Annotated in this window: 49 protein-coding genes, 1 tRNA gene and 2 pseudogenes (1 of these 52 running past the window's edge); 12 read left to right on the top strand and 40 right to left on the bottom strand. The window is 62.7% G+C overall.

Going from position 1 to position 57,671, the window contains the following annotated elements:
- The 8 genes from gabT to PLD_RS13865 form a co-directional block, all read right to left on the bottom strand.
- Nucleotides 1–671: the 5' portion of a 4-aminobutyrate--2-oxoglutarate transaminase gene (gabT, locus tag PLD_RS13900; protein WP_159893610.1), read on the bottom strand. 607 nt of this gene lie to the left of the window's left edge; the window shows 671 of its 1,278 coding nt (coding positions 1–671); its start codon is at nucleotides 669–671; its stop codon lies beyond the left edge, outside the window.
- A 176-nt stretch (nucleotides 672–847) separates the two neighbouring features.
- On the bottom strand, nucleotides 848–2,290 hold the full coding sequence (gene gabD / locus PLD_RS13895) for an NADP-dependent succinate-semialdehyde dehydrogenase (protein ID WP_159893608.1): 1,443 nt from the start codon (nucleotides 2,288–2,290) through the stop codon (nucleotides 848–850).
- A gap of 377 nt (nucleotides 2,291–2,667) precedes the next feature.
- On the bottom strand, nucleotides 2,668–2,982 hold the full coding sequence (locus PLD_RS13890; RefSeq protein ID WP_159893606.1) for a RebB family R body protein: 315 nt from the start codon (nucleotides 2,980–2,982) through the stop codon (nucleotides 2,668–2,670).
- Between the two features lie 57 nt (nucleotides 2,983–3,039).
- Entirely contained in the window at nucleotides 3,040–3,354 is a 315-nt protein-coding gene (locus PLD_RS13885; protein WP_011058563.1) for a RebB family R body protein, read from the bottom strand.
- Nucleotides 3,355–3,466: 112 nt separating this feature from the next.
- Entirely contained in the window at nucleotides 3,467–4,015 is a 549-nt protein-coding gene (locus tag PLD_RS13880; RefSeq protein WP_159893604.1) for a hypothetical protein, read from the bottom strand.
- A 147-nt stretch (nucleotides 4,016–4,162) separates the two neighbouring features.
- A complete protein-coding gene (locus PLD_RS13875; RefSeq protein ID WP_159893602.1) occupies nucleotides 4,163–4,828 on the bottom strand; it encodes a hypothetical protein in 666 nt (221 codons plus the stop codon).
- A 24-nt stretch (nucleotides 4,829–4,852) separates the two neighbouring features.
- The gene (locus tag PLD_RS13870) at nucleotides 4,853–5,080 is read right to left on the bottom strand and encodes a RebB family R body protein (RefSeq protein ID WP_011058560.1); all 228 of its coding nucleotides are present in this window, start codon (nucleotides 5,078–5,080) and stop codon (nucleotides 4,853–4,855) included.
- Nucleotides 5,081–5,199: 119 nt separating this feature from the next.
- On the bottom strand, nucleotides 5,200–5,742 hold the full coding sequence (locus PLD_RS13865; protein WP_159893600.1) for an RNA polymerase sigma factor: 543 nt from the start codon (nucleotides 5,740–5,742) through the stop codon (nucleotides 5,200–5,202).
- A gap of 188 nt (nucleotides 5,743–5,930) precedes the next feature.
- Here PLD_RS13865 and PLD_RS13860 point away from each other — a divergent pair.
- From PLD_RS13860 to PLD_RS13850, 3 genes are all read left to right on the top strand, one after another.
- Nucleotides 5,931–6,007: transfer RNA gene (locus PLD_RS13860), tRNA-Arg, on the top strand.
- Nucleotides 6,008–6,182: 175 nt separating this feature from the next.
- On the top strand, nucleotides 6,183–7,034 hold the full coding sequence (locus tag PLD_RS13855; protein WP_159893598.1) for a hypothetical protein: 852 nt from the start codon (nucleotides 6,183–6,185) through the stop codon (nucleotides 7,032–7,034).
- A complete protein-coding gene (locus PLD_RS13850; RefSeq protein WP_159893596.1) occupies nucleotides 7,018–7,482 on the top strand; it encodes a hypothetical protein in 465 nt (154 codons plus the stop codon). Before PLD_RS13855 ends, PLD_RS13850 begins: the two co-directional genes overlap by 17 nt.
- An 18-nt stretch (nucleotides 7,483–7,500) precedes the next feature.
- Here the strand turns inward: PLD_RS13850 and PLD_RS13845 are convergent, their stop codons facing one another.
- From PLD_RS13845 to PLD_RS13815, 7 genes are all read right to left on the bottom strand, one after another.
- Nucleotides 7,501–7,689 carry a hypothetical protein gene (locus tag PLD_RS13845; protein ID WP_159893594.1) on the bottom strand — a complete coding sequence of 63 codons (189 nt, stop codon included), beginning with the start codon at nucleotides 7,687–7,689 and terminating at the stop codon, nucleotides 7,501–7,503.
- Nucleotides 7,690–7,761: 72 nt separating this feature from the next.
- Nucleotides 7,762–8,445, bottom strand: coding sequence for a hypothetical protein (locus PLD_RS13840; RefSeq protein ID WP_159893592.1), 684 nt, complete (start codon nucleotides 8,443–8,445; stop codon nucleotides 7,762–7,764).
- Entirely contained in the window at nucleotides 8,442–9,023 is a 582-nt protein-coding gene (locus PLD_RS13835; protein ID WP_159893590.1) for an RNA polymerase sigma factor, read from the bottom strand. The genes PLD_RS13840 and PLD_RS13835 overlap by 4 nt, the downstream gene beginning before the upstream one ends.
- A 37-nt stretch (nucleotides 9,024–9,060) precedes the next feature.
- Nucleotides 9,061–10,830: a VWA domain-containing protein gene (locus tag PLD_RS13830; protein WP_159893588.1), complete on the bottom strand. Its 1,770-nt coding sequence runs from the start codon at nucleotides 10,828–10,830 to the stop codon at nucleotides 9,061–9,063.
- A gap of 88 nt (nucleotides 10,831–10,918) precedes the next feature.
- The gene (locus PLD_RS13825) at nucleotides 10,919–11,479 is read right to left on the bottom strand and encodes a YbhB/YbcL family Raf kinase inhibitor-like protein (protein WP_159893586.1); all 561 of its coding nucleotides are present in this window, start codon (nucleotides 11,477–11,479) and stop codon (nucleotides 10,919–10,921) included.
- Nucleotides 11,480–11,699: 220 nt separating this feature from the next.
- Nucleotides 11,700–11,963 carry a BrnA antitoxin family protein gene (locus tag PLD_RS13820; protein ID WP_159893584.1) on the bottom strand — a complete coding sequence of 88 codons (264 nt, stop codon included), beginning with the start codon at nucleotides 11,961–11,963 and terminating at the stop codon, nucleotides 11,700–11,702.
- Nucleotides 11,941–12,219: a BrnT family toxin gene (locus PLD_RS13815; protein WP_159893582.1), complete on the bottom strand. Its 279-nt coding sequence runs from the start codon at nucleotides 12,217–12,219 to the stop codon at nucleotides 11,941–11,943. The genes PLD_RS13820 and PLD_RS13815 overlap by 23 nt, the downstream gene beginning before the upstream one ends.
- 421 nt (nucleotides 12,220–12,640) lie before the next feature.
- On the opposite strand from PLD_RS13815, the gene PLD_RS13810 reads away from it, so the two are divergent.
- A complete protein-coding gene (locus PLD_RS13810; protein WP_159893580.1) occupies nucleotides 12,641–12,910 on the top strand; it encodes a hypothetical protein in 270 nt (89 codons plus the stop codon).
- A gap of 48 nt (nucleotides 12,911–12,958) precedes the next feature.
- A complete protein-coding gene (locus PLD_RS13805; protein ID WP_159893578.1) occupies nucleotides 12,959–13,606 on the top strand; it encodes a DUF4291 domain-containing protein in 648 nt (215 codons plus the stop codon).
- Between the two features lie 115 nt (nucleotides 13,607–13,721).
- Here PLD_RS13805 and PLD_RS13800 read toward each other — a convergent pair whose 3' ends face one another.
- The 11 genes and pseudogenes from PLD_RS13800 to PLD_RS13750 form a co-directional block, all read right to left on the bottom strand.
- A complete protein-coding gene (locus PLD_RS13800) occupies nucleotides 13,722–15,224 on the bottom strand; it encodes a YdgA family protein (RefSeq protein ID WP_159893576.1) in 1,503 nt (500 codons plus the stop codon).
- A 189-nt stretch (nucleotides 15,225–15,413) separates the two neighbouring features.
- Nucleotides 15,414–16,049: an NADH:ubiquinone oxidoreductase subunit N gene (locus PLD_RS13795; RefSeq protein WP_159893574.1), complete on the bottom strand. Its 636-nt coding sequence runs from the start codon at nucleotides 16,047–16,049 to the stop codon at nucleotides 15,414–15,416.
- Nucleotides 16,050–16,141: 92 nt separating this feature from the next.
- A pseudogene (locus PLD_RS13790) lies at nucleotides 16,142–16,345 on the bottom strand (TolC family protein); the annotation flags it as partial.
- Nucleotides 16,315–16,563 (bottom strand): annotated as a pseudogene (locus tag PLD_RS13785) (FUSC family protein); the annotation flags it as partial. The pseudogenes PLD_RS13785 and PLD_RS13790, both read right to left, overlap by 31 nt.
- A gap of 128 nt (nucleotides 16,564–16,691) precedes the next feature.
- The gene (locus PLD_RS13780) at nucleotides 16,692–16,937 is read right to left on the bottom strand and encodes a DUF2789 domain-containing protein (RefSeq protein WP_159893572.1); all 246 of its coding nucleotides are present in this window, start codon (nucleotides 16,935–16,937) and stop codon (nucleotides 16,692–16,694) included.
- 212 nt (nucleotides 16,938–17,149) lie between these two features.
- Nucleotides 17,150–18,097: a sulfotransferase family protein gene (locus PLD_RS13775; RefSeq protein WP_159893738.1), complete on the bottom strand. Its 948-nt coding sequence runs from the start codon at nucleotides 18,095–18,097 to the stop codon at nucleotides 17,150–17,152.
- Nucleotides 18,085–18,873 carry an aspartyl/asparaginyl beta-hydroxylase domain-containing protein gene (locus PLD_RS13770; RefSeq protein ID WP_159893570.1) on the bottom strand — a complete coding sequence of 263 codons (789 nt, stop codon included), beginning with the start codon at nucleotides 18,871–18,873 and terminating at the stop codon, nucleotides 18,085–18,087. The genes PLD_RS13775 and PLD_RS13770 overlap by 13 nt, the downstream gene beginning before the upstream one ends.
- Nucleotides 18,870–19,475: an adenylyl-sulfate kinase gene (gene cysC / locus PLD_RS13765; RefSeq protein ID WP_159893568.1), complete on the bottom strand. Its 606-nt coding sequence runs from the start codon at nucleotides 19,473–19,475 to the stop codon at nucleotides 18,870–18,872. Before cysC ends, PLD_RS13770 begins: the two co-directional genes overlap by 4 nt.
- A complete protein-coding gene (locus tag PLD_RS13760; protein ID WP_159893566.1) occupies nucleotides 19,459–20,973 on the bottom strand; it encodes a TolC family protein in 1,515 nt (504 codons plus the stop codon). Before PLD_RS13760 ends, cysC begins: the two co-directional genes overlap by 17 nt.
- Nucleotides 20,974–21,042: 69 nt before the next feature.
- Nucleotides 21,043–27,084, bottom strand: a complete 6,042-nt coding sequence (locus PLD_RS13755; RefSeq protein WP_159893564.1) for an Ig-like domain-containing protein — start codon at nucleotides 27,082–27,084, stop codon at nucleotides 21,043–21,045.
- A 66-nt stretch (nucleotides 27,085–27,150) separates the two neighbouring features.
- Nucleotides 27,151–27,996, bottom strand: coding sequence for a sulfotransferase (locus PLD_RS13750; protein WP_159893562.1), 846 nt, complete (start codon nucleotides 27,994–27,996; stop codon nucleotides 27,151–27,153).
- Between the two features lie 531 nt (nucleotides 27,997–28,527).
- Here PLD_RS13750 and PLD_RS13745 point away from each other — a divergent pair.
- Together PLD_RS13745 and PLD_RS13740 are read left to right on the top strand one after the other, a co-directional pair.
- Nucleotides 28,528–29,118, top strand: a complete 591-nt coding sequence (locus tag PLD_RS13745; protein ID WP_159893560.1) for a phage tail protein — start codon at nucleotides 28,528–28,530, stop codon at nucleotides 29,116–29,118.
- Between the two features lie 60 nt (nucleotides 29,119–29,178).
- On the top strand, nucleotides 29,179–29,490 hold the full coding sequence (locus tag PLD_RS13740; protein WP_159893558.1) for a hypothetical protein: 312 nt from the start codon (nucleotides 29,179–29,181) through the stop codon (nucleotides 29,488–29,490).
- Here PLD_RS13740 and PLD_RS13735 read toward each other — a convergent pair.
- From PLD_RS13735 to PLD_RS13720, 4 genes are read right to left on the bottom strand one after another with little or no spacing between them, the layout of a single operon-like run.
- Nucleotides 29,483–29,971, bottom strand: coding sequence for a GNAT family N-acetyltransferase (locus tag PLD_RS13735; RefSeq protein ID WP_159893556.1), 489 nt, complete (start codon nucleotides 29,969–29,971; stop codon nucleotides 29,483–29,485). The genes PLD_RS13740 and PLD_RS13735 overlap by 8 nt on opposite strands.
- 49 nt (nucleotides 29,972–30,020) lie before the next feature.
- The gene (locus PLD_RS13730) at nucleotides 30,021–32,117 is read right to left on the bottom strand and encodes an HlyD family efflux transporter periplasmic adaptor subunit (protein WP_159893554.1); all 2,097 of its coding nucleotides are present in this window, start codon (nucleotides 32,115–32,117) and stop codon (nucleotides 30,021–30,023) included.
- On the bottom strand, nucleotides 32,117–33,439 hold the full coding sequence (locus PLD_RS13725) for an efflux RND transporter periplasmic adaptor subunit (RefSeq protein WP_159893552.1): 1,323 nt from the start codon (nucleotides 33,437–33,439) through the stop codon (nucleotides 32,117–32,119). Before PLD_RS13725 ends, PLD_RS13730 begins: the two co-directional genes overlap by 1 nt.
- Nucleotides 33,436–34,224, bottom strand: coding sequence for an efflux RND transporter periplasmic adaptor subunit (locus tag PLD_RS13720; RefSeq protein ID WP_159893550.1), 789 nt, complete (start codon nucleotides 34,222–34,224; stop codon nucleotides 33,436–33,438). Before PLD_RS13720 ends, PLD_RS13725 begins: the two co-directional genes overlap by 4 nt.
- 252 nt (nucleotides 34,225–34,476) lie before the next feature.
- On the opposite strand from PLD_RS13720, the gene PLD_RS13715 reads away from it, so the two are divergent.
- Together PLD_RS13715 and PLD_RS13710 are read left to right on the top strand one after the other, a co-directional pair.
- The gene (locus tag PLD_RS13715; RefSeq protein WP_159893548.1) at nucleotides 34,477–36,669 is read left to right on the top strand and encodes an outer membrane assembly lipoprotein YfiO; all 2,193 of its coding nucleotides are present in this window, start codon (nucleotides 34,477–34,479) and stop codon (nucleotides 36,667–36,669) included.
- A complete protein-coding gene (locus PLD_RS13710; protein ID WP_159893546.1) occupies nucleotides 36,639–37,394 on the top strand; it encodes a DUF3142 domain-containing protein in 756 nt (251 codons plus the stop codon). The genes PLD_RS13715 and PLD_RS13710 overlap by 31 nt, the downstream gene beginning before the upstream one ends.
- Before the next feature lie 94 nt (nucleotides 37,395–37,488).
- Here PLD_RS13710 and PLD_RS13705 read toward each other — a convergent pair whose 3' ends face one another.
- The 10 genes from PLD_RS13705 to PLD_RS13660 all read right to left on the bottom strand — a co-directional run bounded on the left by PLD_RS13705 (nucleotide 37,489) and on the right by PLD_RS13660 (nucleotide 52,099).
- Entirely contained in the window at nucleotides 37,489–39,954 is a 2,466-nt protein-coding gene (locus PLD_RS13705) for a TonB-dependent siderophore receptor (RefSeq protein WP_159893544.1), read from the bottom strand.
- A 93-nt stretch (nucleotides 39,955–40,047) separates the two neighbouring features.
- Nucleotides 40,048–41,001: a FecR domain-containing protein gene (locus PLD_RS13700; protein WP_159893542.1), complete on the bottom strand. Its 954-nt coding sequence runs from the start codon at nucleotides 40,999–41,001 to the stop codon at nucleotides 40,048–40,050.
- On the bottom strand, nucleotides 40,998–41,507 hold the full coding sequence (locus tag PLD_RS13695; RefSeq protein ID WP_159893540.1) for a sigma-70 family RNA polymerase sigma factor: 510 nt from the start codon (nucleotides 41,505–41,507) through the stop codon (nucleotides 40,998–41,000). Before PLD_RS13695 ends, PLD_RS13700 begins: the two co-directional genes overlap by 4 nt.
- A 70-nt stretch (nucleotides 41,508–41,577) precedes the next feature.
- The gene (locus PLD_RS13690; protein WP_256674630.1) at nucleotides 41,578–43,188 is read right to left on the bottom strand and encodes an efflux transporter outer membrane subunit; all 1,611 of its coding nucleotides are present in this window, start codon (nucleotides 43,186–43,188) and stop codon (nucleotides 41,578–41,580) included.
- Nucleotides 43,185–44,255, bottom strand: coding sequence for an HlyD family secretion protein (locus PLD_RS13685; RefSeq protein WP_159893538.1), 1,071 nt, complete (start codon nucleotides 44,253–44,255; stop codon nucleotides 43,185–43,187). The genes PLD_RS13690 and PLD_RS13685 overlap by 4 nt, the downstream gene beginning before the upstream one ends.
- 14 nt (nucleotides 44,256–44,269) lie before the next feature.
- Complete coding sequence (locus PLD_RS13680; RefSeq protein ID WP_159893536.1) at nucleotides 44,270–45,814, bottom strand: MFS transporter; 1,545 nt, start codon at nucleotides 45,812–45,814, stop codon at nucleotides 44,270–44,272.
- A gap of 267 nt (nucleotides 45,815–46,081) precedes the next feature.
- Nucleotides 46,082–47,008: a LysR family transcriptional regulator gene (locus PLD_RS13675; protein WP_159893534.1), complete on the bottom strand. Its 927-nt coding sequence runs from the start codon at nucleotides 47,006–47,008 to the stop codon at nucleotides 46,082–46,084.
- A 187-nt stretch (nucleotides 47,009–47,195) separates the two neighbouring features.
- Entirely contained in the window at nucleotides 47,196–48,563 is a 1,368-nt protein-coding gene (locus tag PLD_RS13670; RefSeq protein WP_159893532.1) for an HlyD family type I secretion periplasmic adaptor subunit, read from the bottom strand.
- Nucleotides 48,553–50,709 carry a type I secretion system permease/ATPase gene (locus PLD_RS13665; RefSeq protein ID WP_159893530.1) on the bottom strand — a complete coding sequence of 719 codons (2,157 nt, stop codon included), beginning with the start codon at nucleotides 50,707–50,709 and terminating at the stop codon, nucleotides 48,553–48,555. Before PLD_RS13665 ends, PLD_RS13670 begins: the two co-directional genes overlap by 11 nt.
- 37 nt (nucleotides 50,710–50,746) lie before the next feature.
- Nucleotides 50,747–52,099 (bottom strand): TolC family outer membrane protein, encoded by a 1,353-nt coding sequence (locus PLD_RS13660; protein WP_159893528.1) that lies wholly within the window; start codon nucleotides 52,097–52,099, stop codon nucleotides 50,747–50,749.
- A gap of 361 nt (nucleotides 52,100–52,460) precedes the next feature.
- Here PLD_RS13660 and PLD_RS13655 point away from each other — a divergent pair, with 361 nt between their 5' ends.
- The 3 genes from PLD_RS13655 to PLD_RS31130 form a co-directional block, all read left to right on the top strand.
- A complete protein-coding gene (locus PLD_RS13655) occupies nucleotides 52,461–57,266 on the top strand; it encodes a retention module-containing protein (protein WP_256674629.1) in 4,806 nt (1,601 codons plus the stop codon).
- The gene (locus PLD_RS31135; protein ID WP_371929022.1) at nucleotides 57,263–57,469 is read left to right on the top strand and encodes a hypothetical protein; all 207 of its coding nucleotides are present in this window, start codon (nucleotides 57,263–57,265) and stop codon (nucleotides 57,467–57,469) included. The genes PLD_RS13655 and PLD_RS31135 overlap by 4 nt, the downstream gene beginning before the upstream one ends.
- 55 nt (nucleotides 57,470–57,524) lie before the next feature.
- A partial coding sequence (locus PLD_RS31130; protein WP_371929021.1) for a hypothetical protein occupies nucleotides 57,525–57,671 on the top strand: 147 nt, incomplete at its 3' end.

Here is a 57,671-nt window from a genome sequence, read left to right as displayed (position 1 = left end):
TTCATGAACTCTTTCGGCGCGACGTAGAAGCCGCCTTCGCCTTGCACCGGCTCGATGATGATCGCGGCGATATCACGCGGCTCGGCGTCGTTCTTGAAGATTCGCTCGATGCTGGCGATGGAGTCGTCGATGCTCACGCCGTGCAGTTCGTTAGGGTACAGGGCGCGGAAGATGCCGCCGGGCATCAGGCCCATGCCGGCCGAGTAAGGCACGACTTTGCCGGTCAGGCCCAGGGTCATCATGGTGCGGCCGTGGTAGGCGCCGGTGAAGGCGATCACGCCGGCGCGGCCAGTGGCGGCACGGGCGATCTTCACGGCGTTTTCCACGGCTTCGGAACCGGTGGTCACCAGCAGGGTTTTCTTGGCGAAGTCACCCGGAACCTTGGCGTTGATTTTCTCGCACAGCTCCACGTAAGGCTCGTAGGCCAGGACCTGGAAGCAGGTGTGGGTCAGCTTGTTCAGTTGCTCGGTCACCGCAGCGATGATTTTCGGGTGCACGTGACCGGTGTTCAGTACCGCGATACCGCCGGCGAAGTCGATGAACTCGCGGCCTTCAACGTCGGTGACGGTGGCGTTCTTCGCGCTGTCGGCGAAGATCGGGTGAATCTGGCCAACACCGCGTGGTACAGCGGCTTCACGGCGTTTCATCAGAGATGCGTTGGTCTTGCTCATAGTGTCCTCATTCGCCGCTGCAACAGCGGCGTGATTCAAGGGTTGCGGGGCGGGGAAGCGCCTGCGACAGCATGCGATGATCGACTGCCGGAGCGGTCCCGGGCCACCTTGAAAGTACGTGTTTTAAAACCGCGCCAGGGGACAGCGCTCTCGTGCCCCCGGCGCTTGAAACCGGATCAGATACCCAGGCAGAGGTATTTGATTTCCAGGTAATCCTCGATCCCGTACTTGGAACCTTCACGGCCCAGGCCCGACGCCTTGATGCCGCCGAACGGCGCCACTTCGTTGGAGATCAGGCCAGTGTTGACCCCAACCATGCCGTATTCCAGGGCCTCGGCGACGCGGAACACACGCCCCAGGTCGCGGGCATAGAAGTACGACGCCAGGCCGAACTCGGTGTCGTTGGACATGGCGATGACTTCGGCTTCGTCTTTGAAGCGGAACAGCGGCGCCAGCGGGCCGAAGGTTTCCTCCTTGGCCACGGCCGCGTCTTTCGGCACGTTGGTCAGGATGGTCGGTTCGAAGAAGTTGCCTTCCATCGACTTGCCGCCGGCCAGCAGGGTCGCGCCTTTTTTCAGGGCATCGGCGATGTGTTCCTGGACCTTGGCCACGGCTTTTTCATCGATCAGCGGGCCGGTGGTGGTGCCTTCTTCCAGACCGTTGCCGATCTTCAGCTTGGCCACCGCCGCCTTCAATTTCTCGGCGAAGGCGTCGTACACCGAATCCTGGATGTACAGGCGGTTGGCGCAGACGCAGGTCTGACCGTTGTTGCGGTACTTGGAGATGATCGCGCCTTCGACGGCCTTATCCAGGTCAGCGTCGTCGAACACGATGAACGGTGCGTTGCCGCCCAGCTCCAGGGAGACTTTCTTGATGTCCTTGGCGCATTCGGCCATCAATTGGCGACCGATTTCGGTGGAGCCGGTGAACGACAGCTTGCGCACGATCGGGTTGCTGGTCAGCTCGCCGCCGATGTCGCCGGCGCTGCCGGTGACCACGCTGAGCACGCCTTTGGGAATCCCGGCGCGGTGCGCCAGCTCCACCAGGGCCAGGGCCGAGAACGGGGTTTGCGAAGCGGGCTTGATGACCATGGTGCAACCGGCGGCCAGGGCCGGGCCGGCTTTACGGGTGATCATCGCCGCCGGGAAGTTCCACGGGGTGATGGCCGCGGTCACGCCGATCGGCTGCTTGATCACGATCAGGCGCTTGTCCGGCTGGTGGCCAGGGATCACGTCACCGTAGATGCGCTTGGCTTCTTCGGCGAACCATTCGATGAAGGAAGCGGCGTAGGCAATTTCGCCCTTGGCTTCGGCCAGCGGCTTGCCCTGCTCCAGGGTCATCAGGCGACCCAGGTCGTCCTGGTTTTCGATCAGCAGTTCATACCAGCGGCGCAGCTTGGTGGCGCGCTCCTTGGCGGTCAGGGCGCGCCAGGCCGGCAGGGCCTGGTCGGCGGCTTCGATGGCCCGGCGGGTTTCGGCGGCGCCCATCTTGGGTACGGTGCCGAGGATTTCACCGGTCGCGGGGTTGTTGACCTTGATCGTCTGGCCGTTGTCCGCGTCGACCCAAGCTCCATCGATGAAGGCTTGTTGGCGGAACAACTGGGCGTCTTTGAGCTGCATGTCGGCTTCCTTAACAGCACCGCGCATACGCGGGGCGAATTGTGATTGTAAAAAAGGCGCCCTGTCAGGCATGGACCGCGCTGGCGCGTCCGAAAGCCGGGACAAAGCTGCCGTCAGGAAAATCGTTCACTGGGTCACAGCACGAAAATGTCGCACACAAGGATAGACGTGTGCTTGGGCACCCAGGCAAGAGCGTTTGAAATCTCAAACGAATCCTAGGGTCAACAGGGGTAAAGGACAATAGGCTGTTCGAAAAAAAGAACGTAAAGGCGCCTAGCGGTAAAAAATCCGCTTCAACCTCCCAGGCCACCAGGCAAAAGACAACGCCCCCGCGGCCTGCAGACCGCGGGGGCGTTGGCATGACGCCTGAAGACGGGTCAGTTGCTGAACGACTTGAGCACCGTCAGCAGGCTGGTGAGGTTGTCGGCCACACCGCCCTGGGCGACCTTCTCGGTGGCCGACGCACCGGCGGTGGTGTCGACGCTGTAGATCTGCATGACGCCCTGGTTGGTCGCAGCCTGGGCCAGGGTGTTTTGCTGTTGCTGCGCCGACACCGAGTTCTGGAACAGGATGGCCACGGACTGGCCCATGGATTGGTAGACGGTGCCCATCGCCATGGCCGGCGCTTCGGCAACCACCTTGACGTTGGTCTGGGTGACGGCATCGGTGATTTGCGGACTGACTGTGCTCATAAAAACTCCATTTTCTCAGCAGGAAAAACTCAAAGTGGTGATCACGCCTTCACGGACTTAGCTCTGGAACGACTTGAGCACTGTCAGCAGGCTGGTGAGGTTGTCGGACACCCCGCCCTGAGCAACCTTCTCGGTCGCGGCGGCGCCGGCGGTGGTATCGACGCTGTAGATCTGCATCACGCCCTGGTTGGTGGCGGCCTGGGCCAGGGTGTTTTGTTGCTGCTGCGCCGAGACCGAGTTCTGGAACAGGATCGCGGTGGCCTGGGCCATGGATTGGTAGATGGTGCCCATCGCCATGGCCGGCGCTTCAGCGACGACTTTGACGTTGGTCTGGGTGACGGCATCGGTGATTTGTTCGTTTACAAGTGGCATGGCTCAACTTCCTTTGTTAGTACACGGAGCATTCCGTGTCATTGAGTGAACGTGGCAGCCGTTTTGCTGTGAACCGCGAAGCCTGGAACCGTCTGTTTTTTTCAGGGGGGACTCATTGCCCGGCAGCAACGAGCACCTGCTTGAGGGTGTCCTCGACTTTCTGCGACAACTCGGCCATGCGTGTCTCGACGGCGGCTTTCACTTCCTGCTGAACCAGGGCGCTGATCATTGCCTTTAGGGCTGGATCGTCGCCAGGGGCTAGGGCGGGAGTGGGTGCCGCGGCGCCAGCCTGGTCCGGGCTCGGCGCCGTTGCCGATTGTGCGGCACCAGTCGGGGCTGGAGTGACGGCGGCCTGAGCCTCGGCCGCCGCCAGCAACTGACGCAGCGCTCGCTCGCGGGCCTGGGGATCGGCCTTGCCGACGCCGGCACCGGACAACTGCTCGATGATCTGCCGTGTGCGCTGCTCATCAGCCTGCATCAGCTCCGTGGCCCGCTGCCGCGCCTGATCAACGCTCTGTTGCGCGGACCTGGACATATCCAGCGGCTGGTCCTGGACAAACGCCTCCAGCACCTGGCGTTCGACAACCGTCAACGGACGCTTCAAATAGGTTTCGGCAAAACTGAGGATGGTCGCTACCGCCTGGGGGTCTTCATTCGCCATTTCAGGCTCCTTATTGATGAATGGCGTTGAAGGGCTGGGCACCGGGTCCATCGAACTTCAACGCCTGGGGTAAACAGAGCGACCGCGCGAGCGCAGGCCCCCTCAAGCACAACAACCAAGGGCGCCTGGCACACCCGAGGGGACTGTTCAGGAAGACGAAGGCCGATTGGCCAGGGTGGCGCTGTACTTGGCGATACTGGCGTCAATTTTGTCGATGGCCACACTCGCTGCTTCGGCTTCCATGGCGCCCGCCGCAGCGGCCACCGCGGCCGCCGCACCCACCATCAGGTCCGTGGCCAGGACGCCGAGCGCATCTTCGGCGGCGCCTTTGACGTTCTCTTTGACGATGTTCTCGGTCATCTGCTTGAGCAGTACCGCCTGGGCCGCCAGGGCCAGCTTGCTGACCCCATCGAAATACCCTGCCGCCGACTGCGCCACCAGACCCGCGGCCTGGCTGATCATCATGTCCGGCGCCGCGGCGATCTGCGCCGGGGCATAGCTGAAAGTCTGGGCATTGGTGAACTGCACCGCCTGGACGATCTGACTGTTCAGGGCATCGGTACTGTCGGTGCTGGGGCTGCCAGCCTGCTTGAGCAACTGCGCGTTCATCGCCTCCATCACCGAAGGCTGCGCTGCAGCGGCGGACGGCGGTGAAGGCGCAGGGTCGGCCGCCGCATCGGTGCCGGCCGCCGCAGGCTCGCTGGGTGCCGCCTGAGGCTCGGCCGCTGCCGCCCCCAGGCCGGCGCCAGCCGCCACGCTCGCACGTTCATCGACCGCATCTGCGGGTGGGGTTTTCTTCTTGAACCACGCCATGACGATTCTCCCGGGCTGTCAGCCCTACTCGCCGATCGCCATGATCAACGCCACGGCCTTGGACACCACCGCGTTGGAGATCTGATTCAGCGCCTGCTGGCTGTTGACCGCGTTCTGCAACGACAGGCCCGCCGAGTGGCTGGCCACCTGATACAACGAGGCGATGGCCTGGGCCGGGGCTTCGGCCACCACCTTGACGTTGGTCTGGGTCACGGCATCGGTGATCTGCGAGTTGACCATTGGATCGGGCATACATCTCTCCTTAGATGGAATGGCCCACCGCAGAAGGCGGCGGCACCGGCTACAGCGTCGAAAACAGGCTCACTGAACAAGAACGTCCCGGCGCACCCGCTGTGAATCCTGCCACGCCCTCAACGCAGGGCCTCGCGCAACAATTGCACGTGCTTGCGCGCCAGGGGCTGGTTCATTCCCAGCTCGGCGGCGATGCTCGGGTAGGGCAGATCGTCGACAAACTTCAGTTCAAACAAGCGGCGCTTTTTAAAGGGCAATTGCGCCACCCGCCGACTGAGCAGGGCCAGGGTTTCCAGCAGTTCCACCTGCTCCAGCACCGACATCTGCGGCGCCTCCAGCTGCTGCAGCGGGTCGTCCTCGAAATCGGCGAAATCCACGAACAGACGCTGCTCCCGCGCCCGCCGCCGACAGCTGTCGACAAACACATGATCCAGCACCAGAAACAGAAAACCCTGGGGATCGCGGATCCGCTCCGGCGAACGGCGAAAGAACAGCAGCGCCTTGATCGCCGTAGCCGCCAGCCACTCCTGGGCGCCATCGGCGTTGCCCCGCGCCAACTGCCGGGCGCGGCGCTGCAACCCGGGCAGCACCGCCTTCCAGCTGGCCTCGAACAGATGATCTGCCAAGGCTGTCGGCAGGCCCTCTTGCATCGAACAGTTCATCTCCCGCACCTCCCTGTGCCCCGTGACTGCACGGATATGGCTGCAGGTTGCGCTGGGCCGAACGGCCGATGCAGCGGGAAAAACTGCCACTACGGCCCGGGTTTCCGGGGATTGCGCCGGGCGGTGGAAAAGGGATGCAAGCCGGCGTGGACGCTTCGAGTCGACATAGGTATGATGTCGCCCGCACTGCATCCGTAGCTCAGCTGGATAGAGTACTGCCCTCCGAAGGCAGGGGTCGTGGGTTCGAATCCCGCCGGGTGCACCAGCTTCAACGAGAAAGCCCCAGGTCTGATGGCCTGGGGCTTTTTTGTTTCCGAAAGCCGGCGTTGCCGGCAGCAGCCTCACTCACTCCCTGATCCAGAACGACGGCTCGCGACTGGAGGCTGTCCCGGTGGAGCGCGACTTGCTACATTCCCAGCCCCCCCGGACAGGAGGTCCCGATGCTGCGCCATCCCCTGCACAATCAACCCTTCGAGCCAGACATTCGTGATTGGGTCAGCTGTTTCATGGGCTATGACATGCGCCCGGAGCGGGATGCCGAACTGAGCCGCTACAACCCCAACGATTCCCAGGACCGCGAATACCTGATCCGTCATTACGCATTGCGGCGCGACTACCCCCAGCAGAACTTCCGTCATCGGCAACGGCTGGTAGAGGTTCTGCAAGCCGCACTGGACGATCCGGACTATGACTTCGACAACATCTGGGAGCCTGCTGAAGATGACGACGAATACGCGCAATGGCCCAGCACTTGGCCGGCGGTGCTCGACGACAGCCGGGACTTCTTCCAGCGCCTGCTGATCGCGGCGCGGGCGCTGTGGCAGGAAGACCTGACCCGCGCCCGGCTACCCTCCCTACAGGAATGCAGGGCAATACCGGAGCGGGATCGGGGCACCCGCGACTGGCTGTTCAACATCGACAACACCGAAGCCTGGCGAGCGGTTTTCAATGAGGCGGCCACGCCCTATGACTTCAATACCCCGGGCCCGGTGGTTCAAGGCGAGCAACTGAGCCTGCAACTGCATGGCGATCTGGGACGGCTGTCGGTGCCTTCCACCTGGCCGGCGAGCCAGGCCCCAACCCACTGCCGCTTGCTGCTTCAGGTCCAGGGCATTAGCGAACTGGCGCTCAGCGGTACGCGCTTCGACGGGCGCATGCGTACCCAGCTCACCCGCCTCAACCCCGGTTATCACCTGCGCCTGGAAATCGGTTTTGACTGCGTGATCGAATGCGTGGCGCTGTCCGTGAACATCACCGACGTCGAAGGAATACGCGATGAAAAGCAACTTTGAAATAGCCCTGGAGCGTCAGGAAATACCCCAGTTCTTTCGCGGCCAGGGCCAGTACCTGACCCGGGACGGCGATTGGGACGAGCACCTGTACTGCATCAACTGGCCGGGGATCTTCGCTTACCTGCGGGACCACGCCGATGGCGCACAGCAACTGAGCAGCGCCTTCGAGCTTTACGTCTACAGCGTTGGGGAAACCATCGAGGATTGCTTCGGCCTGCGGGAAAACCTGTTCGGCTATTACTCGACCCGGACCCGCTGGGCGCCCGAGAGCGTCGATCTGCTGGGGCAATTACCGGAGCCCTGCCGGCGGCGTATCGTGCAGCGTTTGAGCGGGTATCGCTGGCAGGTGGAAAATCACGCCCGGCTGCTGCCGGAACGGGCCCGGCGCATGACCGCGGACGGTGCCTGCGCCGAGTTCATCGACCTGCCCGCCTTGCCCTACAGCTGAACCCGGCGGCCGCCGGAATTATTCATCCTCGTCGGCTTCGGCGTCCGGCTGCGCTGGCTCGGCTTCGTCCTGCGCCTCGGGGTCGTCGCCCTCTTCAGCCTCTTCCAGGCCGAAGTCCTTGCGACTTTCCTTGATGGCCTGACGGATATCCGCGCCCCTGATCGGGCAGTTCAACATTGCCGCTATACGGTCGATGCGGGGTGCCATGACCGGCCTCTCACTTTCTGGAAACTGGGCAGATAGTGCGCGCTTTCCCTGGCGACAGCCAACCCCCGCGCTTTATTGACGACGCAAGGCTTGCAGGCGCGCGTCCAGATCCTCCTGTGGATACTGTTCATGCAACTGGAGCAGTAGCTCGGCCGCCGCACGACTCTGGCCGTCTTCCCACAGGCGCAAGACCGCCTGAAGTTGCTCATCCAGCCGTTTGATCGTCCGGGGCTCGACCGGGGCCGACATGCGCTTGGCCATCTTGCTCGACTCGGCCCTGGGCTTGGCCAGCGCAGGAGGTGCTGCATCAGCGGACGCTTCCATCTCCGGCGCCGCGGCAACACTGCCGACAGGGGCCGCCGGAGCGATGGGCGAAGGGGCAGCGGGCTCAGGGACGCTCAAGGCCCCGGCCAGCTCGGCGGAACGTGGCGCCGCCTGGCGTGCCATGGGTGCAGCTGGGGCTGGAGCGGGCGCAGGGACAAAGGCCTGTTCTTGTGGATAGTGCTCCGGGGAAGGCCGCAGCAAGCCAATGACCAGCGCCACACCAAACAGGCTGGCAAAGGCCAGTTGATAGCGCGGCCGCTGGCAGGCGCGCATCCAACGCTGCCAAAGGCTCGGCTTGGGCGCCGGGGCTTCGCGGCGTGCGGTGGCCAGGATCAGGGCATCCAGATGGGCCGGTGGCTCCTCGGCACTGTGTTGGCGAATGTGCGCCAGCATCTGCTCTTCAGGGGAAGGGATCTGTCGGGCGTCAGTCATGTGCGTACCTCCTCGGCCAGGAGCCGACGCAATTTTTTCAGCGCATAACGGAAACGGCTTTTCACCGTTTCCAGCGGCGCCTGGGTCAGGCTGGCGATCTCCGGCAGTTCCAGGTCGCCGTGGGCCCGCAGCAGGAACACTTCGCGCTGGTCTTCGGGCAAGTCTTGCAAGGCGGCTTCGATACGCTGCTGGTCGCGGCACAGGCTCAGTTGCTGTTCGGGACCGGGAGCGTGGTCGGCTTCGCCGTGCAGTTGTTCGTCATAGCTGTCGTGCAGCGGGTTGTGCTGACCGTGCTTGCGCCAGTGATCGATCAGGCGGTTGCGAGCAATCTGATACAGCCAGGTACGAAAGCTGGCCCGGCCCTGGGGCTGGCTGGCGCTACGGATCAGGCTGAGCCAGGTGTCCTGGTAGACCTCTTGCGCCAGCTCGGCCTTGCCGCACAGGCCCAGCACAAAGCGATACAGGCCCTGGCGATGGCGCTGGTAGAGCCGCTCGAAGGCCGCAGGATCTCCGGCGCGATAACGCGCCAGCAGCGCTTCATCGCTGCTGGCGTCGGTGGACTTTGGGGGAGCAGACATGGGGCGGATGAACTCCTGTTCACTGCTCGTGAGGGGGCTATTCAAGGCGGCTCTGCAACAAGCTCATGCCAACGGGCTGAGCCTCGGCCTGGGGCGCATTCCCTGCCTGGGGTTGCGGCGCCTGAGTTTGCAGGCTTTGCGCCAGCTCCACCAGTTGTACGAACTCGCCGCGCAGTCCGTAAGGATCGTCGCCCTTGGCGCCCCGGGCCAGCTTGGCGGTGTCGGTCAGGCTGAAGTTACCGGTGTAGCGGCCGTCCTTGAGCTGCTGGGAGAACGCCGCCACCGCAGCAGCGAAGCGCAGGTCGGTGCTGGCCTCAGCCAGTTTAGCCCGCTGCTGCGCGCTGATCGGCCGTTCGATCAAGCGGCTACTGCCTCCTTGCGGCGCCTTGTAGCGCACCCGCAGCATCGCCAATTCGCCATTCTTGTCACTCTGCTGCGGCGCCTTGACCTGTGCATAACGCAGGGGCTCCAACCAGCCCTTCTCGCCTGCCGGGACGATTTCATACAAGGCGGTCACCGTATGCCCAGCGCCGATTTCCCCTGCGTCCACTTTGTCGTTGCTGAAGTCTTCACGCTTGAGGGCACGGTTCTCATAACCCAGCAGACGGTATTCGCTGACTTGGGCCGGGTTGAACTCCACTTGCAGCTTCACGTCCTTGGCCACCACCGCCAGGGTGGAACTGAGCTGGTCCACCAGTACCTTGCGCGCTTCGCGCAGGTTATCGATGTAGGCGTAGTTGCCGTCACCGGCATCGGCCAGTTGCTCCATCAGGTGCTCGTTGTAGTTATCCACACCGAACCCCAGGGTGGTCAGGGAGACACCGCTCTTGCGCTTCTCGACGGCCATGGCCTTGAGGCTGTCGAAGTCGCTGATGCCGACGTTGAAGTCACCGTCGGTGGCCAACAGGATGCGGTTGATGCCCTTGTGGATAAAACCCTGCTGGGCCATCTGATAGGCCAGCTGGATGCCCGAGGCGCCCGCCGTGGAACCACCGGCGCTGAGCTGGTCGATGGCGCTGCGAATCTTCGCCTTGTCGCGTCCGGATGTAGGCTCCAGCACCACTCGCGATTCGCCGGCGTAGACCACCAGCGACACCCGGTCCTGATCCCGCAGTTGATCCACCAGCAGCTTGAGGGTGCTTTTCACCAGGGGCAGGCCTTCGCGGCGGTCCATGGAGCCGGAGACGTCCACCAAAAACACCAGATTGGCCGGGGCCAACTCTGCCACCACGCGATCCGATGCCTTGATGCCGATGCGCAGCAAACGGGTGTGGGGGTTCCACGGCGAGGGCGCCAACTCGGTGGTCACGCCGAAGGGCGAGCCATCGCTGGGCAGGGCGTAATCGTAGGGGAAATAGTTGACCAGCTCTTCCAGGCGCACCGCGCCTTGCGGCGGCAGGCTGCCCTGGTTGAGCAAGCGGCGGACATTGGCATAAGCACCGGTATCGACGTCGGCGCTGAAGGTAGAGACCGGTGCTTGGGCAACGCTGTGGATCGGGTTGTCCGGCAACTTCTGGTACTGCTCACGGGCCTCGTCGCGGTAACCGGCCATGATCGAATCGCGGGCGGCGATGGGCGCCGGCATCGGTGCCGACAACCTCATGGGATGCGCCACGCGCTTGGTCATGGCGGCATCGGCGTGTTGCGCCTCGTACTGCGCTTCAGGCGCAGCCGGCAATGCTCCCTGGGTTGACGACCCGGCGGCGGATTCGGGCTTGGACGACACACCACAGCCGGCAACCGCCAGCAACAGACCGGCGGCGAAACCCTGGGCGACCGGACGAAGGAAATGCACGGGAAGGGACATGGGGGCTGACCTCGGGAAGAAATGATCCATTCCCCCCTTCAGACGAAGCCCCTGAGCGATTCGGGTTAAGCCCCAAAAAAAAATTCACTCAGCGCAGATAACGACGCACCACACTGCTGTTGCGCAACACGTGGCCGTTGATCTTCTCCAGCAACTGGGCCCGGGTCAGCCCGGCCGGCAAGGCATCCGGCGCCAGATCCAGGGCATAGATCTGAATGATGTAATGGTGCGCGCTGTCGCCCACGGGCGGGCACGGCCCCATGTAGACAGTGCCGTTACGGCTGTTGAGCCCGCCTACGCCTTCCAATGTCGACTTGGTGCCAGCTCCGGCGGGAATCTGCCGAGTGCTGGACTTGATGCCGTAATGCACCCAGTGATCCACACCCTGGCCCTTGGCGCCGTCCGGGTCGTGCATGACGATGGCGTAGCTCAAAGTACCGGCCGGGCCTGCAGTCCAGCTCAAGGCCGGAGAGTGGTTGTGTCCGCCACAACCCTTGGCATCACTGGCGTTGCTGGTCGTAAACAGCCGGTCATCCGAGACCCCTGGAATGTTCAGGGTAAAACGCTCCTGAGCCTGCGCAGGAAACTGCAGGCACAACAACACAGCACCAGCGGCCAGCCAAGTATTGCGGGAGGCAAAGCGAGACATACTAAAGCACCTTTTGCGGATGAGATCAGGGGCCGGAAGACTATAGCCTGCACGACAGAGCACGCCGTTCAGTGAACCACGCGGGGCTGATTGAGCTTGAGGACGGGGGTGGTTGTAAATAAATATTTCAGCTACCCGCAACGACCGCGAACATCTTCCACCGCCTGTCAGACACCGCAGCGCTCAACTCACCCGCTTCCTGGAATGACGCGCCAGGCCCTCAGCCTCGATGGGCCTGCATGTACTGACGCAGCAATTGGTTGATCCGCGTCTGATAACCCGCGCCCTGCCCCTTGAACCACTCCAGCACATCGGCGTCCAGGCGAATGGTCACGGCTTTCTTGCCCGGCAGATGCACCTCGGCGCGACGGAAAAAGTCGTCATCCAGTTCAGGGATATCCGTGGTGTCGATTCCTTGATCATCGGTTTTCGCCAGGCGCTCCCAATCCGTTTTCGATCCATCAGTTTTCGATCCGTTGGACATAATATTTAGCCTCCCGTTTAGTGGCTTTTCGCGCCGAGATGATGCGCACCGCCTGCCCCCGTCGCTCGGTATGGACCACCACGCCCACCAGGGTCCTGATCCAACCGAGGCTGATCCAGCGCTCCTCGCCGTAGTCCAGGCGCTCATCGCGCAAGGACAGCACCGGACGCTGGAACATCAGCACCGCATCGTTGAAATCGATGCCGTGCTTGAGCAGGTTGGCGTGGTTCTTGGCCTCGTCCCATTCAACGTACATGAGCAATTTCGTATTTACAAATGTACATACAGGCTAGCCGACCAGCAGTAAAAAACACCTGGGGAAAACACCTGGAAATACAGTCGAGGCGAGATAAGCGGGGTGTTGGAAGAGCCCTACAGCGTTCTAGGAAAAGACTCCGCCACGCTTGCCTTGCACCGCTGGAAGACGGCGGCTTATAGTCCGGCCGTCGTCCCTATGGCGACTCGGGTTTGGCGACCCGACATATAGAGAATGCAAACAACCTGCTTGCAGGTTTTTTTGCGCCCGCATGATTGCTCTATGGCGGTTGTGCGTGGGAGACCTTCGGGTCTGTCGGTTTTCTCTATTGCCGGCTCGCCAACCTGCGCACAACTGCCACCTATTGTTTGGCGACGGTAAGTGGACAGCCGCTCAACTAACGGAATAGAGAGAACTGATCATGAACCGCTACATGCCGATAACCGGCCACGACTGCCTGATTCCTTCCCTGCTGATCGACACCCAGGCGCCCATCGACGTGCTGCACGGCGCCGCAGCCTTTCGCATCCGCGCCGCGACCCAACTGCTGGAGAACTTCGCCGCCGAGCCCCTGCGCAGCGAGCCGGTGGTTTTGCAGGAACTGACCCTGGTGTGCAGCATCCTGCTGCGCGATGGCTGTGATCTGCTGGATGTGACATCACGGCGCCTGCAACCGCAGGCCGAACTCTAAACACCCCAGGGCGGCTTCCCGACCGCCCGCTTTTCATAAGGAAATGCCATGCATAAACCCCCAACAGAACTCCCCCAGCGCCAGATCCGCGCGCTCTACGACGCCGACACCATCCGCGTCTACCAAGCCTACTCCGACAGCATCGCCGACGCCGCCCTGGCCCACGGCACCTTCGTCTCCCCGCCCTTCAAGATGGAGCGCATGACCTGGATAAAGCCGTCTTTCCTGTGGATGATGTACCGCGCCGGCTGGGGCTACAAAGACGCCGGACAGGCCCGCATCCTGGCCATCGACATCAGCCGCGAAGGCTTCGAATGGGCCCTGGCCAACGGCTGCCTGAGCCATGCCGACGAGTCCATGAGCAAAGAAGAGTGGTTGAAGTTGAAAGATCAGTCGCCGGTGCGCATTCAGTGGGACCCGGAGCGCGACCTCTACCTGCGGCCCCAGGAACACCGCGCGATCCAGATCGGCCTGAGCAAGGAGGCCGTGCAGCTGTACGTGAACCAGTGGATCAAGCGCATCACCGATGTCACGCCCCTGGCCCACGAGATTCATCGACTCATTCAGCAAGGTGATTTGGACGGCGCTCACCGCCTGATTCCGCAAGAACAGGAATACCCCACCGCGAGTACAGATGAATCACCCTTGGCGCCAGCTCAACCATCTGCGACGCCTGCCCTACCTCCTCAGGACTGAGGCGCAAACACTGCATGACGACTACTCTCCAGACAGCAAAACGCCCGGGCTGTTGAACAGCGCCGGGCGTTGGGCTTCGCGGTCGGAGGACGCCAGAGACGCCCCCACTTAGGGCTTACTGCAAGGCGCCAGCGCCCCCCATCTTGCTCATGACAAAACCCACGAACTGTTCGACGGTCATTTTCTGGCCGTTGAAATTCACTTCGTTATTGGCGTAGTGCAGCGACGACACCACCGCATTGCCTTCCAACTTGGCCAACTGAGTGGCCAGGGCCATGGCGCTGAGCATTTCTGCGGTGGCGGCGCTTTGCTCGGCAATCTGCTTGGCATCGGTCTGGCCGTCAACCTGGGCCTGCAAGGCGGCGACGTCGGCCAGCATCGGCTTGGACAGCGACAGCTTGGCGTCCAGTTGGCTGATCAATTGCTTGCCCAGCTCAGCCGGCGGCAGTTCCAGGCTCTGTGGCTTGGCCAGGTCCAGGCTCAGGCTGAAACGGCTTTCACCACCAGCGGTCTTGAACGCCAGGCTTTCCAGGGCGATCTGTGGTTTGGCTTCCAGGATCTTGTTCACGGCTGCACGTACCTTGACCTGCTCAGCGTCGCTCATTTGCAGCTCTGGCGCCGGCTCGCCCTCGGCAGTCGCCTCGGTGGCCGCCTGCTGATACGGCTGCAGCACGGTCTGGTAGACCTGGACCAGATCGAGCATGCCCTGGCTGTCGAGGTTCTTCATGCTCCAGAGCATCTCGGCCGAACCCACGGGCTTGCCGTCGAAGGCAATTTCGCCCACTCGGTAATCCGCGCGGCCTGCCACAGTGCTACCGGTTTCTTCGCTGAAGGTCTTCTGTTCGAAGTTCTTCAGGGTCAGCACCGATTGCTTGTCACCGAAGGTGGCCTTGGTGCTGGTGAGCTCCAGGGTGTTCTGGCCCATGTAGTAGCCGAAGCTGCTCTTTTGCAGGTTGCTGGCCAGGGTCAAGCCGTTGATTTCCAGCGTGCCCGGGCCCTTGTCCGGCGAGCTGAGCGAAAGGCTCAGGCTGTCCATGTAGCCGTCGACCTTGGCTTTCTGGCGGTTGTCGCTGACGCTGAAGGTGGAGTTCAGACCGGAGAACTTCAGGTTGCTCTGCTCATCCAGGGCCAGTTCCATCGGCGCGAAATCCAGGGTGCCCTCGGCGGACAGGTCGTAGCCGACATTGACCACGCCCTTGAACGGTGCAACACCCTTGGTGGCTGCAAACCATTTATCGGTCTGCGAATTTTTCTCCAGTTCGTAATGGCTGGAAGCCATGACGGGCAGCCACTTGAGACGGATCAGACGCGAGAAAGGCAGCGGACCGTGTTCAATGTGATCGGCGATCATCAGTTCCATTTCACCGTGAAACACGTCGCCCTGACCCTTCAGGCGGTAGCGGGCATTGCTGCTGAACAGGCCCCGCTCCAGGGACACCAACTCCAGTGTGGCGGTGGCGTCGTAGCCGATCAGCGCCGCTTTCAGCTCCTTGTTGCTTTCAATCACCTGCTGCTGCAGAACCCCTTCCAGCTTGGTGCCGGTGTACCAGGCGCCGCCGGCACTGATGGCACCTACTGCGACGACGATTCCTAACAGTACGCCTGCTGATTTATTCATGTTTGACCCGATCAATATCCGTTATTTGAGGTGTGCTGGTCTTCCCTGAACCCATGACGGGTCGCGGCTCGACTCCGCGTAAAACCGGCGCAGATTACCACTGGCGGCCAGCCTGAGCCCAACAAAAGAGAAACAGCCGCCAGCCATAAGCGCCAAGCCGCAAGCTAGAGACGGCTTGTGGCTTGTGGCTTAGGAGTATTCGACTTCCAGGGCATCGAGCTGATGGTCGAAGCTCTTTAGGCGGGCGCCCCAGGTATAGACCAGCACTTCGAAGTCCCGATCGATCACCGCGCTGTTGCCCCGGGACTCGCCACGGGGATCGCAGAAATCCAGTTGATAACGCTCACGGGCCATGGCGGTGGCGACGTCCGAGAGTTCACGGGCATTGTTCAGCCAGTGGCGTCCGTCATCGGCCTGTTTGTCCAGGAGGATGCATTGCTTTTTCAGGGCTTCCAGGCTCTTTTCCAGCGGCGTGCCGGTCAGCTCGCCCATGACCTCGGCGAAGGTCCGCCCCGGCTGCCAGTAGCTGCCCCAGAAGTAACGATCAAACACGGTTTCAACCCGGCGCAGGGCCACTTTGGTGTCCCAGATGAGCACCAGGGTCTTGCTCTGTTCGAGCTGTCTTTTCTTGATTTTCTGGCCCTGGAAAGAAGCCCAGGCCACCACACCGATGGCCATCACCGCGATCAATGCGCTGGCGCTGTCGAGGAACACCATCGCCTTGTCGATTTCGTGGGCCAGCATGATGCCGTAGAAGTAGGTGGCAGACAGCAGCACCAGCGCACAGAGCGCACACCAGAAGCCCGGAGCATAAGGGTTTTTCATTATTGGAATCCCCATGACCATCACATGCTTTGAGCGCTGGAAAGCACCTTGCACACGACGTATTTCCAGCTGTTCAAAGCATAGCAACGGCCTCAGGGTTGCGCGGGTTGTGTCCCTTGCGTTCGTCCGTTTTCCCAACCACCGCCCAGGGCCAGGAACAGGTCGATCTGACTCATCGCCACCTGGGTGTTGGCCGCCGTCAGTTACGCACGCCTATCGGTGTAGGTGCGAGTGGCTTGCAGATCGGCGACAAAGGATGCGCGTCCGGCCAGGAAGAAGCGGTGGGACTGGTCAGCGCCGCGCGAAGGATGCCGAGGAAGATTTCCTCGGTGCGCGCCTCAGCCACATCCCAGACCGCCCAGGGGTTACCCACCTCCGGCAGGGCGATCAGCGACAGCGTATAGCCAGCCAGCATCAGCGCGTAATGGTTGGCGGTACGCGGGCGCATGAACAAGAACGACAAAGTCCCGGTCCACTGGGCAATGACCAGCACCAGCAGATAGGGGCTTTGCACTGCTGATGTTCATGTGAAGTGATTCGAGGGAGTTGAGCACAAGACTGTTCGCACATTGTTAGCCTGCTCACTATCAATGTGTCATTGGCGAGTATTTTTCAGTCAAATTTTGTAACAAATGCCAAACCCTAGCTGCCACGTCCCTTGCGCAACAACACATCCAACTGATCGACCACCTCCGCCCAATCGGCATCCTCGAGCAGTTCATCGCGCAGGAACTCAGACTGGCTCTTGCTCCAGAAGAACGCATCGGCCAAGTGCAGCTCCGGCTTCAAGGGCGAATGGGTGGCAATGAAGCGCTCAATGCTCTGCGGGTCATCCGCCAGCCCCAACTGTTTGAACAACGCCGGTAGGTTGTGGGTTGGTGAATCCATGGCTGGGCTCCTGATCAGTGAGGAGCGTTGCGGACCTTGAAGCGAGGCTCCCGCTGACGCTCGAGATGGGCATGCTCCAGGCGGCGGTGCAGGTTTTGGCCCTGATGGACCTTGGCATTGCGAACCCGGGGACAGGACTGTGACTCCTGGGTGCAAGTCTAGGTCGCGGATCGACGCTCGCCAGACAAACTTCCCAACGGTGCACTGCACGTTCAGGCGTGGCGTTGCCGCCACCGCTCCAGGCGTTCGTAAGGCCCCCGTGCCCAACACTGCACGTGTTCGACCAGCACCGCCGAGGCCGCCTGGCGCTTCTGCTCGGTGTCCGCAAGAAACACTTGGTCCGGTTGTTTGGCATGGCGCTGGGTACAGGCCAACGCGGCGCGACGCTGGGCCGCCGTCAGGGCAAAGAAGTCGCCCAAGCGCCGTTCCATGGCCTGTGGCAGCTCCTGGTAGTTCAGCAACTGACCACCGAAAGCCCGACTGTAATCGAGCCCGCGCTGCAGGAGCCGGCCAAGGCGCTGGGCGATAAAGCGTTCACGGTCAATGAAAATGCCGGTGTCCAGCACGCTGGGACCGATCATCCCCGGCACCATATGCATTCCAGGGCGGCGCAGATGGGAAACGGCGATGTCCAACGGGTCACGGTAGATGAACAGCCACGGCGTATCCGGGAAGCACTGACGTAGCCAGGGCAGCTCGCCGATGTTCCAGGCATCGAGCTTGATCACCAGCCGCGACTCCCCGCCACGGCGCGGCTGGCCATAGGCACTGACCAGCCCCTGGATCGCCTGCACCCGTTGTGGCCATGGCAACTCGGCCCGCAGCAGGGTGTCCAGCGGTGGTGGTTCCGAGAGAACAATATGGTCTTCAAGCTGCGCCAGCATCTGGCTGACCAAGGTCGAGCCACAACGCGAGGCATGAAAGATAAAGGCGCTGGGCGCCAACCCTGGACGCTGTCTTTGCCACTGCTGCAGAGCGGCCAGGGGCGTCTCGCGGCGCAGCGCTTGGTTGAACGGCAGGCGCAGCGCCTGATCCACGGCATCACGAAAGAAGGGCTGCAACAACGGTTGCTCGGCAAACCAGCACCAGTCCACGCGCCAGCCCTGCTGTGCCTGCCAAATGCGGATCGGCAGCCAGCCTTGCAGGTTCAAGGGCTCCATTGCTGCTGCCATTGGCGCCGCCCCCGGGTCATGGCCGCGCGTACCTGGTCCGGACCGAACACCAGGCCACGTTCGGCCGCCAGATTCACGCTCAGCGTGATAAAGGCCTGCACGTCGGTTTCGCCCTGCAACCGCCGACACAAGTGTGGATCGGCATCGACCCATTGGCGGAAGCGTTCAAACGCCGCGGCGGCCTGTCCGAGTCCCGGTGCCGGGGTGCTGGGCAAACCTTGGTGGATGGCCTGCTCAAGCCAGGGACTGGGGCGACAGTCGAGCACCAGGTGGATACGCTCGCGGGTGTCGCGGTTATCCACGCTGTGGGGCCGCGCCAAATCCAGGTACCAGCATTCTCCCGCCGCCATTGGCATGCGCTGGCCGTCCAGCATGAAATCCACTTCAGGCGGGCTCAGCAGCGCAATATGCAGGCGCAGGTCAGCCTGTGGCCCTTGCAGGTCATGGTCGCAATGCTGAAGGATCTGGCTGCCCGGCCCCAGGCGCAACAAACGTGCGCTGACGATATCCACTGGCAAGGGCTCCAGTGCCCGTTGCCAACGCGGGTCGTCCAGCCACGGCGCACGCTGCACCGCTGGCTCGTGGCCCGGGGCCAGCCCGACAGCATCGGCGGCGCTGATCAGGACCACGCCGCTCCAGTCACCGTGAAAATAATCCCGGTTGAAATGCGCCAGCCACAGGCGGCCATCAACATCCGCCAGAGCCTCGCGCAGCAGCCTCAGGTCCAGTTGAATCGCCAGCCGCGCATAGGCCGGACGACTCATGAGGCTGGCACCACCCGGCACTGACCGAGCCAATCGAGCAACTGTTCCAGGCAAACCGCCACCGATTGCCGGCCGGTGTCCAGCACCAGGGCGGCGGCCGGCGGCGGTTCATAAGGCGCCGATACCCCAGTAAAGCCTTGTAAGTCGCCCCGCCGGGCGCGGGCGTAGTGCCCCTTGGGGTCGCGCTGTTCGCACACCTCCAGCGCGGCGTTGCACCAGACTTCGTGATAATCCTCCCCCAGGCGTCGGGCGAACAACGCCCGCAGTTCGATCAAGGGGGCGATCAGCGCCAGAATCACCACCTGCCCCTGTCCCACCAGCAGGGCCGCCAGTTCACTGGTACGTCGAATGTTTTCCCAGCGATCGGCATCACTGAACCCCAGGTCGCTGTTCAGGCCGCCACGCAGGGCGTCACCGTCGAGCACCAGGCTCTGCACGCCCCGCTCGAACAAGTCGGCGTGCAGCGCCTGGGCCAGGGTCGACTTGCCCGCGGCCGGTAAACCGGTCAGCAGAATCGCCGCGCCGCGATGACCGTTGCGGCGCTCCCGTTGCCCACGACTGACGCTGGCGCAAGGCGCCAGCAAGTCATTGGACCTGGGCATGGGCCGCCGGCACCGAGATGTTGCCCGCCGACCAGGCCGCTTCCCGGCTGGCCAGGGCGCTGGCGATGCTCTGCACCTGGGTCGATTGCAGTTCATCAGGCAACGGATCAAGCCCGGCACTGGCGAAGATCTGTCCGTAGGCGTTGCGCAAATCCGCATAGGACAGGTCACGTCGCAGGTCGGCCTGCAGGGTGTTCAGTTCACCCTGAATCAGGTCCAACTCACCCAGCCCTGCCGCCTGATACCGGTTACGCAGTTGGCCGACGATCTGCTCATCGATCTGCGCCAGTTGCTGGTTGGTCTGGAACTGGCGCAGGGCATCACGGAAGTTGGCATTGGCCACATACAACTGTGCCAAGACCGCGATCGACATCGCCTGACGGCGAGCAGTGGCGACTTCTTCACCGGCCTTGGCCACATCGATGGCCGCTGGCGCGGAAATCACGTTGAACAGGTTCCAGGTGACCTTGACCCCGTAATCGGCCCACTTGTCGTTGACCAGGAAAGAGTTGCTGTCGTAGTGCCCGCCAGCGGAAAACTCCAGGCCCGGCAGCAGGCGGAGCATGGCCTTGCGGGTTTCGGCGCTGCTGATGCGAGTCTGGTAGTCCTGCTCGCGCAGCTCGGGACGACTGGTCAGGGCTTCCTGCTCCAGCCGACTCATGTCGACCTTGAGCTCGGGGATCGGGTAGTCGTCACCGGTGGCCAGGGTCAACTCGGTCCCCAATGGCAGGTTGATCAGGGTCGCCAACTCGGTCTTGGCCAGGGACAGCGCGCGACGCTGCTCCTCCAACTGCCGGGTGGCTTCGATCAGCGCACGCTGGTAACCCAGGGCCTGGATCGGGTCGCCAATACGCTGGTCGCTCATTGTCTGGCTGTTGCCCCGCGCCACGTCGACCCGCACCATCAGGCTGTCGATCTGCTTGAGCAGACGCTCCGCCGCTACCGCGCGCCAATAGGCCGAACGCACGTCCTGGACGATGGTGTTGATCACCTTGCGCCGCCGTTCCTGCACGATCAGGCGCTGATCACCTTGCTGCTTGGCACTGATGTAGCTGACGCCGAAGTCGAGGACGTTCCACACCATGGTCAGGTCGGCGACATTGCGGTCGCGGTCCTGGGAGGTGGACGGCTCCAGGGACTGGGTGCCGGTACGCACACTCTGGCTGCTGGAAGCACTGATGTTGTTGCGCCCGGCGTAGCCGGCCGACAGCGCCATGCGCGGCAGCATGTCGAAGCTGGCCAGGTCCAATTGTCGCTTGGCCAGGGCCTCTTCCATGATTTTCAAGCGCCCTTCGAGGTTGTACTTCACCGCGCGAGCCATGGCCTGGTGCAGGGTCAGTGGCCCGCTGAGGGGCTCCTGATCCTTGTACATATTGTGCAAATCGCTTTTGGCGCGTTGTTCACTGACACTTCGATCAATGGGCTGGCTGGTAACTGCACAACCACTGATCACCAGCGCCAGTAAACCGACGCTGAACAGTTTTTGACTTCTTCTCATCCTTGCCCCGCCCCTGTGTCCTGCTTTTTATGAGCGCCGACCGGCGTCGGCGCTGATTACCCATCGCGTTCAGGCCGATACTTCGCTGATACCGACTTGTTCAAATGCCCAGGCTAGCTCACGCAGCTGGTTCTGCTCGGTGTCCTTGATCTGTTGCAGTTGCTGGCCCAGGGTTGGTGCGCCAAAAGCCCCGCGCAGGCCCTGGGAGGCATCGCCCAAGCTCTTTGTACCCTGACGATCAAAGGCATTGAGGGCTGAGGTTTCATTCGTCGACTCACGATTGAACAACTCCGCCAGCGTACTGCTGCCAAACACCCCGCCATCGCCCCCACCAAAGCCGAGGAAACCGCTGCTGTTGCCATCGCCACCACCCTCGGTGTTAAACACCTGGGCGATGTAACTGGGCGCCAACCCGCCATTGCCAATGAAGATATTGCCCAACGGCGGCAAACCACCGCCCGAATCACGCGCCTCGAACAGCGGCGGGAAGCCGATAGAGACTCCCAGGTTTCCCGTCGGTTGGCCGAAGACAATCGGCTGCAACGGCAGGTTCGGCAGGTCCGCTGGTGGTGTCGGATCAGTGATGCGGAACTGCGGATCGCCCCCCAGCGCAACCGTGGTGATCCCGTAGTTGTTGGAGTTGGCAAAACCACTGCCGGCATTACCCGATAGATCGCTTACCAGACTGGTGTCGAGGGTGATGAAGTTGCTCGGGTCGGTGATATTCGCCGTCGGCGTCAGGGTCGCCGTCCAAGTCTTACCGCCATCGCTGGTGATCAGGTTGGACAGGACGCCATTGGCCACACTCAAATCCGACAAGTCGAAGCCGATGACCTTTTCACTAAAGGTGAAGGTCACCGTGGTGGTCTGGCCGGCGGTCAGGTTCGGATTGGCGACCACGATGGTGGCCGTCGGCAGATCGGCATCGACACTGTAGTTGTTGGAGATGGCAATACCCGAACCGGCATTATTCGCCCCATCGCTGACCAGCCCCATGTCGAGCACAATCAGGTTGGTCGGGTCGGTGACCGCTGCCGTCGGCGTCAAGGTTGCGGTCCAGGTCTTGCCACCATCGCTGCTCGCCAGGTTGGACAACGTACCGTTGGCCACACTCAGGTCTGACAGGTCAAAGCCGCTGACCACTTCGTTGAAGGTGATGGTGACGGTGGTGGTCTGACCGATGCCCAGGTGGTCGTTGGCCACGGAGATGGTGGCCGTGGGGCGCTGGGTGTCGATGGCGTAGTTGTTGGAGTCCGTGGTGCCCACGCCGCTGTTGCCTGAACTCAGGCCCTGTACCCCGGTGTTATCCAGGGTGATCAGGTTGGTGGTGTCGGTGACATTGCTGTTCGGGGTGAAGGTCGCGGTCCAGGTGATGCCGCCGTCACTGGTGGAGAGCGAGCTCAAGGTGCCGTTGGCCACCGTCAGGTCCGCGTTGCTGAAACCGCCCACCGCCTCGCTGAAGGTAATGGTCACCAGCGAGGTTTCACCGACGTTCAACGCCGAATCGGCGACCACGATGGTGGCTGTGGGCACTTGGGTGTCGATGGTGAAGTTGCCGGAATCGGTGCTCCCGGTTCCGGTATTGCCGGCCAGGTCGGTGTAAGTGGTGTTGTTCAGCGTGATCAGGTTAGTGGCATCAGACACGCCCAAGGCTGGGGTGAAGGTGGCGGTCCAGGTGATGCCACCGTCGCTGGAACTGACCGCGCTCAAGGTGCCGTTGGGTACGCTCAGGTCGGCGTTGCTAAAGCCGGTCACCGCCTCGCTGAAGGTGATGGTCACCAACGAAGTGTCGCCGACCGTGAGGTTCGGGTTAGCGACCACGATGGTGGCGGTGGGGCGCTGGCTGTCGACCGCATAAGCATTGGAACTGGTGGTGGCCGAACCGTTGTTGCCGGCGCCATCGATCACTCCGCTGTTGTCGAGGAGGATGTGATTGTTGGCCTGGGTAACCCCCGCCGCCGAGGTCAGGGTCGCGGTGTAAGTGATGTTGTCACTGGTGCTCAAACCACTCAGGGTGCCGCTCTCGGCGCTCAGGTCAGCCAAGGTGAAACCCGTCACTGCTTCGCTGAAAGTGATGGTCACCAAGGACGTCCCGCCAACCCCCAGATGGTCGTTGGCTACCACGACCGTGGCCGTGGGGCGCTGGGTGTCGATGGCGTAATTGTTGGAGTCCGTGGTGCCCACGCCGCTGTTGCCTGAACTCAGGCCCTGTACCCCGGTGTTATCCAGGGTGATCAGGTTGGTGGTGTCGGTGACATTGCTGTTCGGGGTGAAGGTCGCAGTCCAGGTGATGCCGCCGTCACTGGTGGAGAGCGAGCTCAAGGTGCCGTTGGCCACCGTCAGGTCCGCGTTGCTGAAACCGCCCACCGCCTCGCTGAAGGTAATGGTCACCAGCGAGGTTTCACCGATATTCAACGCCGAATCGGCGACCACGATGGTGGCCGTGGGCACTTGGGTGTCGATGGTGAAGTTGCCGGAATCGGTGCTCCCGGTTCCGGTATTGCCGGCCAGGTCGGTGTAAGTGGTGTTGTTCAGCGTGATCAGGTTAGTGGCATCAGACACGCCCAAGGCTGGGGTGAAGGTGGCGGTCCAGGTGATGCCACCGTCGCTGGAACTGACCGCGCTCAAGGTGCCGTTGGGTACGCTCAGGTCGGCGTTGCTAAAGCCGGTCACCGCCTCGCTGAAGGTGATGGTCACCAACGAAGTGTCGCCGACCGTGAGGTTCGGGTTAGCGACCACGATGGTGGCGGTCGGACGTTGAGTATCGATAGCGTAGTTGTTGGAGTCGGTCGTCCCGCTGCCGGCGTTGCCCGCCCAATCGGTGTAGCCGGTGTTATCCAGCGTGATCAGGTTGGTGGTGTCGGTGAGGTTGGCGCTAGGGGTTAGAGTGGCCGTCCAAGTGATCCCCCCATCAACGGAGCTCAGGTTGCTCAAGGAGCCATTGGCCACGGTCAAATCCGCCAGGGTAAGGCCGGTCACCGCCTCGCTGAACGTCACCGTCACCGTGCTGCTCTGGCCAGCTTTCAGGGTCGAATCGGCCACCACCACCGTGGCCGTCGGGCGCTCGCCATCGATCATGTAGTTGTTGGAACCGCTGGTTCCGGTGCCGACATTGCCTGATAGCGATTGCACCCCGCTGTTGTCCAGCGTGATCTGATTGGTCATGTCGGTTATGTTGCTGGACGGCGTCAGGGTCGCGGTCCAGGTGACGCCACCGTCGCTGCTGCTGAGGTTGGCCAGGGTGCCGTTGGCAACACTCAGGTCGGCCAGGGAGAACCCGGTCACTGCCTGGTTGAAGGTGATGGTCACCAACGAGGTTTCATTGATGCTCAGGCTCGTGTCGGCCACCACAATAGTGGCGCTCGGCAGCAAGGTGTCGACCGCATAATTGTTGGAGTCGGTGCTGCCGCTGCCAGCATTCCCCGCCAGATCAAAAACCCCGCTGTTGGTCAAGGTGATCAGGTTGGTCGCATCGGTGACGTTATTGCTTGGTGTCAACGTAGCGGTCCAGGTCACACCACCGTCGCTGGAACTGACCGCGCTCAGCGTGCCGTTGGCGATGGTCAGGTCGGCATTGCTGAAGCCGGTCACCGCTTCGCTGAAGGTAATAGTCACCTGCGAGGTTTCACCGGCCGTGAGGCTGTTGTCGGCCACTACGATGGTTGCCGTGGGGCGTTGCGTGTCGATCGCGTAATTGTTCGAGTCAGTGCTACCACTGCCTGCGTTACCGGCCTGATCGGCAACCCCGCTGTTGTCCAGGGTGATCACATTAGCGCTGTCGGTAATGTTGCTGGTCGGCGTCAGGGTCGCGGTCCAGGTGACGCCGCCGTCGCTGGAACTGACCGCGCTCAACGTGCCGTTGGCGATGGTCAGGTCGGCATTGCTGAAGCCAGTCACCGCTTCGCTGAAGGTAATGGTCACCTGCGACGTTTCGCCCACGTTCAAGGCACTGTCGGCCACCCACACAGTAGCCGTTGGTCGCTGGGTATCGATCACATAGTTGTTGGAGTTGGTCACGCCGGTGCCGGCGGTCCCGGTACCATTCTGCACCCCGGTGTTGTCCAGGGTGATCACATTAGTGCTGTCGGTAATGTTGCTGGTCGGCGTCAGGGTTGCGGTCCAGGTGACGCCGCCGTCGCTGGAACTGACCGCGCTCAACGTGCCGTTGGCAATGGTCAGGTCGGCATTACTGAAGCCAGTCACCGCTTCGCTGAAGGTAATGGTCACCTGCGAGGTTTCACCGATTTTCAAAGCACTGTCAGCGACCACGATGGTGGCCGTGGGGGCTGGCGCGTAGCTGGTGTTGATGTTTCCGCCATCATTGAAAATATTACTCACCGCCGCCGGAGAGTTTCCTGTGCCGCCCGACGCTGACTGACCTCCAAAGCCGCTAGCACCGGTGTTGTTGCTCATGGCTGCGAAGTTGGCCGCCGTCATCAGCAATGTGCCTTTGTTCCAGATGGCACCAACGCCTTTGCCACCCACACCACCCGGGTCGTTGCTGGCGCCACTACCACCACCGCCGCCGCCGCCACCGCCACCGCCGGCCGCGATGTTGTTGGAAATCACGGAGGTACCGACAACGGTCAGGGTACCGGTGCTCGCGTTATAGATGCCGCCAGTGGCCGATGCACCCGCTCGCCCCACGCTATCCCAACCTGAGCCACCGCCGCCGCCACCGATGGCAAGGACGCCGTTGTCCGCACCACCGCCGGAACCGCCGTTGCTATAGCCAGAACCACCGATGCCGCCATTGCCGCCGTTACTGTTACCCCCTTTGCCCCCCATCACGCTGGGGTCATAGCCACCGCCGTTACCACCTTGGTTGGGAGTTCCTATCTTCCCGGCATAATTCCCGGTCCCACTACCCGCATTACCGCCCCGGCCACCGGCTTGCCCACCAATGCCGCCGCCACCGCCACCGCCACCGCCCACGTAAGCCCCAGAGACCCCACCCCCACCGCCGCCGCCTGACGCCGCGTTGGCGGTCACGGTGACGTTGATCAGGGTCAGGTTGCCGGCGTTGACAATACCGCCCCCCATGGCCGCCGAGGCGTCCACCCCAGCGTCCCCGCCCCGGCCCGCCGCCAGTCCCTTGGTAATGATCAGGCCATCCAGGGTCGCTGTGACCCCGGAGTTGACCTTGAGCACTTGGGTCTTGTACTGCCCGCTGATCGTGACATCGGCCAGCCCGTCGTTGTTCAGGTCGCCGTCGACGGTGAGGTTTTTGGTGATGATCAGTTGTGACTCGAGATTGACCGTCATGCCAGCGCTGCTGAAGGTGACTGTGTCACCGGCAAGCGCATCGCTCAGCATCTGACGCAATGAGTCGGCACCAGCGTCATTGGTGTTGAGCACCGTAAGGGTCGCCAGGCCGTACTGATACCCCGCCATGGCATCGGCCGACAGCACATTGCGGCTTTCGATGCTGCCGGTGGCGATTTCCAGGGTCCAATCGCCGCCCAGGCCGGTGCGGTTGGTAGAGGCCGCGATATCGCGTCCGGTGTACTGCGCCAGGGAATCGACAAAACTGATGCCCTTGTCACCCGCGGCGGTGTTGCAGGCGTAGATCAAAATATCGCCGCCGACATTCATGTCATTGCCGATGCGCGCCAGCACATCGGCCCGCGAGGCGACGTTATCCGCCGAAAGATAGGTACTGCCCAGCCACAGATCGCCTGAATTACCGTGGGCGACAATTTCCACGGTGCTCACGCCTTGGTGGGTATCCAGGTAATCGGCGATCTGTTGCAAGCCGTCCTTGCCGGCCTGCAGCACCACCACCTCGGTACCGGGAGCGGCGCCCTTGAGCAGGCTGTCGAAATCCTTGACCCGGGCATCGACGAACACCACTGACTGGCCGGGAACCGCGGCCGGTGCCGGGGTAGGTGCGGCATCGGATTGCGGATGGGCTTCGACCGGCGCGGCCCCATGCTCGGTGGCCGGTGCCTTGGCCGCATCAGCGCTAGGGTGATCGGCCGGTTGCGCCGCCTCGGCCACGGTGGCCGCCACGGCGCCGTCGAACAGCATGCGCGGCTCAAGCGGAATGATCATGGGTGAGACCAGGGTTTTCACGCCTTCAGCCCGGGATTTCTGTTTGCTCCACCACATGTTTCACCTGCTCTCGAGCACTGATGCGCTCATCGATGCTTTTGCTGTTGGAATAAAAAACCGCGATCAATTGACCGCGGTATTGGTTTTCATACGAATGACATTCGCAGCGCTGGCAGAACCGTCGTTCCAGAACGACAACTCCGCGTATTTCTCGAACAGGTCCGGCGGCAGGATGGTGCGCCGCGTCTGCAGCTCCACCTTGGGTTTGACCCGGTGCAAACCGGCGACACCCAGGGCTTGGTCGAATGCCGGCGCGTCGTAGACCAGATGTTCAAAGTCATGCTCGAACCAGGGCTCGCCAATAAAGTCGTAAACCAGTCGCAGCACGCGCTCCGGGGCCTGGGATAGCAAGTCGTAGTCCACCAGCAACAAGGCGTCGGCGTGTTCGCCGTAATAGGCTTCCTTGAGCGCGGTCCAGGAAAAACCCACCAGGCGATTGCGCTGGGCCAGGGTTTCGCAGCGGCTGTAGACGGTGTTGCGCTCAATCTCATCGTTGAACAGTTTGGTGTTCTCGAAAGGGTTGGCGCGGTACAGCCGCTCAAGGCTGTCCATGACCCAGGCCACATTGCGCACACAGGCGATGACCTTGGACTGGGGAAACAGGTCCATCAGCGCCGGCAAGCGCGCGGACCACTGACGATTGGTATCGAAGACCACCGATTGCTCGGACTTGTCGGCGTAATAGGATTCAAACAGCCCGCGCAACAGACGGCGGCGCATGGCCGTATCGATCACCGCACCGAACTCGCTACCGGCACTGCACTGTTCCAGCACGCTGTTAAACAGGGTGCCGACGGGACTGCTCATGCCGGCATGAAAACGCGGATTTTGCAGGAGAATGGCGGACAGCAGGGTGGAGCCTGAGCGCGGCAACCCTGAGATAAAGTGGAAATTGTGCAATCCCTTCACCTTCGACGTAGTCCCTTTTGTAGGACAAAGCGTAGCGTAAGGAACTATTTCCGCATAGTTGTATTTTGATATCAAAAACCCAGCATTTAACTCGGAAAATCCCACAAACACGGGCTTTTTTACCACTTACAACCCGCCTGATCGCTCTAGCTAAAGGCTCCCCTGCTCAAGTTGCGCAGCAGGCCAGATGACAAGTCTCATATAAAACAGCCTGGGTATTGCCGCCCGCATTCGAGTCAATTTTTCGCCCGTCATGGGGAATGGGCGCAAATTCCTCCGGTGCCTCGCGGCTCATCACCAGCCTCTTGAGGTCGCTTTCCGCACCTGTATGGGGGCAAGGCGCTGATTGTGGGGCAGCCCCAGCACCTGATCCGGGTATTGCGAACACGATGCTGCGCTTGCAAAAAAACCGACAGTAACCCGACCAGCATCTACGCTGGATGTCGGTGCACAACAGATACTGACCGACGAGTCACACCGTCAGTGCAACGGGCGGGCACCTCACTTAATACAGTTGGAGGATAAGGATTCATGGAAGTCTTTCTCGGCACTATCCAGATGTTCGGCTTCAGTTTTGCACCCAATAGTTGGGCGCTGTGTAACGGACAGATCATCCCCATTTCGCAGAACCAAGCCTTGTTCGCCTTGCTGGGCACAACCTATGGCGGCAATGGTCAGAGCACCTTCGGCCTGCCCAACCTGCAAAGCCGGCTGCCTATGGGACAGGGCAGCGGAGCAGGCCTGTCATCACGAATGATCGGCCAGTCCGCCGGCGTCGAAAGCGTCTCCCTTCTCAGCAGCAACCTGCCGCCACAAGTGATTCCCACCAACGGCCTGACCGTCACCACCACCGTCAACCTGGCGAGTGAGCCAAGCAGTCCGGTCACGGCGCCAACCCCCACCAATGCCTACCTTGGCGCCTCCACCCCGTCCGGGCCACCCTCGGCGGCCATCTACTCCGACCAACAAGGCGCCTCGCCGGTGGCCCTAAAAGGCACCCACAGCACCATCGGCGGCACGCTGACCACCCCCGGCAGCAACATTCCGGTCGCGGTGACAAACCCGTTCCTGGTGGTGAACTTCAGCATCGCCCTGCAAGGGTTGTTCCCCTCACGTAACTGACCCTCCCTCAAGCGCCGGGGCCCCAGCCCCGGTTCCTGCTCGATAGAACGGAGAACATCGATGCTGCAACACCTGTACAACGAGCACTTCCAGCCATTGCTGAACCAGCCTTGCCCGCTGCACCTGCCCGATGGCAGCCTGCTGCCGGTCCAGATCGAAACCATCGAACTGCACCCACAATCGCGTCTGCCGGAAAACGCCCGAATCCCTTTCAGTGTGGCGCTGCGCAGTCTGCAACCAACCGATTTCGTCGATGGACTGTGCACCCTGGAGTTGCCAACGCTGGGCCGGGTCGACGCCATTTTCGTCTCCCGAGAGCCGCCGTTGGGACGGGACCCGACCCTGGGCTACTTCAACATCGTCTTCAACTGAACTCCGGGTACCACACCAGGCGCTCGGCCGCCGGCGTGCGTTCCTCGACCCGAAAGCCGAGCGCCAGATAGTGCTGGCGCGCCTGCGGGTTGCTGGCCCAGACCACCGTCGCCACCGGGCAACCGACCTGGCGCGCCGCTTGCTGCACCCCTTGCAACACCGTCCGCCCGAAGCCCTGGCCCCGGGCCGCGGGGATGAACGCCAGGTACAGCACACGGACTTCATGGGCACCGAAATCGGCGCTGAGTACGCCGATAGGCGTATCGAGCTTTTCCACCACGTAATGCAGCGCATCGGGGAAGTGTTCGCCCATGCCCTGTTCCTGCACCTGGAACTGCTGGGCGACCACCTGTTCGATCAGCTCGGGATCGGCATCGATCCACTGCAATTCGGGGCGGGCGGACTGGTACAAACCCTGCAGAAAGGGCCCATCGGCAGGCCGCGAAGGGCGCATGGACAAGCCGTTGGATGAGTGCAACATCGGATGTTCTCCCTGAACCGTTGGTCAGCTGGCTGCTGACGACACCTGTCTAGAAACCGCTTTCACGTATCCCCAGCGCCGCCAGGCGTCGCCAGGCCATGCCCAGCAACGACTCGCTGCGCCCTTGCAGCACCGCCACACCACGCAACGGATGGCGCGGCGTCGGCACCTCTTGCGCCATCTTCAAGCGCACGCCGTATTGCGCCTGCACCGGCTCCGGACGGCGGTTGGCATCGCGACGCACGGCAATCGGCCCGTGATGATCGGAGGTCAGCGCTTCCTGGTCGATCGTCGCTACGCCATTGCTGTCCACCTCCAGCAACTGCACCGGCCAGGCCGGGCGCATCGGATCATCGGCGACAAAACGTCCGCGGGCGCCCGGCGCCACGCGCCACAAGTCCTCTTCAGCCAGGTACCCACGCAAGCGAGTACCGCCCTCGACGATCCGCGCCAGGGGCTCTTGGGTGGAGACCCAGCGCCCAGGCGTCAGTTGGGGCATCAGGTCGCGCACCTGGCCGGCCTGGGGCGCCCGCAGCAACAGGCGCTCACGCCGGGCCAGCAAGCCTCGATACTCAGCCACGGCCTCCGCCAGCCGCTGCTCAAGAACGCCGACATCCGCCGCCGTTTCACTGCGTCCGGCCTGACGTCGCATCTGCAACTGCAAGACCGCGATCTCGCGCCGCACGATCACTCGACGCGAGTCGATGTCCGGCGACTCAAGCTCCACCAGCACCGCGCCCTGCTCCACCGCCTGCCCGTCCTGCACATTGACCTGCCTGACCCGCGCCGCAGCCGGTGCATGCAGCGCGGTGACCCGCCCAGCCTCCAGCATCGCCGGCACTTCCACGCTGCTGCGCCAGGGCACAGCCACCAGCAACAGCAGCGCCAACAAACCGAGGCCGCTGAGCAGCACCCGTGGGGTATGCGCCTGCTCGCGACGCGACCACCACTCCCGGGCTTCCTTGACGATCGGCAGAAAGATGAACCAGCCCAGCTCCACCAACATCAGAAAGATCCCCAACAGCTTGAAGAACAGGTGATAGACCGCCAGGGCAATCCCGAAAAACAGCACCGCGCGCCACAGCCAGGACAAAAAGCCCCACCACAACAAGCGCCGCTGCATCGTCGGCGACCAAGGCTCGGGGGCCGGCTCGCCATAACCAAACAACACTTCTCGCAGGCGCCAGCGACACAGGGCAAAGGCCCGACCTTGGAGGTTGTCCACTTCCCAAAGGTCGCTGAGCAGAAAATAACCGTCAAAACGCATGAACGGATTGAGGTTGACCGCCAAGGTCGTCAGCCAGGTGGCGCTGGCCAGCATGAACGCCGCTGTGCGCGCCGCACCGTCCGGCAACAGCGACCAGGCCAGCAGCGCGATGCAGGCCAGGAGCATTTCGGCCATGACCCCGCCGGCACCGATCAACAGCCGGGCCTTGCGGTCATTGACCCGCCAGGCATCGCTGACATCGGTGTAGAACAGTGGCAGCAGCACCATGAACGCCACCCCCATGCTCTGCACCCGACAGCCGGCGCGCTTGGCCATGAACGCATGACCGAACTCGTGGCAGAGCTTGGCGAAGAACAACGCCACGGCAAAGGCCATGGCGCCGCCCAGGCTGAACAGATGGGGAAAGGTCGCCAGAAAACGCTGCCAGTCGCGCGACACCAAAAACAGCCCCAGACCCACAGTCATCGGCAAGCCAAAGCGCAACAGGCCCGGACCGAAGCGTTGCAACCAGGGCCAGGCACGATTGAGAAAAGCATCCGGGCGCCACAGGGGAATGCGGAAAAACAGGTATTGATGCAACGCCATCTGCCACAGGCTCTGACGGGCTGAAGCAGCCTTCCAGGCATAACTGGCGCGTTGTTGCGGATCCAGCGCGGCGATCAAGTCATGGGCACGTAAAAAGGCCAGCAACTGCTCGACCTCGTCCTCGCCCAGCGGCAGCCCCGGCTCGCGATTGGCAGCCTGCAGGACCGCCTGCAGATCCCCCAGCGACCAATGCCGCAACAACCGCATGGCCTGGACGCCGAGCTTGAAATAACGCCCACGAACCGGGTCGGCCAGGGTCCAGCGCGGAGAACCGTCCAGGGCCGCAGAAGCGGGTGTCAACTGCAGGTCCGCCCGCAGGCTGGGCAGGCTCATTACAGGCCCACACTCTGACGCAAACCGGCCAGCGGACGCCGTAACAGGTACAGGGCCAGCGGCGCACGCTGACCGAAGAGTTTCGCGGTGCCCCGCAGGCCGATCCGTGGTGGCGGCGAGTCGCTGAAGGCGGCGTCCAGCCGATAAGCCAATTGCCCGGCAGCCGTGGTCTGCGCTTCATAAGCCACCCGCTCCAGCCTGGCTGCATGACGGTGCAACGGATCGCTATCGAGGAACAAGGCCACTTCAGCGTTGGGTTCCAGGGCAATGGCATCGCCCACCGCCAATTCGATACGCAGTTCGGCCTGGGTCGGGTCGGCGATTTCCATCAACCGCTCGCCGGTCTGCACCGGCTTGCCGGTCCAGCGCTCGGCATCGGCGAAAACCGCAATGCCGTCACGTTCGGCGCGCACTTCGCTGCGCTTGAGCAATTCGGCCGCATAGTCGCGTTCGGCGCGTTTCTGCTCAACCCGAGCCGCCAGCAAGTCAACGTTGGAACCGGCTTCGGCGTCGGTAAAGGCCCGCTGGGCATTGGCCTTGAGCTCGGCTTCAGCCACCCCTAGCGCACGCTGCGCAACATCGGCCTGGGCCTTGAGGGTAGTGCTCTCAAAGCGCACCAGCAGGTCGCCGGCTTTCACCGCCTGATTGGGCCTGACCAGAAACTCGGCAACGACCCCGTCCAGCGGCGCGGCCACCACCCGGCCGGCCAGCGGCACCACCTCTGCCGGCGCCAGCACCGATTGCCGTACCGGGATCAACAACCCCAGGAGCACCAGCGCCACCAACAATAGCTGACGCTTGCCGGTGAACCGCAAACGCCACGGGCGGCGCGGCTGCAAGGCCAGCCAGGCATGGCTGTAGGTGTCACCCAATTGCGCCAGCAGCACTTGTTCGGAGGGGCTCCAGGGAGTGTCCCGAGCCAGCCACAGCCCACCAAAGACTTCACCTTGGTGATCCAGCAACGGCAGCCAGAACACCTGGGCCGTGGACAGGCTGTTCCAGTCCTCGCGGACCGAGTCGCTGAACGCGTCCATGGGCACCACCGTTGCCGGCTTGGCTCGCGCCCATTTAAAAAGCTGCGCCACGGCCTGTTCGACAAAGGCCACAAACGGCGCGTTGGGCTCCACCGAGCTCACGCCAGTCACCGCCTGAACCTTGCCGGCGATCAACAGCGCGGCGTGGCGAAAGCCAAACAACGCCTGGCCATCATTGACCAGGCTATAGGCCAGTTGCTCGGTGGTGCGGGCCGCGCGTGTCAGGCGTTCAAGATCGAGGAATTGGGCAAAGACTCGCTCCACCGCGCCAGCAGCGGGTGCGTTCACTGAAATGCCTCGAAACGCGCCGTGCCACTCATGCCCGCCAGCAAGCCGTCAGCCTTGGGCAGGCTCGCTACCAGCAGCAAGGTCTGACTGCCCTCATCGATGCGCGCCCCCAGGCGCTTGACCGTGGCCTGCAGCGGCTGGCCGGTCTCATCAGGAGTAAAGCTGAAGGTCTGGCCGGCCTGGAGCTTGCCCATCCAGCGCGATGGCACCAGCAAATGGATTTCCAGGGTGCGGTTGTCGACGATCTCCAGCAATGGCGAGCCAGCGGAAACACTTTCGTAGCGCTGCACTTTGCGCTGCACCACCTGGCCGTCATAAGGCGCGATCACACTGCAACGCTTGATCTGCACCTGATAGACCTGTGCTTGCGCCTGGGTTTCGCTGAGCTTGGCCTCGGCCCGGGCCACTTCGAAACGCCCCACGGAGTTCAAGGCCGCCAGTTGCTTGTTGTGGGCCAGCTCTTCAGCGGCGCCACGGCTGGCCGCCCTGGCGGCATTCAACTGGGCCTGATAGGCCGAACAGTCAAAACGCGCCAGAACATCCCCTTTGTTGAAGGATTGGCCTTCGCTGAATGGCAGGTCGACGATTCTTCCAGACAGTTCGCTGGCCAGCATCGCCTGGTCCCGGGCACGCAGCACACCACGCGCCTGAGTCGCCGAAGCGGCGTTGGTGGCCACCGGAGTGTCGAGTAGCGGGTCATCCTGTGCTGCGGGTGTCTGTGCTTGCGCCAGACACGCCATACCGATCAATGCCAAGCCAAAAACCGCACTACAAAAACGCTGCATAGCCGCTACTCCCTGTCGGATGGGCGGAGTCTACGACAGCTTCAGAGGGCGTCAAGCAGATGGCCCGTATCTTTTTCGGTGCGCAAAGCGCGCCAGCTCGCCACTGATCCCCCAAGGCCCTTCAAGTCCGTACCCCACTCGGCGAAACCTCGCAATCGTGCCGCTGTGTCATAGGTGAGACGCTACGCCTTCTGTATGATTTTCCGCAGTTCCGGAATCGGCCCTGACGGCCTTCTGAATTAAGGACAATTCATGCGCATTGCTCTGCTCTTATCATCGATCTTGGCTGCTCTATGCACCGGACAGGCTCACGCCAGCTCGGACGACATCTGCTCACCGACCTGGAAGCTCTACGCCAACCAGTTGGACAGTTGCAGCAACCTGCCCTTTCTCAGCCCGGGCAACGACAGCCGAGTCAACCTGCGGCTGCTGCTGGCCGACCAGGGCAGCCTGCCCCTGACGCCCCGGCCCCTGATTCAGAATGAACTAGGCATGGGCTACGGTCCCGTGCCCTTCATGCACTATCGCCTGCACCCGGCGCAGCCCGAGCTCGACCCCGACACGGGCAACCCACCCAAGCCCGGCCCCTCGCCCGCCACCGAGCAGCTCGACAGCCTGCTGCAGGCCGTGGGCCTGCGTCGCACCAACCAGAAAAGCGCCGGCGACGGCTTTCTCTCCGGAGAAGGCAGCCGCTGCCGCAGCAACTCGGACGCCAGTGCCCTGGCGTTTGTCGAGCAGCTCAACCAGGCGCAGCTGAGCCCGGAAGAACGCCAGGCCCTGGCCGAGGCCCGGGTGCAACTGCTGGCCAGCTGCGACTGGAACGCCAGCGAAATGAGCAAGCTGCTGCCGGGCAATCTGAACTCGGCGGCGGCCAAGGCGTTCGCCCGCTACCTGCAGGCCGCCGCCGACTTCTACAGCGGCCGCTTCAGCGAAGCCGGCAACGGTTTTGCCGCGCTCAAGGACAATCCCCAGCCCTGGCTGGCCGAAGTCGCGGCCTACATGAGCCCGCGCACCCTGCTCAACCTGGCCCAGCAGAACGCCTTCGATGAATGGAGCATGGTCAATCTGGAGCATGTGGACAAAGCCGTCCTGCAACAGGCCGGCGCCGGTTTCGAGGCCTACCTGAAGACTTATCCACAGGGCCGTTACGCCGTATCCGCCAAAGGCCTGATCCGCCGTGTGCACTGGCTGAAGGGCGACACCCAGGCTCTGGCCGATGACTACGCCGAGCAACTGACCCAGGCTCCCGGCACCCCGCGCAACATGCCTCTGGACGACTTGGTGGAAGAAGTCGACTACAAACTGCTGAGCCTGCCCGAAGACCACTTCAAGGCCCCTCTGCTGCTGGCGGTCAAGGACCTGATGCGCATGCGCGGCGCGCCATCGGCGCCTCTGACCCGGGACGCCCTGCAACGGCAGAAGGCCCTGTTCGCCAGCCAGCCGGCGCTGTTCGACTACCTCCAGGCCGCTTTCAGCCTGTATGTCGAACAGCAACCGGCGGCGGCGCTCAAACAATTGCCCAGCCAACTGCCGACGCAACTGGACTACCTGAGCTTCAGCCAGCAGACCCTGCGCGGCCTCGCCCTGCAGGCCCAACAGGACTGGAAAGGCGCCGAGGCGCTGTGGCTGCAACTGCTGCCCCTGGCCCAGCAACCGCTGCAACGCGAACAGCTGGAACTGGCCCTGGCCTACACCTACGAGCGCAGCGGGCAACTGGCCAAGGTGTTCGCCGCCGACTCACCGATCAAGACCGCCCAGGTGCGCGCCATTCTCCTGCGCCAGGTGGCCTCGCCCAAACTGCTGCGCCAGCAGGCCCAACAGGCCGACTCGCCAGCGGAGCGCAACGCCGCACGCTTTATCCTGCTGTACAAGGACCTGACTCGCGGCCAGTACGCGGCCTTCGGCCAAGACTACGAGCAACTGCCGCCCAGCCTGCCCGACGATAGCCTTGGCGCCAGCCTGGGCTACATCTACCTCGATACCTCGCCGTTGCAGAATTTCCACTGGAATAGCGCCCAGCCTGAAGGGGAACAGCCGGACTACCGTTGCCCGAGCCTGGTGGAGACTGCCGCGCTCCTTGAGCGTGACCCGAAAGCGCCGGCCGGGCTGCTCTGCCTCGGCGAGTTCATGCGCCTGAACAACTTCGATCAGATGCCCCTGGACACGCCACCCAACGCCCAATCCCTGGGTGGCACCCAGGACACCTTCCCCGGCAAGCCGTTCTCGCGACTCGACGGCTATCAAGTGGTGATCAACAACCCCAAGGCCAGCCGTGACGAACGCGCCTACGCCCTGTACCGGGCCATCTACTGCTACGCCTCCTCCGGCAACAACCGTTGTGGCGGTGCCGGCGTCGAACCGGCCATGCGCAAGGCCTGGTTCCGCCAGCTCAAGGGCAAGTTGGGGGACACCCAATGGGGCCAGTCGCTGCGTTACTACTGGTGAGAATGAAGCCCCTGGGCTACTGCCTGCTGCCGCTCTGGCTGTGGTGGGCCACCCCGGCGGCCGGCGCGGCGCCAGTGCAGGCCGCCGACCACGACGCCTTCTGGCTGTGGAGCGGGGTCAAGACCCAGCCCGTGCTGGCCCAAGCCAAGACCCTGTACATCCTCCAAGGCCAGATCAGCCGTTCGCGGCGCCATCCGGCCAGCGGTGTCGAGCTCATCGCCCAGGGCCTGCCGGTGTCGCGCCTGCCCCAAGAGCAGGTCTGGGTGGTCTATCGCGTCCATACCCTGGCCTGGCCGGAGCCGGTGTATCGCCAATTGCTCGGCCAAGTGCAGCGCTGGCAAGCCACGGGCACGCCGGTTATGGGCATCCAGATCGACTTCGACAGCAGCACCCGCGACCTCGAACGCTATGCGAGCTTCCTGCGCGACCTGCGCCAGCGCCTGCCGGCGCACTACCGCCTGAGCATCACCGGCCTGATGGACTGGGGCAGCAACGCCGACCCGCAAGCCATCAGCCAGCTCAAGGGCGTGGTGGACGAAGTGGTGGTGCAGACCTACCAGGGCCGCCGCAGCATCCCCAACTACGCCAGCTACCTGCCGCGCCTGGACCGCATGGGCCTGCCCTACAAGGTCGGCCTGATCCAGGGCGGTGACTGGCAGGAACCCCAGGCCCTGCGCGACAGTCCCTGGTTCAGGGGCTATGTGGTGTTTTTGCAGAATCCTTGAGAGCAAGGCGATCTGGCGAACACCTTTGCTGGCAAGCCTGCGCCGGCAAAAACCAAAAGCGCACAACGCTCCAGCGCATCAGCCTGATGGACCCTTACCAGTCATAGGTCAAACTCGACACCAGGGTCCGGCCTTCGCCGTAGTAGCAATCCCAGATGCTGGTGCACTTGGCGACGTAGGTCTTGTCGGTGAGGTTCTTCACGTTCAGCGCCAGCTTCACGCCCCTCCATTGCAACGGCGATTTTTCCAGGTCGTAGCTCAGGCTGGCGTCGTACACGGTGTAGGACGGGATCTGGAAGGCGCCGTCGTAATCGGTGCCATAGCTGCCCTTGACGTAGCGGGTGCCGACGCCCGCGCCCAGGCCCGCCAGCGGCGTGTCGCCAAGCAGGGTGTAGTTGAGCCACAGCGACGCGGTCAACGGCGGCATGCCGGCCGGATGACGCCCTTCGCGCCCATCGTTGTCCTTGGTGTACTTGACGTCGTTGCGTGACGCCGAGGCAATCAGGTCCAGCGATTCGCTGAGGCTGGCCTTGGCTTCCAGCTCGATGCCACGGGAGCGCACCGCGCCGCTCTGGACGCTGCGCCCGGGGCTGGTCAGGTCGGGGGTCAGGATATTCTCCTGGTCCAACTGGTAAGCCGATACCTGGACAAAGCTCTCCTGGCCCGGTGGCTGGAACTTCACCCCCACTTCGTACTGCTTGCCCGTGGACGGTTCGAAAGCGCTGCCCTGGGCACTGATGCCACTCAAGGGCAGGAAGGATTCCGAATAGCTGACAAAGGGTGCCAGGCCATTGTCGAACAGGTACACCAGCCCGCCGCGCCCGGTGAAGGACTGGCTCTTGGCGTTGGTGTGGTCACCGTTGAGCGGCGTCTTGTTATCGGTTTCCGCCCAGTCGTTGCGACCGCCGAGCACCAGTACCCACTGCTCGTACTTGATCTGGTCCTGCACATACAGGCCGGTCTGAGTGATGGTGTTGTCCCACTGGTAAGGGTTGGCGAAATTCAGCGACTGACCGTAAGTGGGAGTGAACATGTCGAGGATCGGCGGGTTGAAGTCGTACTTGCCGTCGAACCTGGAATTGAAGTGGTAGTAGTCCAGACCCACCAGCAGGGTATGGCTGAACGGCCCGGTGTCGAACTGGGCCTGGGCGATGTTATCCACGCCATAGACCTTGTTGTGCTGCTTCCAGTCGACGCCGTAGCGGGTCATGTAGCGCTGGTCGTTGAGCCCGGTCTTGGGATTGCTGACGAACTTGTAGCCGTGCAGCGGCGCGCGGTAGCGGTCATCGACATCGGCGTAGCGGGCGTTCTGCTTCAGGGTCCAGACATCGTTCAGGCGATGGGACAACTCGTAGCCGAGGACGAACTGGTCGCGGTCGTAGGCATTGACCCCGGGCTCGCCGAGGAACAGGTCGCGGTCGATCCTGCCGTTGCGGTTGGCGAACACCGTGCCCACGCTGGGCAGGCCCTGGGCCTCGGGCACGTCGTTGTCTTTCTGGAACTGGGCGAACAACGTCAGTTGGGTGTCGTCATCGGGCCGCCAGGTCAGGCTCGGGGCTATGAACTGGCGCTGACGCTGGACGTAATCGACGGCGTCCTGGCTGTCGCTGGCCAGCCCGGTCAGGCGATAGAGGAACTGCCCCTGCTCATCCAGCGGGCCGCCCAGGTCCAGGGCGACGCTCTTGTGGTCATAGCTGCCGGCTTCCAGCACCAACTGATGCAAGGGGGTTTCGGTGGGCCGCTTGCTGACCATGTTGACGATCCCGCCCGGCTGGTTTTGCCCGTAGAGCACCGAAGCCGGGCCCTTGAGCACTTCAATGCGCTCCAGGGCATAGGGCTCGATCTGCAGGGCACCGCCAGTGCTGCCACCACCGTAGGGCAAATGCAGGCCATCGAGGTACATCGGCGTCGGGGAAAACCCCCGGGAGGTCGGCTCGTCGAAAATCTTCACCCGGTCGGAAAAGCCACCCCCGGTCATGCCCGGGGTGTAGAGCAGCGCCTCGGTCACGCTCTGGGCGCCGCGGGCCTTGATTTCCCTAGCGCCGATCACGTTGATGGTCTGCGGAATCTCCACCAGCGCCGAGTCGGTCTTGCTCCCGGTGGCGCTGCGCTTGGCGACGATTCCCGGCACCGCGCCCCAGGCACTCTCATCAATTTGGGTGGCGCCGATCCGGGTCGGAGCCAGTTGCAGGGCGCCGTCCTGGGGCAGAGGTTGCAGGCCCCAGTTGCCCCCCCTTTGCACCGCCTGCAGGCCACTGCCGGCGAGCAGGGTCTGCAGGCCCTGCGCCACTTCGTAGCGTCCCTGCAGGCCGGCACTGTGCTTGCCGACGGTCAGACTCGCATCCACCGACAGGAGAATCCCGGCGGCACTGGCAAAGCGGTTCAGGACCTGGTCCAGATTGCCGGCGGCAATCTGGTAGTCCCGTGCCTGGTGGTGGCTGTCGCCGGTGGCCTGGGCAATACCCGGGCACACCGGGGCCATGGCCAGCAGCGCGACAAGGGCGTGGCGGCGGGCGGTGGTGCCCAGGGTCAAAATAGATGCTGTGGTCGGGTAAGGCATTCCTGAACTCCCCATGAGAATGCGTCTTGATCGGCTTTCATGGGGTATCCCGAACAACTCGGCAGAACCGACAACGGCCGGGCAGATTTTTATTCACTCGCGCGGCTTGAGGGTCACCCAGTAGCGCGTCACCGCGTGCGCCCGCACCGGCAACGCATGCTCCAGGGCCGCAAGCACCGCGTCACTGTCCGCCAGGGGAAAGACGCCGGTGAGCAACAGGCCCGCCACCTGCTCGTCGCAGCGCAGCACCCCCGGTCGATAGCGCGCCAGCTCGGTGATGAACTGCCCCAGGGACTGGCGCTCGGCAATCAGCCGGCCCTCGCTCCAGCTGCTGGCGTTGACCTCGGCCACTTGCCGGGGGGCAACCCGATCAGCGCTGAACCACAGGCGCTCGCCGGTATTGAGTTGCAGGGCCTGGGCATGCCGCGGGCTGACGCGCAACGCGCCCTGATAAAGATCGACCCGGGTGCCGCCCTCCAACTCGCGCACGGCAAAGCGCGTACCCAGAGCCTGGATGTCGCCGGCAGCGGTTTCAACGATCAGCGGCCGCGATGAATCATGCCCGCTGGTGAGCAGGATCTCGCCCTGGATCAGGCGAATCCGCCGTTCGCTGGCCGTGAACAGCACATCGACGGCGCTGGCGCTGTTGAGGTCCAGGCGACTGCCGTCGCTCAGGGTCAGATGACGCACCTGCCCGGTAGCGCTGCGCTCCCCGGCAAAGGTTGCGCGCCAGGGCTGGCTGCCTTGCAGTAGATAGCCACTGCCGCCCGCCACCAGCAGCAAGCCGAGCAGTTTCAACGCAGCCCGGCGCTGCAGGTCCGGGGCCTTGGCCAGCAGCACATGGGCGCCCTGCTCCGGTACGCCTTGCAAGGTCTGTTGCAGATGCTGCAGGCGCTGCCAGGCCCGCAAGTGCTCGGGATCGGCCTGTTGCCAGGCCTCGAAGGCCGCGCGCTGCTGCGGGCTCAATTCGCCGCCCCAGTGCAGCATCAGCCACTCGCTGGCCTGCTCGACAACACGGGGGGCAATGGGCGCCTGATGGGGTTTCATTCTGCGTAAAGCACCTGATAGCAGGCCTGGATCGCGCGGGTCATGTACTTCTGTACCGAGCTGACGGACACCTCCAGGCGCTCGGCGATCTGCGCATAACTCAAGCCTTCGAACTGCGACATGACAAAGGCCTGGCGCACCTTGTCCGGCATGCGATCGAGCATGGTGTCGATCTGCATCAGGGTTTCCAGGATCAGCGCGCGGCTTTCCAGGGAAGGGGTCTGCGGCTCCGGCAGGTGGGCGATGCTGTCCAGGTAGGCGCGCTCGATGCGTGCCCGGCGCCACTGGTCGATCACCAGATTGCGCGCGATCTGCGCCAGGTAGCTGCGGCTTTCCTGATGCCCGGGAAAGCGCCCCGACAGCAACAGGCGCAGAAAAGTGTCCTGCGCCACATCCGCCGCATGTTCGCGATCGCCCAGACGCTGGCGCAGCCAACCCTGCAACCAGCCGTGGTGATCCTGATACAGACGATGGAGCTGGGTGTTGCCGTCAGTGATGGCTGGCATGAATCAAACTGCACACATGATTGAGAGCAATTATCATTACACTTTTTTCTCAATCCAGGCAAAACGCCTTTCAATGCGACTGGCTGGCGACCTGCAACGGGTACACCGACTCCCAGCCACCGCCCAGCGCCTTGTACAGCCCGACCATGGCCAGGGACACCGCGGCGGAGCTTTCCACCCATTGCTCCTGGGTGGCCAGCAAGGCGCCCTGCACGGTCAGAACGTTGACGAAATCCACCACGCCCTCGACGTACTGCTGCTGCGCGGTACGCAAGGCGATCTGGTTCTGCCGCACCGCCTCGGCCAGGCTGTCGCGGCGCAACTGACTGGCGTTGTAGCGGGTCAGTTGATCGTCGATTTCATGCCAGGCCCGCAGCACGGTCTGCTGGTAAGTCAGGGCCGCTTCCTGCTGCTGGGCCTCGCGCAGCTGGAGCATGCCCCGCAGGCGACCACCGTCGAACAGCGGCAGGCTGAACTGCGGGCCGATGCCGAACTGGCGCGAGCCCCAGGTGCCGAAATCCGCCAGTTGCAAGGCTTGGGAGCCGAGGTTGCCGGACAGGGTAATGCGCGGATAAAAATCGCCCTTGGCCACGCCGATGCTGGCCGTCGCCGCATGCAACCGGGCCTCGGCCTGGCGGATATCCGGGCGGCGTTCGGCCAGTTGCGACGGCAGACCAATGGCCACTAGGCTCGGGGGTTGTGGCACCGGTGCGTCGACGGCCAACTCCTGGTGTAGGGCCTGGGGCGGTTCACCCAGCAGCAGGCTCAGGGCATTGATCAACTGCGCCTGACGCTGTTGCAGCTCCGGCAGTTGTGCCTTGATGGTGGCGACCTGGGCCGCAGCTTCGGCCACATCCAGATCGGTCGCCACACCGTCAGCCAGACGCAATTGCGAGAGCTTCAGACTGTGACGAGCGACGTCGAGGTTCTGCTCGGTGATCGCCCGAGTGCTCTGTACGCCACGCAGTTGGATATAGTCCTGGGCGGTTTCCGCCAGCACCGACAACAGCACCCCACGCCGATCGTTCTCCGCCACTTCCAGGGTGGCGTCAGCGGCTTCGGTTTCCCGCCGGACCCGGCCCCACAGATCCAGCTCCCAGGCGGCGGAAAAACCCGCTTCCCAGAGATTGAAGGCGGAATTGCCGTGGTTCCCCGAAGGGTCGCTCAAGCCTTCGGCGCTGTTGCGCTTGCGTGCGTAACCGCCATTGGCCGAGGTGCTTGGGTAGCGCTCGGCGCTGATCACCTGGCGCGCCGCGCGGCTCTGCTGCAAGCGGCTGCTGGCCAGTTGCAGGTCGAGGTTGTCGCTCAAGGCCCGGCGACTCAGGGCCGACAATTGCGAATCGTTGAACACCTCCCACCAGCGCTCCTGCATGGGGCTGTCCACCGCCCGGCTGGCGGCGCCTTGTGCAGGCACCGACCAAGCCTGGACCTGGGTCGCCCGGGGCCGCTGGAAATCCGGGCCGACGCTGCAGGCACCCAGCGCCAGCAGGCTCAACGCGACCAGAACGCGGCCACCGTGGCGAGTAAGCTTGCTCGCGTCCGAATGCGCAGTACGCGCAAAGCAGCCTTCACCGGTAGCCTGGGCAACTGCGTGGAGTGGTTCCGGGGCTGCTGCGCAACCCAGTGGGCACAAAGTCCTTCGCCACGGGGAGCATGTGTGCTCGCGACCTAAGGAGTTCATCGCTGGGTCACCTCGCGGGCGCTGGTGGCCGAGCTGTGGGTATCCACACTGGCTTCCACCGACATGCCGACCCGCAGGCGCTCGGCCATGGGCTGGTTGGGGTCCAGGAGAATCTTCACCGGGATGCGCTGCACCACCTTGGTGAAGTTACCGGTGGCATTGTCCGGTTTCACCGCGGCGAAGGTCACACCGGTGGCCGGGGCCAGACTTTCGACGCGGCCATGCAAGGTCTCGCCGCCCAGACTGTCGACCCGCACTTCGACCGTTTGCCCGGCATGCATGGCGGTGAGCTGGGTTTCCTGGAAGTTGGCCAGCACATAGGCCTGCTGCAAAGGCACCACGGCGAGGATCTTGCTGCCTGGGGTGACATAGGCGCCGACCCGTACCGCGCGCTCGCCGACCATACCGTCCACCGGGGCCACGATGCGTGTGTAGGACAGCTCGTAGCTGGCCATTTCCAGGGCCGCCTGGGCCCGCTTCAGGCTGCCTTCGGCGGCATCGCGCTGGGCGGTGAGGATCTCCACCTGCTTGCGTTCCGCCGCCAGTGCCGCGGTGGCGGTGGCCAAGCGGGCACTGGCCTGGTCGATGCGGGCCCTGGCTTGCTGGGCGCTCTGCACCGTGCCGGCGCCAACCCCGGCCAGGTGGTTGTAGCGGTTCAGCTCATGTTCGGCAAAGGCTCGCTCGGCCTGGGCCGCGCTCAAGGCCGCCTGGGCCTGGGCAATCACCGAGCTCTGCCGGTCCAGGGTCGCTCGGGCGTTCTGCAATTGAGCCTTGGCCACCAGGGTTTCGGCATCCGCCGCCTGGGCCGCGGCCCGCAGGTCGCGGTCGTCGATCAACGCCAGCAGTTGCCCGGCCTTGACCTGCTGGTTGTCCTCCACCAGCACTTCCTTGATGAACCCGGCCACCCGCGGCGCTACCAGGGTGTAGTCGGCGGCGATGAAGGCATCGTTGGTGCTCTGTTCGCTGGAACGACCGAACAGGCCCGGCGCCACCACATAGGCCAGCGCGCCGAGGGCGGCTACCGTCACCACGGCGATGGCGATTTTGTCTTTGCTCTGGATCGTCATAAAAACCTTCTCGTTCAAGTGGCTGCCCGCGGCGGGTAGATCCGCGTCGGCATCCAGAAAATCAGCAGGATCAGCGCAGCGGCCACTCCCGCCATGCAGAAGTAGAGATCGGCGGACGTCAGCACCACGGCTTGCTGGTGCAGGCGTTGGGCCAGCCCGGCCACCCGGTCGTCCACCAGGGGTGAGTTGCCCAGGCTGTCCACCAGCATCGTCGAGTGGAAATGCAAACGGTGGGTGGTCAGCACATCCAGCACCCCGGTGGCGATCACCGCCGCCAGGCCTTTCACGGTGTTGAACCAGGCCGAAGCAAAGGGACCTTCCACCGGGGTGATGCTCCCGGTGGAGAGCATCAGCAACGGCAGCACCGCCATGGGCTGGCCGAAGATCTGCAGCAGCTGCAGCACATAGAAATCGTCACGAATCCAGGCCGCGGTCAGGTGCGTGCCGCCCAGGCAGGACAGCACCAGCATGCCCAGGCCCATACCCAGCACCCAGCGACAATCCACCCAGCGCAGATTGCACAGGGCCGCCACCAGGGGCAGGGCCAGCAGTTGCGGCAAGGCCATCACCAACATCACCGGCGCGGTCTGCAACGGGCGATAACCCTGGACCTGAGCCAGGTAGGCCGACGGGATGATGATCACCGCGGTCAGCACCACCAGCACCCCGGCCAGGGTCAACAGGGCGAAGGACAGGTTGCGGATGCCGAGCATCTGCAGCTTGAAGAAGGGAATCGGCTGCGACCATTCGTTGATCAGAAACAGCACCAGCAACACCAGCCCGCCGACCAGCAGCACACTGATCAGCGGCGAGTGGAACCAGTCCAGGCGATTGCCCTGGAGGATGCCGATCACCAGCATGCAGATCGCCGGGAAACCCAGCAGCAGACCCCGCCAGTTGAACGCCTTGAAACGCTCCAGACGCAGCGGATCCTGGGGCAGGCCGTAAGCCACCGCTGCCATGGCCAGCAGACAGGGTGGCACCACCTGCCAGAAGGCCCAGCGCCAGCCCACGTACTCGGTCCAGAGCGCCGCCAGGGGCGTACCCAGGCTGGGGCCGAAAGTGGCAGTCAGGGCGTAGCCGGCCAAGCCATAGAGCTTGACGTTGGCCGGCAGGAAGCGCAGGGCCACGGTCATCAGCATCGGCGGCAGCGCGCCCCCGGCCAGGCCTTGCAGGGTGCGCAATAGCAACAGGCTCTGGTAGTTGGGGGCGAAGGGGCACAGCACCCCCAGCAGGGTGAACAGCGCGATGGCGCACAGGGTGAAACGGCGCAGGGAAAAGGTCACCGAACACCAGGGCGCGAAGGCCATGGCTGCCACCGAGGTGGCGGTGTAGCACGCCACCAGCCAGGTGCCTTCGTCGAAGCCGATGAACAGCGCACCGCGAATATCCGCCAGGGCGATCTTGGTCACCATCTCGTTGAGACCGGACACCAGCACCGCCAGCAGTACCCCCACCAGGCCGATGATGATTCGCGGTCCGAACAACAGCGGGGCAATGGTTGCCGGTTTGCTGGCGGCAGCCACCGAAGCAGGCGTCGCGACAGCGGAGGAACTCATGAAAATACTGCTCCAGACAAGAAATCCAGAGCAGTTTATGAACAGCCGGCACTGACGAAAACTGACTTATCGACAGCTTATAAGTGCACCAAACGCAACGATAAAACCTATTGATCGTAGGTGCTGGCTTGCCAGCTAAGTGACCTCCAAAAGCGCATTCACCAGCGAGCCGGCGCCTAAAGGGACGGCGCAGCCTGCAGAGGGGCCGTAGGCGCAGGCTTGCCAGCGAAGAGGCCTCCAAGAACGCATTCGCCGCTAAGCCGGCGCCTACAAAGAGGCAGGCTGGGCTTCCTGCCAGGTGGCCTGGCAGGAGCTGCGCAGGGTTTCACGGAACCATTTGTGCGCCGGATCCTTGTCGTAGCGCGGGTGCCAGGCCTGATTCAGGACCAGGGTCGGCAGAGAAATCGGCAACACGAACGGGCGCAGGCGCAAGCCCAGGCGCGAGACGCTGAGCAGGCTTTCCTGAGGCACCGGCAGGATCAGGTCCGAATCCGGCAGCATGAACATCGCCGCATGAAAGCTTGGGGCAATCAGCGACACACGGCGCTCCAGGCCCTGCTCCGCCAGAGCCGCGTCGATCGGTCCGCGGGCAATGCCGCGGCGGGACACACTGATATGGGGAAACGCAGTAAATCGCTCGGCCGTGATCTCTTCGTCGAGCAACGGATGGTCTTCCCGCACCAGGCCGATAAAGGTGGTGGTGAACAGGTTCTGCACCTTCACTTCCGGGGTCAGCGGCCGAGTGTTGCTGATTCTCAGATCGATCCGCCCTTCCCGCAGGGCCTCGTCATCGCCGTCGCCTTCGGGCACGAAACGCAGTTCGCACAACGGGGCCTGACGCTCCAGTGTGTCGATCAGGCGCCCGCCGTAGACACCGACGAAAAAGTCGTTGGCGCGCACGCTGAAGCGCCGGCGCAACGCAAGCAGGTCGACCTGGTCCGCCGAGCGGAACAGCAGCGCCGCCTGCTCCACCAAATCACGCACCTGGCTGCGCAGCTCCAGCGCCTTGGGGGTGGGCACCAGGCCACGCCCGGCACGCACCAGTACCGGGTCGCCGAGGGCGTCGCGGATTCGTGTCAGGGTCCGGCTCATGGCCGCCGGGCTGAGGTTCATGCGCCGTGCGGCGCCGACCACGCTGCCCTCATCGAGCAGGACGTCGAGGGCCACCAGAAGGTTCATGTCCGGAAGTTGCATGCTGGGTACTCGTGATGGGGCAGGATTGATCCAGACGCAATGCTAGCAGGCTTGCCACTTAGAAAAATGCGCGAGATCAATCCATGCCCGGCCCCCGCTGGCGCAGGAACCGGCTTGTCGGCGAAGGCGTTCTCGCGGCCCTCTTCGCTGGCAAGGCCGGCTCCTGCAAAGGTGGTTTTTACACGGATCAGCGTTCGTGCAGGGCTTCGGCGCGGGCGCGGATGATCGGCTTGAGCAGATAGCTAAGAATGCTCTTCTTGCCGGTGATGATGTCCACCGAGGCCACCATTCCGGGAATGATCAGCAGCGGCTTGTCATCGGTGCCCAGGTGGCTGCGGTCGGTGCGCAGCTTGATCATGTAGTAGGTGGTTTTCTTGTCTTCGTCGGTGATGGTGTCGGCGCCAATCTGTTCCAGGCGGGCCTTGAGGCCGCCATAAATGGTGTAGTCATAGGCGGTGAACTTGACCACCGCTTCCTGCCCCGGATGCAGGAAGGCGATGTCCTGGGGACGGATCTTGGCCTCCACCAGCAGGGTGTCGTCCAGAGGGACGATTTCCACCATGTCGCTGCCCGGCTGAATCACCCCGCCAATGGTATTGACCATCAACTGCTTGACGATACCGCGCACTGGCGAGGTGACCAGGGTCCGGCTGACCCGGTCTTCCAGAGCCTTGCCGGTGGCGCTGGCCTTGTTCAGTTCGGTACGGGCTTCGTTGAGCTGGGTCAGCGCCTCGCTGCGGAACTTGCCGCGGGTTTCATCGATCTTGCGCTGCACTTCCTTGATCGCTGATTCGGCCCGTGGAATGGCCAGGGTGGTGGCGTCCAGTTGGCCACGGGTTTCCACCTCGGCGCGCTTGAGACGCAGCACTTCCACCGGTGACACCGCGCCCTGGGCGACCAGGGGTTCGGACATGTTGATTTCCTGGCGCTGCAAGCCCAGTTGCTGGCGGTACTGGGCCTGCTTGGAGGTGAACTCCCGCAGTTCCTGTTGTTTCTGGATCAGTTGCTCCTGGAGGCCGCCGATTTCGTCATGCAGTTGCTGGCGACGGCTCTCATACAGGGACTTCTCGCTGGCGGCCTGCTTAGGCACATCCTTGAGCACGTCGGGGGGGAAGTTCAGCGGCCGGTCATCGACCTCGGCGCTCAGGCGCTCGACCCGCAGCAACATGGACAGGCGCACGGTTTCAGTCTCGCCGACGTTGGATTGAAAGCGCGTGTCATCCAGGCGAATCAGCGGAGCGCCGGCTTCCACCACCTGACCTTCCTTGACGTACAACTCGGCGACAATCCCACCCTCCAGGTTCTGGATCTTCTGCACCTTGGACGACGGAATCGCCTTGCCCTCGCCCTTGGTCACTTCGTCGATCACCGCGAAGTTGGCCCACAACACCAGGAACACAAAGAAGGCGATGATGCCCCAGATGGTCAGGCGAATGACCCGCGGCGCGTCTTCGATCAGAGCCTTGTTGACCTCGGGCAGCGGCTGCCCCTGGAGAGAATCGGAGCCTTTGAAGTAACGGCGGATCGAGTCCTTGAGTCCCGGCTTAAGCAACACTGATCTGCCCCTTCTTCAACGCTTCCATCACCACCGCTTTCGGGCCATCGGCCAGGATCTGTCCACGGTCCACCACCAACAGCCGGTCCACCAGCGACAACAGCGACGCACGGTGAGTGACCAGGACCACGGTCTTGCTCTGCACCACCGCCTCCAGGCGCTGTTTCAAGCGTTCTTCGCCGGTATTGTCCATGGCACTGGTGGGCTCATCGAGCAACAGAATCTGTGGGCTGAGCAGCAAGGCACGGGCCAAGGCGACGTTCTGCCGCTGGCCGCCGGACAGGTTCTGCCCGCGCTCGCCCACTTGCAGTTCATAACCTTGTGGATGCAACCGGGCGAACTCGTGAACGCCTGCCAGCTCGGCGGCTTGCAGCACCAGTTCGTCTTCAACGTAACGAGCACCGGAGACCAGGTTGTCACGCAGGGTGCCGGCCAGCAATTGGATGTCCTGAGGTACATAGCCGATGTTATGGCGCAGCTCACTGACGTCGATCTGACGGATGTCCACGCCATCCACCAACAAGGCCCCGGAATCTGGCTGGTAGAGCCCCACCAGCAACTTGGCCAAGGAGCTTTTGCCGGAACCGCTGCGGCCAATGATGCCGACCTTTTCTCCTGGCTTGATCACCAAGTTGATGTTTTTCAGTGCCGGGTTCTGCTGCCCCGGGTAGGTGAAATTCAGCTGCCGGCATTCGATGGCGCCTTGCAGCACACTGCGGCTCAAGGGGCGCTCGTCGAAATTGCGCTCCTGGGGCAGCTCCATCATCTGGTCCACCGAAGTCATGGTGACGCGGGCCTGCTGGTAGCGGGTCAGCAAACCGGACAACGAAGCCAGCGGGCTCAAGGCCCGGCCGCTGAGCATGTAGCAGGCGATCAGCCCGCCCATGCTGAGGTTGCCATCAATGATCTGGTACACACCGAAGATGATCATGATCACCCCGGACAGCTGCTGGATCAGCAAGGTGATGTTCATCGCCAGGCTGGACAGCATCTTCACCCGCAGCTCAAGGCGACTGAGGGTGCCGATGGTCTGCTCCCACTGATACTGGCGCTCGCTTTCGGCGTTGTTGACCTTGACCGCGTCCAGCCCGGCCAGGGTCTCGATCAGGCTCGACTGTCGCTCGGCGCCCAGGGCCATGGTTTTCTCCATGGTCGCCACCAGAGGCTTTTGCAGGGCATAGCCGATGCCCAGCGCGATGGGGAAGGCCAACACCGGAATCCATACCAGGTGACCGCCCAGGATGGCGATCACCAGGAAGATCAGCAGGGTGAACGGCAGGTCAATGAGGCTGGTGAGGGTCAGGGACGCGAGAAAGTCCCGCAGGCTCTGAAATTCATGGATGTTCTGGGCGAAGCTGCCGACCCGGGCCGGGCGGTACTTCATGGCCATGCCGACGATACGCTCGAACAGCGTGGCGGAAATGATCAGGTCGGTCTTCTTCCCCGCCAGGTCCAGGCACAAGCTGCGCAGCCCCTTGAGGATCAGGTCGAAGATATAGGCGCCCATGATGCCAATGGACAACACCCACAGGGTCGAAGTGGCCTGGTTGGGCACGACCCGGTCGTAGACATTCATCACGAACAGCGGTGCCGCCATGGCGATGATGTTGATCAACAGGCTGGCGGCAATTGCATCGGCGTACAGCCAGCGAGAACGCTTGAGGGTATCGCGAAACCAGGAGCGGGCCCGGGGAATCAACGAGCCGCGATTGACGTCGAACTTGTGCTGGGGCTGGGCGAAAAACACTTGTCCGCTGTAATCGTCGGCGAGCAATTGACGACTGACGCAGACCTCACCGCCATCGCTCTCACTGAGCAGCAGACGCGCTTGATCTTCGCCCTGCCACCCCAACAGCACCGCGCTACGCCCGTCCTTGAGCAACAGCAAGGCTGGCATGGCAATCGTCGGGATCTGTTCGAGCTTGCGGCGCAACACACGCCCCTGCAACCCGGCCCGGGCGGCTGCACGGGGCAGCAGCTCGGCACTCAGGCGCTGGGAGGGTAATGGCAAACCGGTGGTCAGCATGGCCGCACTGGCCGGTTTCTGATGCAAAAAACAGAGGGTCAACAAACCATCCAGCAGGGGATCGTCATGCATACCGCGTGGATCATGACTGAGTTGCACTCGACTGACTTCTGGTTCCACGCTCGACACTCTTGACTGACTGTAGGATGAAAATAGCTCAATTCATCCCAGGCAGCTGGACCTTGGGCTTCACATCGTTTTGCACGACGGAAGCCATAGGTGCGACCACTCCCTGGCTCTTGAGCAACTCGCCCATGGTCGCCTTGATTCGATACTGAGTAAATAACTGAATGTTCTGGATCTCGGCCAAACGCCGAGAGGCGGTGAACAGTTCGTTTTCACTGTCGAGCAAGTCGAGCAAGGTGCGCTCACCCAGGCTGAACTGCTTCTGGTAAGCCGCGCGCACGCTGGCGCTACGATCAACGTACTGCTGAGCGATCGGTACCTGGGCGTTGGCGTTGTTGAGGGCGTTCCAAGCCAGACCCAGCTCTTCGTTCAACACCCGCAGGGCGTTGTTGCGAATATCCAGAGCCTGGTTTGACTGGTAGGCCTTGGACTCAAGGTCAGCCTTGTTGCTGCCACCGGCGAACAGGTTAAAGCGCATGCGCAGCATGGCCTGCCATTCGTTGTTATGGCCGACCTGACCGTCCAGGTTGTTGTCGGCGGTGCGCCCCAGTTCCGCATCGAAGCGTGGATAGAACGCTGACTTGGCGGCGGCGTACTGCTTTTCGGCAGCGACGATATCGGACTCGGCGGAGCGCAGGATCGGGCTGTTTTCCAACATCTGACGGCGGGCTTCATCCAGGTTCGCCGGCATCATCGCCATGAAACCGGCTGGACGCTCCAATTGATCAGGCATCTGCCCGACGGCACTCAGGTAGTTGGTCTGGGCGTCGGCCAGATTGGTCTGCTCGGTGATCAGGTTGTTGCGGGCCTGGGCCATACGCGCTTCGGCCTGGTCGAGGTCAGCGCCGCTGCCCACGCCACGTTGAGTACGCAGTTTGATCTGATCGTAGATGCGCTCATGGTTACGCAGGTTGTCTTCGGCCAACTGCACGAATTTGCGACGGGTCAGTACATCCAGGTACACCTGAGCCACGGTCAGGGCCGTGCGCTCGGAAGTACCCAGCAGGGAATAGGCTCGCGAATTGACGGTGGCCTGTTGACGCCCAACCTCATTAGAGGTGGCAAAACCGTCAAAAACCATCTGTTGCAGACGTAAACTTGACTCTCCGCGGTTCAATGTTTCCCAGTGATTACTCCCAGCGCCCGCGCGAGTACTAGGATTATCGGTGCCTTCGCGACCATAACCAGCCAGCGCATCGACTCGTGGCAAGTAGCCACCTTTCGCCGCCTTCAGTTGATAGTCGGCGGCCAGACGGCTGTTCACCCCGGCTTGGATTTCCGGGTGCACATCCAGTGCTTTCTGCATGGCTTCGGGGAGTGTTTGTGCCTGCACGAAACTGGTGGCTAAGGCGAACGGCAGGGCCTTTAACAGTTGAAAACGCATGGTAAGAATTTCCCTCGGACAGCGTGTCCATAATCACGTCAGAGCGCGGCATCACATCGAATGACTACAACCATAATGACCGTCTGTCGGAAAGTTCAAATTAAGAACTGCCTTACATACTTCAAGTCAGGTGATCGCACGAATATCAATGTGACATTAATTCGGCGATTGTTTAGGATGGCAAACATAAGGTCAATAGTTTGGCATAAAGTTAATTTCTAAAAAATATAGTCAAGTTATTGGCACTCATACTGTCAATAACCCGTCCCAATTACACAGCTATGTACGTCCAGACTGAGTTACGGCCCGCGCCCCAGCCAGTACATGGAAGTCGACTGAGCGGTACATCGGAGAGTCCCCAATGAGCAGTGTTGTTGCCATCGTCAAAAGCATTGTCGGTCAAGTTTTCGTAGTGTCCCCGGAAGGGATCCGACGCATCCTCATCGAAGGCGACCGCCTATTCGTGGGTGATCAGGTGGATACCGGCGCCGCCGGTGCCGTCACCTTGGAGTTGACTGACGGGCGCACGCTGGACCTTGGCCGCGACACTCAATGGAGCGGCAGCGCTCCTGACTCCAGCGCCGACCTGGCCCAGGCGAGTGCTCAAGCCGCGCCGTCAGTGGCTGAGCTACAGCAAGCCATCGCCGCGGGTGCCGACCCGACCACCGACCTGGAAGCCACTGCCGCCGGCCCGACTGCCGCAGGCACCGGAGGCGCCGCCGGGGGTGGCCACAGTTTTGTCCAGCTTGAGGAAACTGCAGGCCGAGTCGACCCGACTATCGGCTTCCCCACTGCAGGCCTGGGGTTGACCACCTCGGCCCTGGACAACACTGTTGGCGGGCTGACCAACAATGGCCTGACCACTGGCAGCGGGAGCGATACTCTGCGGCCAGCGACCCTGACCCTAGGCGCCACCCCAACCATTACCGAAGCCGGTGGCGTACTGGTGTACACCGCCACCTTGACCCAGGCACCACTGACCGATCTGTCAGTGACCCTGTCCAACGGCGCGGTCATCGTCATCAGCGCAGGCCAATTGAGCGGCAGCGTGCAAGTCCCGCTGGCGCCACAAGACGACGTCTATATCGACCCCAGCCAGATCACCGTCAACGTAACCGGCACCACTGGCGGTGGCGGCCTGTTGCTCACTGTCGACCCAAGCCCGGCGGTGACCCAAGTCACCGACACCATCGATACCACCACCGTAACCCTGACGGCCGATCCGAGCGTCACTGAAGGTGGCCAGATCACCTATACCGCCACCCTGACCAACCCGGCACAGACACCGGTGACCGTCACCTTGTCCAACGGTTCGGTGATCACCATCGGCGCGGGCCAATCCACTGGATCGGTCGACGTGGCTGCGCCTGCCAACGATGTCTACAAAAATGGCAGCACGATTGAAGTCGGCATCACCAACGCCGAAGGCGGCAACTTCGAGAACCTGGAGCCCAGCGCCGACAAAGCAGTGACCACCGTCACCGACACGATCGATGACACCGGTCTGAACCTCTCCGCGACGGACTCGGTGGCCGAAGGCGGCTCGATTGTCTACACCGCCACCCTAACCAATCCAGCCGGCACCCCGATCACCGTGACCCTGTCCAACGGTGCAGTGATCAGCATCGCCGCCGGGGCCAGCAGCGGCACCGTTACCGTGCCCGCGCCTGCGGATGACGTTTACATAGACGCCGGCAGCGTCGAAGTCATCATCACCAAAACCGATGGCGGCAACTTCGAGAACCTGATCACCAGCCCCGACGCGGCAGTGACTCAAATTACCGACACCATCGATACTTCGACCGTCAGTCTGACTGCCACCCCAACCGTGGCCGAAGGCGGCACCGTGGTTTACACCGCGTCGGTGACTGCACCCGTTACTGGTTCGCCTGTGGTTGTGACACTGTCCAACGGACAGACCATCACCATCCCTGTTGGCGAGAGCCAGGCTTCGGTCGACTTCACTGCACCAAACGACGCATTGGCTGGCGGAAGCTCCTTGAGCACCACCATTACCAACGCGGACGGCGGTAACTACGAGAAGCTGGCCATCAGCGATAAACCTGCTGAAACCACCGTGACCGATACACCTGACACCACCACCCTGAGCCTGTCGGCGACCGACACCGTGGCTGAGGGCGGCTCCATTGTTTACACCGCGACCCTGACCAATGCCGCTGGCACTCCGGTAACCGTGACCTTGAGCAACGGTGCCGTGATTACCATTGCCGCTGGCGCAACCACCGGTACCGCAACCGTCGCCGCTCCGGCAGATGACGTGTACAAAGATGCCGGCACAGTCGAAGCCACCATCACCAAAGCTGAAGGCGGCAACTTCGAGAACCTGGAGACCAACACCGCTCCAGCGGTAACCGACGTCACTGACACCATCGATACTTCGACCGTCAGCCTGACTGCCACCCCAACCGTGGCCGAAGGCGGCACCGTGGTTTACACCGCGTCGGTGACGGCACCCGTTACTGGTTCGCCTGTGGTTGTGACACTGTCCAACGGACAGACCATCACCATCCCTGTTGGCGAGAGCCAGGCGTCGGTCGACTTCACTGCACCAAACGACGCATTGGCTGGCGGCAGCTCCTTGAGCACCACCATTACCAACGCGGACGGTGGTAACTACGAGAAGCTGGCCATCAGCGATAAACCTGCTGAAACCACCGTGACCGATACACCTGACACCACCACCCTGAGCCTGTCGGCGACCGACACCGTGGCTGAGGGTGGCTCCATTGTTTACACCGCGACTCTGACCAATGCCGCTGGCACTCCGGTAACCGTGACCTTGAGCAACGGTGCCGTGATTACCATTGCCGCAGGCGCAACCACCGGCACCGCAACCGTCGCCGCTCCGGCTGATGACGTGTACAAAGATGCCGGCACAGTCGAAGCCACCATCACCAAAGCTGAAGGCGGCAACTTCGAGAACCTGGAGACCAACACTGCTCCAGCCGTCACTGATGTCACCGACACCATCGACACCAGCACCGTATCGCTCACCGCTACGCCGAGCGTGGCCGAAGGCGGCACCGTGGTTTACACCGCGTCGGTGACTGCACCCGTTACTGGTTCGCCTGTGGTTGTGACACTGTCCAACGGACAGACCATCACCATCCCTGTTGGCGAGAGCCAGGCTTCGGTCGACTTCACTGCACCAAACGACGCATTGGCTGGCGGCAGCTCCTTGAGCACCACCATTACCAACGCGGACGGCGGTAACTACGAGAAGCTGGCCATCAGCGATAAACCTGCTGAAACCACCGTGACCGATACACCTGACACCACCACCCTGAGCCTGTCGGCGACCGACACCGTGGCTGAGGGCGGCTCCATTGTTTACACCGCGACCCTGACCAATGCCGCTGGCACTCCGGTAACCGTGACCTTGAGCAACGGTGCGGTGATTACCATTGCTGCTGGCGCAACCACCGGCACGGCAACCGTCGCCGCTCCGGCTGATGACGTGTACAAGGACGCCGGCACAGTCGAAGCCACCATCACCAAAGCTGAAGGCGGTAACTTCGAGAACCTGGAGACCAACACTGCTCCAGCGGTAACCGACGTCACTGACACCATCGACACCAGCACCGTATCGCTCACCGCTACGCCGAGCGTGGCCGAAGGCGGCACCGTGGTTTACACCGCGTCGGTGACTGCACCCGTTACTGGTTCGCCTGTGGTTGTGACACTGTCCAACGGACAAACCATCACCATCCCTGTTGGCGAGAGCCAGGCGTCGGTCGACTTCACTGCACCAAACGACGCATTGGCTGGCGGCAGCTCTTTGAGCACCACCATTACCAACGCGGACGGCGGTAACTACGAGAAGCTGGCCATCAGCGATAAACCTGCTGAAACCACCGTGACCGATACACCTGACACCACCACCCTGAGCCTGTCGGCGACCGACACCGTGGCTGAAGGTGGCTCCATTGTTTACACCGCGACCCTGACCAATGCCGCTGGCACTCCGGTAACCGTGACCTTGAGCAACGGTGCCGTGATCACCATTGCCGCAGGCGCAACCACCGGTACCGCAACCGTCGCCGCTCCGGCTGATGACGTGTACAAAGATGCCGGCACAGTCGAAGCCACCATCACCAAAGCTGAAGGCGGTAACTTCGAGAACCTGGAGACCAACACCGCTCCAGCCGTCACTGATGTCACCGACACCATCGACACCAGCACCGTATCGCTCACCGCTACGCCGAGCGTGGCCGAAGGCGGCACCGTGGTTTACACCGCGTCGGTGACTGCACCCGTTACTGGTTCGCCTGTGGTTGTGACACTGTCCAACGGACAGACCATCACCATCCCTGTTGGCGAGAGCCAGGCGTCGGTCGACTTCACTGCACCAAACGACGCATTGGCTGGCGGCAGCTCCTTGAGCACCACCATTACCAACGCGGACGGCGGTAACTACGAGAAGCTGGCCATCAGCGATAAACCTGCTGAAACCACCGTGACCGATACACCTGACACCACCACCCTGAGCCTGTCGGCGACCGACACCGTGGCTGAGGGCGGCTCCATTGTTTACACCGCGACTCTGACTAACGCTGCCGGTACACCTGTCACGGTCACGCTCTCTAATGGCGCGGTCATCACCATTGCTGCTGGCGCAACCACCGGGACCGCAACCGTCGCCGCTCCGGCTGATGACGTGTACAAAGATGCCGGCACAGTCGAAGCCACCATCACCAAAGCTGAAGGCGGCAACTTCGAGAACCTGGAGACCAACACCGCTCCAGCGGTAACCGACGTCACTGACACCATCGACACCAGCACCGTATCGCTCACCGCTACGCCGAGCGTGGCCGAAGGCGGCACTGTGGTTTACACCGCGTCGGTGACTGCACCCGTTACTGGTTCGCCTGTGGTTGTGACACTGTCCAACGGACAAACCATCACCATCCCTGTTGGCGAGAGCCAGGCGTCGGTCGACTTCACTGCACCAAACGACGCATTGGCTGGCGGCAGCTCCTTGAGCACCACCATTACCAACGCGGACGGCGGTAACTACGAGAAGTTGGCCATCAGCGATAAACCTGCTGAAACCACCGTGACCGATACACCTGACACCACCACCCTGAGCCTGTCGGCGACCGACACCGTGGCTGAGGGCGGCTCCATTGTTTCACCGCGACTCTGACTAACGCTGCCGGTACACCTGTCACGGTCACGCTCTCTAATGCGCGGTCATCACCATTGCCGCTGGCGCAACCACCGGGACCGCAACCGTCGCCGCTCCGGCTGATTGACGTGTACAAAGATGCCGGCACGGTTGAAGCCACCATCACCAAGCTGAAGGCGGCAACTTCGAGAACCTGGAGACCAACACTGCTCCAGCGGTAACCGCGTCACTGACACCATCGATACTTCGACCGTCAGTCTGACTGCCACCCCAACCGTGGCCGAAGGCGGCACCGTGGTTTACACCGCCTCCGTCACCGCGCCGGTCACCGGCTCCCCAGTTGTAGTCACACTGTTCCAACGGACAGACCATCACCATCCCTGTGGTGAAAGCCAAGGCGTCGGTGAAACTTCACTGCACCAA

Origin of the sequence: Pseudomonas sp. LD120 (genome assembly GCF_009861525.1) — a bacterium.
Classification (GTDB): domain Bacteria; phylum Pseudomonadota; class Gammaproteobacteria; order Pseudomonadales; family Pseudomonadaceae; genus Aquipseudomonas.
This window is presented reverse-complemented; position numbering and strand designations above follow the sequence as displayed.

Bases quoted from the DNA above. Each gene is read 5' to 3' on its own strand.
- gabD (WP_159893608.1), bottom strand. From the start codon at position 2,290: ATGCAGCTCAAAGACGCCCAGTTGTTCCGCCAACAAGCCTTCATCGAT.
- PLD_RS13890 (WP_159893606.1), bottom strand. From the start codon at position 2,982: ATGAGCACAGTCAGTCCGCAAATCACCGATGCCGTCACCCAGACCAAC.
- PLD_RS13885 (WP_011058563.1), bottom strand. From the start codon at position 3,354: ATGCCACTTGTAAACGAACAAATCACCGATGCCGTCACCCAGACCAAC.
- PLD_RS13880 (WP_159893604.1), bottom strand. From the start codon at position 4,015: ATGGCGAATGAAGACCCCCAGGCGGTAGCGACCATCCTCAGTTTTGCC.
- PLD_RS13875 (WP_159893602.1), bottom strand. From the start codon at position 4,828: ATGGCGTGGTTCAAGAAGAAAACCCCACCCGCAGATGCGGTCGATGAA.
- PLD_RS13870 (WP_011058560.1), bottom strand. From the start codon at position 5,080: ATGCCCGATCCAATGGTCAACTCGCAGATCACCGATGCCGTGACCCAG.
- PLD_RS13865 (WP_159893600.1), bottom strand. From the start codon at position 5,742: ATGAACTGTTCGATGCAAGAGGGCCTGCCGACAGCCTTGGCAGATCAT.
- PLD_RS13855 (WP_159893598.1), top strand. From the start codon at position 6,183: ATGCTGCGCCATCCCCTGCACAATCAACCCTTCGAGCCAGACATTCGT.
- PLD_RS13850 (WP_159893596.1), top strand. From the start codon at position 7,018: ATGAAAAGCAACTTTGAAATAGCCCTGGAGCGTCAGGAAATACCCCAG.
- PLD_RS13845 (WP_159893594.1), bottom strand. From the start codon at position 7,689: ATGGCACCCCGCATCGACCGTATAGCGGCAATGTTGAACTGCCCGATC.
- PLD_RS13840 (WP_159893592.1), bottom strand. From the start codon at position 8,445: ATGACTGACGCCCGACAGATCCCTTCCCCTGAAGAGCAGATGCTGGCG.
- PLD_RS13835 (WP_159893590.1), bottom strand. From the start codon at position 9,023: ATGTCTGCTCCCCCAAAGTCCACCGACGCCAGCAGCGATGAAGCGCTG.
- PLD_RS13830 (WP_159893588.1), bottom strand. From the start codon at position 10,830: ATGTCCCTTCCCGTGCATTTCCTTCGTCCGGTCGCCCAGGGTTTCGCC.
- PLD_RS13825 (WP_159893586.1), bottom strand. From the start codon at position 11,479: ATGTCTCGCTTTGCCTCCCGCAATACTTGGCTGGCCGCTGGTGCTGTG.
- PLD_RS13820 (WP_159893584.1), bottom strand. From the start codon at position 11,963: ATGTCCAACGGATCGAAAACTGATGGATCGAAAACGGATTGGGAGCGC.
- PLD_RS13815 (WP_159893582.1), bottom strand. From the start codon at position 12,219: ATGTACGTTGAATGGGACGAGGCCAAGAACCACGCCAACCTGCTCAAG.
- PLD_RS13810 (WP_159893580.1), top strand. From the start codon at position 12,641: ATGAACCGCTACATGCCGATAACCGGCCACGACTGCCTGATTCCTTCC.
- PLD_RS13805 (WP_159893578.1), top strand. From the start codon at position 12,959: ATGCATAAACCCCCAACAGAACTCCCCCAGCGCCAGATCCGCGCGCTC.
- PLD_RS13800 (WP_159893576.1), bottom strand. From the start codon at position 15,224: ATGAATAAATCAGCAGGCGTACTGTTAGGAATCGTCGTCGCAGTAGGT.
- PLD_RS13795 (WP_159893574.1), bottom strand. From the start codon at position 16,049: ATGAAAAACCCTTATGCTCCGGGCTTCTGGTGTGCGCTCTGTGCGCTG.
- PLD_RS13780 (WP_159893572.1), bottom strand. From the start codon at position 16,937: ATGGATTCACCAACCCACAACCTACCGGCGTTGTTCAAACAGTTGGGG.
- PLD_RS13775 (WP_159893738.1), bottom strand. From the start codon at position 18,097: ATGGAGCCCTTGAACCTGCAAGGCTGGCTGCCGATCCGCATTTGGCAG.
- PLD_RS13770 (WP_159893570.1), bottom strand. From the start codon at position 18,873: ATGAGTCGTCCGGCCTATGCGCGGCTGGCGATTCAACTGGACCTGAGG.
- cysC (WP_159893568.1), bottom strand. From the start codon at position 19,475: ATGCCCAGGTCCAATGACTTGCTGGCGCCTTGCGCCAGCGTCAGTCGT.
- PLD_RS13760 (WP_159893566.1), bottom strand. From the start codon at position 20,973: ATGAGAAGAAGTCAAAAACTGTTCAGCGTCGGTTTACTGGCGCTGGTG.
- PLD_RS13755 (WP_159893564.1), bottom strand. From the start codon at position 27,084: ATGTGGTGGAGCAAACAGAAATCCCGGGCTGAAGGCGTGAAAACCCTG.
- PLD_RS13745 (WP_159893560.1), top strand. From the start codon at position 28,528: ATGGAAGTCTTTCTCGGCACTATCCAGATGTTCGGCTTCAGTTTTGCA.
- PLD_RS13740 (WP_159893558.1), top strand. From the start codon at position 29,179: ATGCTGCAACACCTGTACAACGAGCACTTCCAGCCATTGCTGAACCAG.
- PLD_RS13735 (WP_159893556.1), bottom strand. From the start codon at position 29,971: ATGTTGCACTCATCCAACGGCTTGTCCATGCGCCCTTCGCGGCCTGCC.
- PLD_RS13730 (WP_159893554.1), bottom strand. From the start codon at position 32,117: ATGAGCCTGCCCAGCCTGCGGGCGGACCTGCAGTTGACACCCGCTTCT.
- PLD_RS13720 (WP_159893550.1), bottom strand. From the start codon at position 34,224: ATGCAGCGTTTTTGTAGTGCGGTTTTTGGCTTGGCATTGATCGGTATG.
- PLD_RS13715 (WP_159893548.1), top strand. From the start codon at position 34,477: ATGCGCATTGCTCTGCTCTTATCATCGATCTTGGCTGCTCTATGCACC.
- PLD_RS13710 (WP_159893546.1), top strand. From the start codon at position 36,639: ATGGGGCCAGTCGCTGCGTTACTACTGGTGAGAATGAAGCCCCTGGGC.
- PLD_RS13705 (WP_159893544.1), bottom strand. From the start codon at position 39,954: ATGCCTTACCCGACCACAGCATCTATTTTGACCCTGGGCACCACCGCC.
- PLD_RS13700 (WP_159893542.1), bottom strand. From the start codon at position 41,001: ATGAAACCCCATCAGGCGCCCATTGCCCCCCGTGTTGTCGAGCAGGCC.
- PLD_RS13695 (WP_159893540.1), bottom strand. From the start codon at position 41,507: ATGCCAGCCATCACTGACGGCAACACCCAGCTCCATCGTCTGTATCAG.
- PLD_RS13690 (WP_256674630.1), bottom strand. From the start codon at position 43,188: ATGAACTCCTTAGGTCGCGAGCACACATGCTCCCCGTGGCGAAGGACT.
- PLD_RS13685 (WP_159893538.1), bottom strand. From the start codon at position 44,255: ATGACGATCCAGAGCAAAGACAAAATCGCCATCGCCGTGGTGACGGTA.
- PLD_RS13680 (WP_159893536.1), bottom strand. From the start codon at position 45,814: ATGAGTTCCTCCGCTGTCGCGACGCCTGCTTCGGTGGCTGCCGCCAGC.
- PLD_RS13675 (WP_159893534.1), bottom strand. From the start codon at position 47,008: ATGCAACTTCCGGACATGAACCTTCTGGTGGCCCTCGACGTCCTGCTC.
- PLD_RS13660 (WP_159893528.1), bottom strand. From the start codon at position 52,099: ATGCGTTTTCAACTGTTAAAGGCCCTGCCGTTCGCCTTAGCCACCAGT.
- PLD_RS13655 (WP_256674629.1), top strand. From the start codon at position 52,461: ATGAGCAGTGTTGTTGCCATCGTCAAAAGCATTGTCGGTCAAGTTTTC.